Source organism: Parasaccharibacter apium, from assembly GCF_002917995.1.
GTDB classification, from domain to species: domain Bacteria; phylum Pseudomonadota; class Alphaproteobacteria; order Acetobacterales; family Acetobacteraceae; genus Bombella; species Bombella apis.
The window spans coordinates 1-56,819 of record NZ_LMYH01000013.1; the positions used below are offsets into that span (position 1 = coordinate 1).

Consider the following 56,819-nt stretch of genomic DNA (forward strand, 5'->3'; position numbering starts at 1 on the left):
CTTTATAACCCATATTCTCTTGTCAATGACCACCCCAGCCGCCCCAGAACTCCCGCCCCAGCGCCGCCGGTGAATGGGCTTATACGCACCCACCCCCATACGGTCAACACGATTCCCGAAACTTTCTCAAAGTTTCTTCACATAAACCCAAAAAACCCCAGAAAACCGCCACCCAACCCCAAAAACACAACCCCGGCGAATCACCCCACCAAAAAGAATCGACAACAGAAAAAAGGCCGCCCCCTGCGGGGCGGCCTTCCATCACGCCATTCAGCTCTGGGCTGCCGAATGTCCATTTATGAGCAGTCCCTGATCATTGGCCGAGATGGTCACCTCATCTCCGTCATGGATGGTCCCTTCCAGCAGGAGACCGGCCAGAGGGTTCTGCAACTCACGCTGGATCACCCTCTTCAGCGGACGGGCACCATAGACCGGATCATACCCAGCCTCGGCCATCCACTCCCGTGCCTTCTCATCCAGAGACAGGGTGATCTTGCGATCAGCCAGAAGATGCCGCAGGCGGCCCAGCTGAATCTCCACGATCTGGCCCATGTCCGCCCGCTGGAGACGGGAGAAGAGAATGATCTCGTCCAGACGGTTCAGGAATTCCGGCCGGAAATGCGCCCGGACAACCTCCATCACCTCATTCCGCACGGATTCGGTTGATTCACCATCCTTCTGATGCGCCAGAACCTCGGAACCAAGATTGCTGGTCAGCACGATGATCGTATTGCGGAAATCCACCACACGACCCTGCCCGTCCGTCAGGCGGCCATCATCCAGCACCTGAAGCAGGATGTTGAAGACATCCTCATGCGCCTTCTCCACCTCATCAAAGAGGATGACCTGATAGGGACGACGCCGCACGGCCTCGGTCAGCACGCCACCCTCATCGTAACCGACATACCCCGGAGGGGCACCGATCAGACGGGAGACGGAGTGCTTCTCCATGAACTCGCTCATGTCGATCCGCAGCAGGGCACGTTCATCATCAAAGAGGAACTGCGCCAGCGTCTTGGCAAGCTCGGTCTTGCCCACACCGGTCGGACCAAGGAACAGGAAGGAACCGATCGGGCGGTTGGGGTCCTGCAACCCGGCACGGGCACGGCGCACGGCATTGGACACGGCCACCAGAGCCGATTCCTGCCCCACGACACGCTCACGCAGCACGGACTCCATCCGCATGAGCTTGGAACGCTCACCTTCCAGCATCCGGTCCACCGGCACGCCGGTCCAGCGGGATACGACAGCGGCGATTCCCTGATCCGTCACGGTATCAGCGAACAGCGTATTGCCATCAGACTGGGCTTCTGCCTGCTGGGCCTGTTCGATCTGACGTTCCAGCTCCGGAATACGGCTGTACATCAGCTCGGATGCCCGCTGGAGATTTCCCTGGCGCTGCGCCACCTCAACCTCGGACCGGGCGTGGTCAAGCTCTTCCTTGTATTTCTGCACGGCATTCATGCGGTCTTTCTCCGCATGCCAGGCCGCACTCATCGCATCAGACTTCTCCTGAAGGTCAGCCAGTTCAGCTTCCAGAGCTTCCAGACGCTCACGGGAGGCCGTGTCATCCTCCTTGCGGATGGCCTCACGCTCGATCTTCAGCTGGATGATGCGGCGGTCCAGCTCATCCAGAGCCTCAGGCTTGCTGTCGATCTGCATCCGCAGGCGGCTGGCGGCTTCGTCAATCAGATCGATGGCCTTGTCCGGCAGGAAGCGGTCCGTGATATACCGGTTGGACAGGGTCGCTGCGGAAACCAGTGCATTGTCGGTGATCCGCACCCCATGATGCAGCTCGTACTTCTCCTTGATCCCACGCAGGATGGAGATCGTGTCCGCAACGGACGGCTCACCCACAAAGACCGGCTGGAAGCGGCGGGCCAGCGCAGCGTCCTTCTCGATATATTTGCGGTACTCATCCAGAGTCGTGGCGCCAAGGCAGTGCAGCACACCCCGGGCCAGTTCCGGCTTGATGAGATTGGACGCATCCATCGCCCCGCTGGAACGCCCTGCGCCAACGAGCGTATGCATCTCATCGATGAAGAGGATGATCTGCCCCTCGGCACTCTCAATCTCCTTGAGGACAGCCTTCAGGCGTTCCTCAAACTCACCCTGATATTTCGCACCGGCAATCAGTGCCCCCATGTCGAGAGAAAGCAGCTTCTTGTTGCGCAGAGCCTCCGGCACATCGCCATTGACGATACGCAGGGCCAGCCCCTCCACGATGGCGGTCTTGCCGACACCGGGTTCACCAATCAGCACAGGATTGTTCTTGCTGCGGCGTGCCAGAACCTGAATGGCCCGGCGGATTTCCTCGTCACGCCCGATGACCGGGTCCAGCTTGCCTTCCTGCGCCTGAGCCGTCACGTCACGGGCATATTTCTTCAGCGCATCAAAATTGTTTTCTGCCGAGGCCGAATCCACGGTCCGCCCTTTGCGGACGGTCGCAATCGCCTTTTCCAGAGCCTGAGCAGACGCCCCGCCCTGCCGCAGTGCCTCACCGGCCGGTGTCCTGCTGGCCGCAATGCCTGCCAGCAGACGGTCCTGCGCCACGAAACTGTCACCAGCCGCCTTGGCAGCCGCCTCCGCACCATCCAGCACCCGCACGAAATCAGGCGTCGGCTGGGGCTGGGACGCTCCGCTGCCCTGCACAGCCGGCAGTTTGGCCAGGGCCGCATCATTGGCCTGCCGGACGACCTTCGGGTCCCCGCCTGCGGCACGGATCAACCCTGTCGCCGCTCCCTGCTCGTCATCCAGCAGGGCCTTGAGCAGATGCTCCGGCGTCAGCTGCTGGTGATAGTCTCGCAGGGCAATGGTCTGGGCAGCCTGAATGAACCCCTGGCTCCGCTCCGTAAATTTCTGAATATCCATGATATTTGCCTCTCCTTCTCGCCCCATCCTTGGCAGCGATGACTGTTCAGCCTGCCCCGATATGGCGACAGACCGTGCCTAAAATTTAGGCACGATCACATCGGTTTCAAGAGGGCGTTTCTGGATTCACCCACAAAAACGCCTGTCTGCAAGGAGATTCCGGGACCTTTCAGACTGGTAAAGTCTGAGACCAAAACAGAATGCAGGCAATAGAAAGGCAGCCCCGCAGAAACCTTATGCCTCCCCCACTGAAGCCGTAAGTGAGGACGGTTCCAGCCCTACACTCTCCAGCGCACGCTGCCATTTTGTGGAGGGATCCGCTCCAAAGACAATATCTTCATCAGCCGGAACAACATACCAGGCATTGCCATGGAGAATCTCTTCTTCAAGCTGCCCGGCGGCCCATGCGGCATGGCCAAGCAGCAGCATGGCCTGCCGTGGCCCCCGGCCTGCCGCCAGCTCCCGGATCATCTCGATGCTGGCACTGACTTCTGCCACGGGCGGCTCATCCGGCAGGACGGTCATGCGGCTGCCTGTCCTGCCACGCCCAAGGCCTCCACCTTCCGGCGAATGGAGAACAAAACCCCGCCCCGGCTCCACCGGCCCGCCAACACCCACACCAAAAAGACGCTGCGGCGGGTTGGGCGATACATCCAGATGGCGCAGCAACGCACTGATGTCCGGGTGGGTCAGCCGACGATTGACAATCATCCCCATGGCTCCATCCTCGGCGGAATGGGCGCAGAGATAGATGACCGTCTGGGCAAATTCGGTCCCTGCCAGAACAGGGGTGGCAACCAGCAAACGGCCCGTCAATGTCTCGATCGGCTCAAGAATCGGCATGAACACCTCTTACAAACAGGGGATGCGTCCAGCATAACAGAAGACAGTTCTGTTTTTCATTCTTCATACACGGAGTTCCCACAATGACCCAGCCACAGACCATCCTCGTGACGGGCGCCACATCCGGGTTCGGCAGAAGCATCGCCACACGGCTGGTCCGGGAGGGGCACCGTGTCATCGCCACGGGGCGCCGGAGTGAACGGCTGAGCAACCTGCATGAGACACTCGGCACCAGCCTCCTCCCCCTCACACTGGACATGAGCGACCGGGACGCCCTGCGCGCCCTGCCCGAAACCCTGCCAGAGGGCTGGCGCCATGTGGATGTTCTCATCAACAATGCCGGGCTGGCACTGGGCGTCACACCCGCACAGGACTCCAGCGTGGATGACTGGGAAACCATGATCGACACAAACATCTCCGGCCTCGTGGAGATCACCCACGCCCTGCTCCCCGGCATGATAGAACGGGAGCGCGGTTACATCCTCTCCATCGGCAGTACGGCGGGTCATTACGCCTATCGGGGCGGGAATGTCTATGGGGCGACGAAAGCCTTCGTCTCCCAGTTCATGAAGAATCTGCGGACAGACCTGCTGGGCACGCCACTGCGTGTCACGACCATCGAACCCGGCCTTGTGGGTGGCAGTGAGTTCAGCAACGTACGGCTGCGTGATGATGCAAAGGCACGGGCCGTCTATGAAAACACCACACCACTGATGCCTGCCGATATTGCAGAAACCGTCTCATGGCTGATTGGCCTGCCGGCCCACATGAACGTGAACCATCTGGAGATCATGCCCGTCTGTCAGGCATCTGGCGGGCTGGCCGTCATGAAAAAGGAAGGGTAACCCCCTCCCTCTCCACTTCAACGGCGATGGAATCAGCTCCGGCGGCGGGTGGATTTCTCGCCGCTGCGGGCCGGGCCGGAACGACGTTTGAAGGATGACGGGCCACGGCCCCCTTCCCGACCTTCACGCCCCTCACGACGTCCCCCGCCAGCGGGGCCACCAAAACGCCCTTTCGGTGCACCAAAGCGACGCCCACCCGGCGGGCCACCACGACCCCGGCGGGGACCGGCCCCACCGGCAGGAGCCTCGGCTGGCTCAATGGTCACCTCGTCCTGCTCTGCTCCTGCCCGACAGGCATTGAAGCGGGCCAGCTTTTCATCAGAAATCTGGAAGAGCGTGTCATCCTGCTGGATGCAGATATTGCCAATATCCCGCTTCTGCACGCCACCAAGACGGCAGATGAGCGGAATCAGCCACTTTGGATCGGCCTTTTCACTACGCCCTACGCCAAGGCGGAACCACGAACCAGCCATCTCATACCCACGTCCCCCTTCACGGGCAGCACCACGGGCTGGTGGCTCGACAGACACAGGACGGATATCTTCCACACGGGGCAGATGCGCCTTGTGGAACCCTACCAGAGCCCGGGCCAGCTGCGTGGCATCGAAACGTTCTGTCAGCTTGGCCACGATCTCTTCCGGCACGGCAACGGAGGCTTCCCCGGTCAGGATCGGATCTTCCAGCAGACGCTGTGCATCCTGCTCGGCAATGGCCTCTGCCGTTGGTACCGGCTCCCACTCAGCCTTCACACGGGCCTGCGCCAGAACACGCTCCGCCTTGCGCCGCTGGTTGAATGGTACCATCAGCACGCTCACGCCCTTGCGCCCTGCACGACCTGTCCGGCCGGAACGATGCAGGAACGTGTCGGAAGAAGACGGCACACTGGCATGAACAACCAGGCCGAGGGCCGGGACATCAATGCCACGGGCCGCCACATCGGTAGCCACGCAGACACGGGCCGCACCGGAGCGCAGGCTCTCGATGGCACGAGACCGCTCATTCTGCCCCATCTCACCGGAAATGGCGACGGAGGCAAAGCCCCGCTCCAGCAGGGCTGCCTGAACCTGATTCACCAGCAGGCGGGTGTTGCAGAACACCATGGCTGTCTGGCTTTCATAATACCGCAGCACATTGACAAGCGACCGCTCCACTTCCTGCGGGGCCGTCACCACGCAGCGATGGGTGATGTCGGCATGCTGCTTCTGGCCGGAGACCGTATCAATCCGCTTGGCGTCCTGCTGATAGCGCCGTGCCAGAGAGGCGATTTCCCGAGCGATGGTAGCGGAAAACAGCAGGGTGCGGCGTTCCTTCGGGGATGCATCCAGCAGCTGTTCCAGCTCCTCACGGAAGCCCATGTCCAGCATCTCGTCAGCTTCATCCAGCACAACGGCACGCAGGCCCGTCAGGTCCAGCTTGCCACGGGAGAGATGGTCACACAGACGGCCCGGCGTACCAACCACGATATGAGCACCACGCTCCAGAGAGCGGGCCTCACGGCGGGCATCGGTCCCACCGATGCAGCTGGCGATACGGGCCCCGGTCTCGGCATAAAGCCATGAAAGTTCTGTCTGAACCTGCATGGCAAGCTCACGGGTCGGGGCAATCACCAGTGCCAGCGGGGAGCGGGTCGGGGCCATCCTGTCCCCTTCCGTCAGCAGATCGGTCGCAAAGGCGAGGCCAAAGGCCACTGTCTTGCCAGAGCCCGTCTGCGCAGAGACGAGCAGATCACGCCCTTCCAGCCCCGGCTCCAGCACGGCCTCCTGTACAGGCGTTGGCTGTTCATAGCCACGTGCAGCCAAAGCACGGGTCAGGGCGGGATGGGTATCGGGAAAAGGCATCGTCAACGAACACTCGGTCATACACATGCTGCCACGAACCAGTTTGTGGCAGCCAGAAAAACGGTGAATACCCCTTTCTGCCCTGCAAGGCCAGAGACGATCCACCACCATATTGAAAAGCTGGATTACAGCTCAACCTGCCACAGGACGGCGGCCAATGACAGCCCGAACCGTATCCTGCCATGCTGTAAGGTCTTCCGGCGGGACAACCTCACCGGTATCCAGCTCCGCAAAACCGGCCCGCTGCATGAGGGCACTGGTGAAACGGACCCGGTCTTCCGGCTCCAGCGCCTGCCAGATGGCCACGGCCTTGGCCGGTACGAATCTGTCGGAAAAACTGATGATCAGCGGCGCACCGGGCCGCAGAACACGGAACAGCTCTTCGATGACCTGCTGCGGCTTTGTCAGATAGGCCAGCCCATCACAAAGGAGAGCTCCATCAAAACTCGCCTCATCAAACGGCAGGACAGGCGTGCTGTTGAGGTCCTGTTCCACAGCGCTGCTCAGGGCCTGATTGGCCTTGAGAGCCGCCTTGCTGACATCCAGCCCGATGAATTCCTGAAAGGTGGCATCCTCCGGCAAATGGCTCATGGCCCCGCACATCAGGTCCAGCGTCCGCCCCCCCACGGGCAGGGCGGTACGGTAAAGAGCGGTAATGGCCGTGCGGGCTCCCATATCCATCAGGGAATCCAGCTCCTGCCGGGCCCAGAAAGCCTCATCCGGCTCTGAAGATGCCTGTGTGAATGCTTTTTCGTGTAGGCCCTGCACGCCTTCCCCTTTTCGGCTTGTTCCTTGCTGTCGTCTCTTAATATAGGGCAGCTGGATTCCTGAACAATGCCTGCCCCGGCAGGAAAAACAGACCGGCAGCAGGAAGGCTTCATTTTACCCCGGCCATGCAACATTATAGAAAGAGGCGGTTTCATCACGTCTCAGAGGGGCATCATGGGCGTTTCCTTCACGAAAATGCATGGGTTGGGGAATGATTTTGTCATTCTGGATGGCAGAACGACACCACTATCCCCCTCCACCACACTCATCAGCCACCTCTGCGACCGCCGCACGGGCATCGGCTGCGACCAGCTTGTGACACTTTCCGCCCCAACACGGGATGGTGCGGACGTGCGGGTCCGCTTCTTCAACCCGGACGGCTCAGAGGCCGGCGCCTGCGGCAATGCCTCCCGCTGCGTTGCGGCCCTGCTGGGCGGCAGCCCAACCCTTCAGACACAGAATGGCCTGCTCCCCACATCGCAGAAAAACGGGCTGATTTCCGTCCTCATGGGCACGCCCCACCTGGACTGGCAGACCATCCCTCTCGCCCGGGAATGCGACACGGCCCGTCTCCCCCTTCACGACGGAGCAGCCTGCTCCATGGGCAATCCCCATCTCACACTGTTCCGCTCCATTGAAGATGCCGCCGCTCTGGGACCAGTTCTGGAAACCGATCCCCTCTTCCCGGAACGGGCCAATATCGGCTTTGCGGAAATTCTCTCCCCCACCCACATCCGCCTGCGGGTCTGGGAGCGGGGTGCCGGGTTGACCCTTGCCTGCGGATCAGGCGCCTGCGCAGCGGTCGTCAATGCAGCACGGCGTGGCCTTGTGGAACGGACATGCCGTGTCACCATGGAATGTGGCTCCCTGACCATCACATGGCAGGATGATGGCTCCGTCCTGATGACCGGCCCGGCCCAGACCGTTTTCACCGGCACGCTGGATGAGAGCTGGCTGGAAAAAGGACAGACCACCACACCATGAGCGTCACCCTTCTCACCTTCGGCTGCCGCCTGAACGCCCATGAAAGCGATGCCATGGAGCATCTGGCCCGCCTGGGGCAGATGCGGGACGAAGAGACCATCATCGTCAATACCTGCACGGTGACGGCAGAGGCCGAGCGGCAGGCCCGCCAAACCATCCGCCGTGCACACCGGGAAAATCCGGCAGCCCGCATCATCGTGACAGGCTGCGCCTCCGAGCGGGCCGCAGATGCATGGGCTGCCCTGCCCGGTGTCAGCCGGGTGATTCCCAATACGGAAAAGACGCTCCCTGCCACATGGGGCCTGCCTGATGAGGCAGGGCAGGCTCCCCCACCATCCCGCTACATCCGGGCCCTTCTCCAGGTTCAGCAGGGCTGCGACAATGACTGCACATTCTGCGTCATTCCGGCGGGCCGGGGGCAGTCCACCTCCATGCCTCCCGGGGAGATCATCCCCAAGGCCCGGGCTCTTGCAGAAGCGGGACATTGTGAAATTGTCCTGACAGGCGTGGACATTGCCTCATGGCAGCAGAAGGATATGGGGCTGGGCCAGCTCTGCCGCCATCTGCTGGATGAAGTGCCGGAAATTGCCCGCCTGCGTCTCTCCTCCATCGACCCCATGATTCTCACGCCAGATACAGGGGACAAGGCCCTCTGGGGCCTGATCGCTGATGAGCCCCGCTTCATGCCGCATCTGCATCTTTCCCTTCAGGCGGGCTCCGACCTGATCCTGAAACGCATGAAACGCCGCCATAATACAGCTGACGTAGCCGGACTGATCGCACAGGTCCGCCATCTGCGGCCTGATACCGGCTTCGGAGCTGATGTGATTGCCGGCTTCCCCACCGAGACGGATGCCCTCTTTCAGGAAACGTACGATTTTCTGGCAGAGCAGGCCATTCCCTTCCTCCATGTCTTCCCTTACAGCGAACGCCCCGGAACACCGGCAGCCCGTATGCCCGCCATGCCGAAAGCCACAAGGCAGGAACGGGCCGCCAGACTGCGGGCACTGGGCCAGACCATACGGGACCGTTTCCTGAACCGCTTTGTCGGGCAGGAAAAAACCGTCCTCATGGAAAGCCCGACAACCGGCCATACACCCGAATTTGCCGCCTTCACACTTCCGCAAGCGCAACCATCCCACCGGGGACGGCTGGAGCGCATCCGCATCACAGCTGTGCAGGATGGTATGCTCATGGCAGAAATCCCCTGAACAGGGCTTGACGGCTCCCCCCTTCTCACACCAATTCGACAGTCATGGCTGGATTTTTTTCTCGACTCAAACAGGGTCTGTCCCGTTCAAGCGCACGCCTCAATGCGGTGTTTGTCAAACGGCAACTTGATGATGAAACGCTGGAAGAGCTCGAAGACGAGCTGATCGCTGCCGATCTCGGTCCTGCCGTGGCCGGACGGATCATCGAACAGTTCCGTGAGAAGAGCTTCGGGGAGCACATCACCCCGGAGGAAATCCGCCAGACACTGGCCGCCGAGATTTCCCGGGTTCTGGAACCCGTAGCCCAGCCTTTCAAACTGGACGACAGCAAGAAACCGCATGTCGTTCTGGTGGTGGGCGTCAATGGTGTGGGCAAGACCACGACCATCGGCAAGATCGCCCATCAGTATCACCAGCAGGGCAGGTCCGTCATGATGGTGGCGGGCGATACCTTCCGGGCGGCAGCAGTCGAACAGCTCCAGATATGGGGGGAGCGCACAGGCTCCCCGGTCATCGCCGGCAAACCGGGCGGCGATGCCGCCGGACTGGCCTATGACGGACTGAAACGGGCCACGGAGGAAAAGGCCGATCTGCTCCTCGTGGACACGGCGGGCCGCCTGCATAACCGACAGGCCCTGATGGATGAACTGGCCAAGATCATCCGTGTGATGCAGAAATTCGACCCCTCTGCGCCCCATAGCGTCCTGCTGGTGCTGGATGCCACAACCGGGCAGAATGCCATTGAGCAGGTGCGGGTCTTCCGGGAGCTTGTGAATGTCAGTGGACTGGTCGTGACCAAGCTGGATGGTTCCGCCCGTGGTGGAATCGTAGTGGCTCTGGCCGAACAGTTCAAACTGCCTGTCCACCTTGTCGGCGTTGGCGAACAGGCCGAGGATTTACGGCCATTCTCTGCCGAAGATTATGCCCGTGGGCTGGTCGGCGATGCCAAAACGGCGTAACCTGTCCCCGTCACGATATGACCATCTGCCCAGAAGGAGGCATTTTCTCATGTTCAGAGCACTTTTGAGATTTGCGGTCGAAACAGTCATGACTGTCGTTGTCGGAAAGGTTTTGAAGAAACTGCTGGACAGGCTGTTTCCCGACAACAAGGCCTGAACGGCAGTCAGGCTCTCCTCAACAGGACATCAGACAGAAAAGGGAGTGCCCAGAAACTGGACACTCCTTTTTTTTATCTCTTCCCGCCTGAAGAAAGCTGTCATTCGACCAAAATAAAAAGGCCAGCCTCTACAGGGCTGGCCTTCATCCAACATGACCTGACGACTGATCAGCCCTCGAAAGGATCCGTCACAAGGATGGTGTCCTCACGTTCCGGGCTGGTGGACAGCAGAGTGACCGGCGTGCCGATCAGCTCCTCAATGCGGCGGACATACTTGATGGCCTGCGCCGGCAGTTCTGCCCAGGAACGGGCACCACCGGTTGTCTCATTCCAGCCCGGCATGGTCTCCAGAATGGGCTTCACACGGGCCTGGGCCCCCGGTGCGGAGGGGAAACTGTCAATCTTCTGGCCGTCCAGCTCATAACCGACGCAGATGGACACTTCCTTCATGCCATCCAGAATGTCCAGCTTCGTCAGGGCCACGCCACTCACGCCACCAACACGCACAGCCCGGCGGACCATGGCCGCATCGAACCAGCCACAGCGGCGGGGACGGCCCGTTACGGTCCCGAACTCACGCCCACGTTCGGCCATGCCCTTTCCGACCTCATCAAACAGCTCGGAAGGGAAAGGCCCTTCACCAACACGGGTTGTGTAAGCCTTGGCAATGCCCAGCACGAACCCGACGGATTTCGGGCTCATGCCGCTGCCGGAAGCCGCAATGGCCGCCACCGTGTTGGAGCTTGTCACGAAAGGATAGGTCCCGTGGTCCACATCCAGCATGACAGCCTGTGCCCCCTCGAAGAGGATGCGCTTGCCAGCCCGGTCCGCCTCGGCCAGACGGTCCCACGCACAGCAGGCATAGGGCAGGAGACGGGGCGTGATCTCCTTCAGGAAGTCCAGAATCTGCTGCTTGGTGAAGGTTTCCGCTCCCAGACCGGCCAGAAGCGTGTTGTGGTGGAGCAGCAGCTCGTCGATCTTCCAGTCCAGCGTTTCAGGCTCGGACAGATCGCAGATGCGGATGGCCCGGCGGGCCACCTTGTCCTCATAGGCCGGACCAATGCCACGGCCTGTCGTGCCGATCTTGTGGTTGCCACGGGCAACCTCACGGGCACGGTCCAGCGCACCATGCAGGGGCAGGATGAGAGGGGCCGTCTCGGCGATCCAGAGCGTTTCCGGCGTGACGGTCAGTCCCTGTTCCGTCACACGGTCGATCTCGCTCATCAGGGCCTTGGGGTCCACCACCACGCCATTGCCGATAACGCCAATCTTCCCGCCAACCAGACCGGAAGGAAGCAGGGAAAGCTTGTAGACCTGATCGTTCACGACCAGCGTATGGCCGGCATTGTGCCCGCCCTGAAAGCGGACAACGATATCGGCCCGGCTGGCCAGCCAGTCAACGATCTTGCCTTTACCCTCATCGCCCCACTGGGTTCCGATTACGGTAACATTGGCCATAAGAATGTCTTCCCTCAACGTCTCACGATGGCGGCCCCTGCCTGCACCTCAGCGTGCCAGTACGACGGGTTTTCCATCTTTCCAGATATGGCTGCACCGCAGATGATGCGCCTCCTGCTCCATCTCGCCTGATTCCCCAAGCGATGCGATCGTGGCATAGCCTGCCTCATGCAGGCTGGACAAGTCTTTCTGCGCCATTACGGGCGGAACGAGGCAGCGCTGCCGCCGCTTCGGCTTTTCCGCAACCCGCAAAAAGGCATGGGGGTTGAGGGTCAACCCGCAGGCGGGCTCCTCCCCGGCCAGATAGCGGCCGCCACGTCCCAGCTCCTCACGGGAATGCATGGCAAAAACCGTCACGCAGACCCCCGTATGGTACCGCCAGCCCCGGAAATCCACCGGGTCCACTGTCAGGCGGGCATCCGGCAGACGGGCCAGAATCGCCGCCACATCAGCCTTCAGCCGTTCGACATGAGGTTTCAGCATGTCGGGGAAGTCCAGCATCGCCAGCTTTTCCAGAGCGATGGCGGCAGGGCCAACAGCCGCCATCATGCCCAGAAGAAGCTCCGCCCACGGGCCGCCACAGTCCCGCACGGCGGCTGCATCCCGCCTGTCCAGAGCATGAATGATGCTGTCCCGCTCGACGCCAGAGAAACTGTCCTCAATCAGGCTCCAGATCATGACAGGCATGGAAAGGTCGAAGGACACATTGGCAATACCCAGACGGGCCAGAGCCTCTGCTCCGAGGGCGATCACCTCGGCATCCGCCTCGGCCCTGTCCGGGCCAATCAGCTCAATCCCGGCCTGCGATATCTGCCGCTGTCCCTCACGACCGAGCGTGCCGATCACCACACAATCCCCCGCATAGGAGAGACGCAGCGGGCGGGGACTATCCTGCATCCGCACCGCAGCAATGCGGGCAATCTGGGTCGTCATGTCCGGCCGCAGGGCCATCATCCGGTGAGAGGACGGGTCCAGCAGACGGAAACTCTGCTCCGCCAGGGCTTCACCGGCCCCGCTCAGCAGGGAGCCTTCAAACTCCAGCAGAGGCGGACGGACACGCTCATACCCATGGCACGAAAACACGTCCATCACTTCAGCAAGGCCACGGGCCTCCGCCTCTGCCTCGGCAGGGAGAAGGTCCACGAACCCCATCGGCAGCAGGGCGGGACTGGATGTCTCGGGACCGTTGATCATGACGCAGCAAACTTCTCTTCAATACGGGCAAAAGCCCAGTCCAGCCAGGGCAGAAGGGCCTCAATATCCTCGGCTTCCACCGTGGCTCCGCCCCAGATGCGCAGACCGGCGGGCGCATCACGATAACCGGCCAGATCGTATCCGGCCTTTTCCTCCTCCAGCAGGCCCGTCATGGTCTTGATGACCTTGGACCGTGCCGCATCATCCAGTGCCTCGAACCACGGAGCGATGATCTTCAGGCAGATGGAAGTGCAGGAGCGTGTCTCTTTCTTCTCACTGAGGAAAGCTACCCAGTCACGGGCCGCTACCCAGCGTTCCACGACGGACAGATTCTTGCGGGAACGGGCCTTCAGGGCCTCCAGTCCACCAACGGACTCAGCCCAGCGCAGACCATCCAGCGCATCCTCCACGCAAAGCATGGACGGCGTGTTGATGGTGTCCCCCCGGAAGATGGCCTCATTCAGCCCTTTTTTATTGGTCAGGCGGAAAATCTTGGGCAGCGGCCTCTGGCTGCCTTCTTCCAGCCGCCGGACCGCCTTCGGGCTAAGGGCCACCATGCCATGAGCTGCCTCACCACCCAGGGCCTTCTGCCAGGACCATGTGACGACATCCAGCCGGTCCCACGGCAGGTCCATCGCAAAGGCCGCCGAGGTGGCATCACAGATCACGAGGCCATCATGCTGCGCCGGAACGCTCTCCACGGAGGGGATGCAGACACCTGATGTCGTGCCATTCCATGTCAGCACCACATCACGGGACCAGTCGATCTGCGCCATGTCAGGCAGCTCGCCATAGGGAGCCTCCAGAACACGCAGGTCTTCCAGCTTCAGGATGTCCTTCAGGTCCTGCGCCCACGTGCCAGAAAAGCTCTCAAAGGACAGGACATCCATGCCACGCTGGCCTGCCAGTGCCCAGAGAATCATCTCCACGGCTCCCGTGTCGGAGGCCGGCACGATGCCGACCTGCCAGTCCTCCGGTATGCCCAGCAGGGCCGCCGACCGGGTGATGACCTCATGGAGCCGTGCCCGTCCCTCTGCCGCACGATGGGACCGCCCGAGGAAGGCCCCCTTCAGGGCCTCTGGTGTCCAGCCCGGACGTTTGACACATGGGCCGGATGAAAAATAGGGCCGCTGAGGACGGTGCGAAGGCTTGGCTGCGGTCATGATTGGCAGGTCATCCATGATTCAGAAGGCGCAAGAAACCATACGTCCCCACCACAGGCAGGCGACAGCGGCCCCTCACGGCAAACGGTTACTTTTTTCCTAGGTGTCACAGGCACCAGGAGGGGTCAAGCCAGCTCATCCAGGCCAGGCCGCCACATCACCCTACTGTCATGCCCTGTAAAAATGGTGCGAAAGAGGGGACTCGAACCCCTATGCCTTGCGGCGGTCGATTTTGAGCCGACTGCGTCTACCAGTTCCGCCACTCTCGCCCATGATCTGCCTGCGCCCCATGGGGCGCAGAAAACGTCCTGCTTATAAGATATCCCGGCACAAAGGGCCAGAGAGCGGCCCGAAAAAAAATCGGATAGGCTGCCCGACCCTTCAGGTGATGTCCTGCCCACTCATCAACAGGATGTTACGCATGGCCGCACCGGAAGCCCCCTTGCCAAGATTGTCCAGAGACGCTGTCAGAAGGGCCTGCCCGCTATGGCCACTCACACGCAGCTCCATGTCATCCCGGCCCGCCATGGCTTCAGCCACCAGCTTCGGCTCGGACTCCACGACACGGACGGTTTTCGCATCCCTGTAGAACTCTCTGAGAACAGCCGTGACGTCCTCGATCATCGGTACCCCGGGGAGAGATACCAGATGCAGCGGAATGGACACGATCATCCCCTGCGGGAAATGCCCGACAGACGGCACGAACAGCGGGTTGCGGGTCAGGCCGCCATACTGCGTCATTTCCGGCAGGTGCTTGTGCTGAAGGTTCAGGCCGTAGAGGAAGAAAGCCGGACCACCCGCCTCCTCCTGCTGCTCGATCATCGTGCGGCCACCACCGCTATAACCGGACACCGCATTGATGGAGACATGGGCATCCACCGGCAGCAGCCCCGCCTGAACCAGCGGGCGAAGCAGGGCAATGGCCCCTGTAGCATAACAGCCGGGATTGCTGACGAACCGGGCCTTCCTGATCCGTTCCGGCTGGGTGGCATCCAGCTCCGGCAGGCCATAGACCCAGTCTGGATGCACACGATGGGCCGTGCTGGCATCCAGAAACCGTGTCCCGGTATCCTGGCCAAGGGCCACGGCCTCACGGGCGGCATCGTCCGGCAGACACAACACGGTGATATCAGCCTGCGCCATGAGGGCACGACGGGCCTGCGGATCCTTCCGCTGGGCAGGATCGATGCTCAGCAGCTTCAGGTCATGACGATCAGCCACGGCCTCGACACGGCGGCGAATCCCCAGGCCTGTCGTGCCTGCCTCACCATCAATGAATATGTGCGTCGTCATCGTCCCGGCTTCCCTGTTGCCTGCCCCTGACCGGGGCGGTGCCATTCACCACTGGAACAGCATCCGCCTCTTTTCATACAGAAGCATGATGTGCCCGTCCCGCTCGAACTGGTCAAGCAGACTCATGCCGATGCTACCCAGCACGATGCGGGAAGGCCGGTTATCCTCACGGGCGACGGCAACGACACGCTCCACCCCCGCATCCAGAACAAAGGTGAGGGCCGTGCCAGCGGCCTCACGGGCGATGCCACGCCCGGCAGCCCACGGGAACAGGGCAAAACGCAGGCCGATTCCCCGGCCATCGGGGCGTTCATGCACGCCCGTCATGCCGACAAAACGCCCCTCCTCAAAAATGGAAAAGATGCCGATGCCCCGCTCGGCCCAGAAAGCCACATCCTCGGCCATCTCGGCTTCCGCCCGGACACGGGTCCGCACACCACCCAGCATGGCCCCGAACGCCCCGACATCCGCTTTCAGCCGTGCCATGTCCTCCATGTCCGGCCAGTTGACCGGACGGAGGATCAGGCGGGCTGTCCGCAGCTCATTGCCTAGCACAACATGCCGCCCGGACGGCGATCAGCGGGCGATGGGGCGGTAACGGATGCGGCTCGGCTCCGTGGAATCAGGCCCCAGACGGCGGCGTTTGTCTTCCTCGTACTGCTGGAAGTTGCCTTCGAACCACTCCACGTGGCTGTCCCCCTCAAAAGCGAGAATATGCGTGGCCAGACGGTCGAGGAACCAGCGGTCATGGCTGATGACCACGGCGCAGCCTGCGAAGGATTCCAGAGCATCCTCCAGCGCACGGAGCGTATCGACATCCAGATCGTTGGTCGGTTCGTCGAGCAGCAGGACGTTGTTGTCCTCCTTGAGCATCTTGGCCAGATGGACACGGTTGCGCTCACCACCGGAGAGGACGCCCAGACGCTTCTGCTGGTCCGGCCCCTTGAAGTTGAAAGCCCCGACATAGGCACGGGACGGCACGGCCCGCTTGCCCAGATGGATGACGTCCGTTCCGCCGGAGATTTCTTCCCAGACGGTCTTGCTGTCGTCCAGATCATTACGGGACTGGTCAACATAGCCCAGCTTGACCGTATCGCCGATCTTCAGGGAGCCTGAATCAGGCTGTTCCTGCCCGGTAATCATCTTGAAGAGTGTGGACTTGCCAGCACCATTCGGCCCGATGACCCCCACGATGCCACCCGGCGGCAGCTTGAAATTGAGATTGTCGATCAGCTGACGATCACCAAAGCCCTTGCAGAGATTCTCGGCCTCGATGACCGTCTGCCCCAGACGGGGACCGGGCGTGATGACGATGTCCGCCGTGCCTCCAGCAGCTTCCTGCCCGGCAGCCAGCATTTCCTCATAACGGGTGATACGGGCCTTGCTCTTGGCCTGGCGGGCCTTGGGCGAGCTGGCGATCCACTGCTGTTCCGCTGCGAGGGCACGCTGGCGGGAGCTTTCCTCTTTCTCTTCCTGAGCCAGCCGCTTGCGCTTCTGCTCCAGCCAGGACGAGTAATTGCCCTCGAACGGATAACCACGGCCACGCTCGATCTCAAGAATCCAGTTGGTGACGTTGTCGAGGAAGTAACGGTCATGGGTAATGACCATCACGGTGCCCTTGTACTCACGCAGGGTCTTTTCGAGCCATGCCACGCTCTCGGCGTCCAGATGGTTGGTCGGCTCATCGAGCAGCAGGATGTCGGGCTTCTCCAGCAGCAGGCGGCACAGGGCCACACGGCGCTTCTCACCACCGGAGAGCTTGTCCACCGGGCTGTCCGCCGGGGGGCAGCGCAGCGCATCCAGAGCGATCTCCAGATGACGGTCCAGCTCCCAGCCATCCTCGGCATCAATCTTTTCCTGAAGCTCGGCCTGCTCAGCGAGAAGGTCGTTCATCTCCTCATCGGACATGGGCTCGGCAAACTTCATGGAGATTTCATTGAAACGCTCCACGGCCTTCTTCAGCGCACCGAAGCCCTGTGCAGCGTTCTCGCCCACGGTCAGGTTCGGGTCCAGCTGCGGCTCCTGCTCCAGATAGCCGATGCGGACACCTTCGGCAGCCCAAGCCTCACCGCCGAATTCTTTCTCGATTCCAGCCATGATCTTCAGCAGGGTGGACTTACCTGCGCCGTTCACGCCGAGGATACCGATCTTCACCCCCGGCAGGAAGGAGAGCGTGATCCCCTTGAACACCTCACGGCCGCCCGGATAGGACTTTGTGACGTCCTTCATGACATAGACATACTGATAGGCGGCCATGGAACGGTCTCCTCTAGAACACACGAACGAAAAGGCAGGAAGCAGGACTGTGCCCCCTCTCGCCCGGGGCGTTTCCCAACAAATACAGGCGGCTCCACATGCATGGAGGCGTCACCTGCGCCCGGCAGGACTCGAACCCGCAACCTAGCCGTTATGAGCGGCCAGCTCTAACCAATTGAGCTACAGGCGCACAGACATTTCGCCACATCGCTCATACGCAGTTTTTTTTCAAGCCCCTGCGGGGCAAAAACACGCCTGACAGGGCAAATAATGCGCTTTCTTTTTCCCGACTTCACCGCAGCAGAGAGGCCGCAGGCAATACACATATACAACACCGGGCATATTCATTAATAATGCGCCCATCACATCACCCACAGACACGGATGGAGCAGACGATGGACGTTACCAAGATTTCCCCCGGCAAGGATGTGCCGCATGACATCAACGTCGTGATCGAGATTCCACAGGGGTCCCAGGTCAAGTACGAAGTGGACAAGGACAGCGGCGCCATCTTCGTGGACCGTTTCCTCTTCACGCCGATGGCCTATCCGGCAGCCTATGGCTTCATCCCCAACACGCTGGCCGCTGATGGTGACCCGGTGGATGCGCTGGTCCTGACCCCGGCTGATGTCCTCCCCGGCAGTGTCATCCGCTCCCGCCCGATCGGCGTGCTGAAGATGGAAGATGAAAGCGGACAGGACGAAAAGCTGATCTGCGTACCGCATGACAAGATTCATCCGCAGTTCAGCAAGATCGACTCTCTCGACCAGCTGCCGGAAATCACGCTGAAGGCCATCGCCCACTTCTTCGAGCGTTACAAGGACCTCGAGCCCAACAAATGGGTGAAGGTTTCCGGCTGGGGCGACAAGGCCGAGGCTGGCAAGGTCATCGAAGCCGCCATTGCTGCGGCAAAGAAGTAATCTTTACTGCTGCTGGAAAGTCGGGCAGTCCCTTCGGGGACTGTCCGTTTTTTATGTCCATTCAGCAGGACCGGGAAAAACGGCAGACACAAAAAAACCACCTCACCCGATCCGGCAAAGTGGTTCTTCCGTCTTTCTGGAGCGGGCGAAGGGATTCGAACCCTCGACCCCAACCTTGGCAAGGTTGTGCTCTACCCCTGAGCTACGCCCGCATCACATTGTCACCAGCAGCTCTCCAGACCCTGAAATCTGGAGCGGGCGAAGGGATTCGAACCCTCGACCCCAACCTTGGCAAGGTTGTGCTCTACCCCTGAGCTACGCCCGCATGCTGTCGGTGGGAGGCTTATGCCTCAAAGAAGCTCCCGACGCAATCCCCCCCAACACATTTTTATTTTCCTTTTTTGAAGGTTCTGCCCCCCTTGCCTCCATGCCCTGTGGAAACAATTTTAACTGGAGCGATTGTGACAGACTCCCCCGCCAGCTGACAGAGGTTGCCGACCATGACAGAAGCCCTTTTCCCCTCCAGCAGCCCCTCCCGAACCATGGAGGTGGACCAGTCAAACTTCATGGAACAGGTTGTCGAGGCCAGCAGGAACACGCCGGTTCTTGTGGAGTTCTGGGCGGCCTCATCCGCTTCCTGCAAAAAGCTCTCCCCCGTGCTGGAAAAACTCGTCCAGACCACGGAAGGCCGGGTGAAGCTGGTACGGCTGGATGTAACCGCCAACCGGCCGCTGGTCAGCCAGCTGGTGCAGATGGGCCTGCCCATACAGTCCATCCCGGTAGTGGTTGCCTTCTGGCAGGGGCAGGTACGGGACCTCCTGCAAGGTGTACAGCCGGAAAGCGGTATCCGGGCCTTCATTGAACAGCTCCTGAAGGACAGCGGACAGGCCATGCCCGTTGCCGAACAGCTGAAAATGGCTGACTCCGCCCTCAAAGAAGGTGAGCTGGCTGAGGCCACCAACCTCTACGCCGCCGTGCTGGAAAGTGAACCGGAGCATCCGGCAGGGTGGGGTGGGCTGATCCGCTGCATGATCGCCATGGATGACCCGGAAGGCGCAGAAGAAGCAGCCTCCCAGATTCCCGAATCCATTGGCGGGGAGCCCCTGATCACCAGCGCCCTGAGCAGCCTGAAACTCTATCAGGAAGGCCGGGACAGTGCCGGAAGGATCGATGAAATCCGCCAGAAACTGGAGCAGTCCCCTGACGATGCTGCCCTTCAGACAGAGCTGGCCAAAGCACTGAATGGCACGGGCCAGCGGGAGGAAGCGGCCCAGCGCCTGCTGGACATCATCGCCCGGGACAGGGAAGGAGCCGGACAGGCTGCCAGGGCCGAACTTCTGAAATTTTTTGAAGCCTGGGGCATGGCAGACCCCGCCACCCTAGCGGCACGGCGCAAACTGTCCTCCCTGTTATTCTCATGACCGGATGATCCGGCACAGACACGACCATATGCAGGGAAATGGTCCATCCATGATGCAGTCCCTGCCTGCCCCGCTGGAGGAGACGCCCCATGCCTGATGCCCACCACCCAGCCCATGACACACCCTGCGGCTCCAGACGCCGGATCCCCGTCCTGACAGACATGACACTGGCGGACCTGCCCCCCCGAATCGGCCTGCTGCCCTTGGGCAGCACGATTCTTCTGCCGCAGGGGCAGCTTCCCCTGACCATCTTTGAACCCCGCTACCTGACCCTTCTGGAAGACTGCCTCGCCCAGCATCGGCTCATCGGCATCATCCAGCCCTCCGAAACGGCCCGTTACGGCGACATGGCCCCTCCACTGGAACATGTCGGCACCATAGGGCGGGTAACCTCCTTCATGGAGCAGGAAAGCGGGCAGTTCTTCATCACCCTTACAGGGGTCTGCCGCTTCCGCCTGCTACAGGACAGGCTGACTGACAGGGGCTGGCGGGAAGGGCGCATCAATGCCATGCCTTTCTCCCACGACCTGCTGGAGAACCCTTCCCTGAATCTCGACCGTGAAGATCTTTCCATCGTCCTGAAAAACTATGGCGAGCGCCATGCCATGGCCATCAACTGGGAAAATCTGAAGAAACTGGACGACAACACCCTGCTGACGATGCTGCCCATGCTGCTCCCCTTCTCCGCCGGGGTGAAACAGAAACTGCTGGAATGCCCGGACACGACGGAACGGGCCAGCCACCTTCTGGACGAACTGTCCCGCTAGGCGATGAGCATGCCATCATGTAAGGCTGGTTCCCTGTCTCAGGGTGCTTTCAGGTACCCTTCGCCCCCAACCGCATGGACTGAAAAATCATCATGACCCACACCTCTCCATCCCCAGAACTGCTGGCCCGCCTCGTCTGCCCCGTCACGAAAGGCCCCGTGCATTACGACCCGGCCAGCAACAGCATCATCAGTCCCCGGGCCGGACTGGCCTTTCCCGTACGGGATGGCATCCCCGTCATGCTGCCGGAACAGGCCACGAAACTGGAGGACTGATTCCTACCCGTCCCTGACGGATCACCGATCTATTTCTGCCTAGGTGCAGAAGCCCCGTAAGACGCCTCGGTATGGGTCTGTGCAGGGAAATGCGGCAGATCATCACCACCAGCGCTGCCACCTTCAGCCGTATGAACAGTCCGACCGGAAATTTCATCTGGCGTGGGCTGTATGGCCTGCACCATGGGCACCATCCCGCCTGAATAAGGCGGCATGGGATGATGAAGCTCCCGGAACGGTTTTCTGGGATAGGCCTCCGTCATGTCCGCTTTGGGCAGGTGCCGGACAGGGGCATCTTCTTCTTCCGTCGCACAGCCTGCCATCAGGGTACAGCCCAGCAGACAGGGCCACAGGACCCGGCATACCGGACGGACAGACAGGACAGGGGGAAAAGGCAGCCTCATGACCTTCACCCTATAGCACTTCTGCCCAATTGACGAAGACCCACAGGCGTGAAAAGAACAGACATGTTCAAAGGTACCCTTTCCACCCCTGCACGGCGGCTGCGCGCCTGGCATGACGCCCTGTTTGTGGACCATGCCATCTTCCGGCTGGTCTGGACAAATCTGGCCCCTGTCGTGCCGGGACGTGTCTGGCGCAGCAACCATCCCACACCGGGCCGACTGCACCGCTGGCGCAGGACATTGGGGCTTGTCATGGTCATCAACCTGCGGGGACACCGGCAATGTGGTGCCGATGCCCTGGGGCGGGAGGCCTGCCAGAGACTGGACCTCCCCTATCTCGACATGGCCTTCGAGAGCCGCAATGCCCCCCACAAGGACCGTATTCTCCGCTTCCATGAGCTCTATGAAAAAGCCCGGTTCCCCCTGCTGCTACATTGCAAGTCCGGAGCGGACAGGGCCGGGCTTGCCAGCGGACTGGTGATCCTCTTTGAAGGTGGAACGGCCGAAAATGCCCTGAAGCATCTGCACTGGCGCTTCCTGCATTTCCGTCGGTCCCGCACGGGAATTCTGGATGCCTTTTTCCAGCTCTACCAGAAAACGGCAGAAGGTCGTCTGCCTTTCATCAACTGGGTGAAACAGGAATATGACGAAGAAGCGCTACGGAACGCCTACAGGGCCGGGCGCTTCAGCGCCTTTCTCAACGATGCCATCCTGCGGCGAGAGTAGCCCTCTCCGCTTCCATCACCCTCATCTGGACCGTCTGGCCACATCCCGGATGAAATTCATGAGCTGCTGACGGATCTTCTCCTCCCGGATACTGTAATAGGCCTGTGCCAGTTCCATTGTTTCCGGCAACATGAGCAGCTCTATACCGCTCCCATTTTTCTCCTGGGGGGCCTCAGCCATTTTCTCCCCGCCCCCATCATCCTTCTGGAAGGGAGCCTGTTCTTCCTGAAGATTCCCCGGTCCTGCTGCGGGACTGGCGAAACCATCCAGCTCGTCAAAAAAGAAACCTACCGGCACTTCAAGAACCTGGGCCAGCTCATACAGACGACCCGCCCCGACGCGGTTTGCCCCACGCTCATATTTCTGAACCTGCTGAAAAGTGATACCAAGTGCCTTGGCCAGTTTTTCCTGTGAAAATTTCCGCAGCCCCCGAAGAAGCCGGATACGTTTGCCAACATGTGCATCGACAAACGACGCTAGTTCTGTCATCAATCACGAACCTCAATAAAAATCAGGTCAAAAGGTTTCTACTCTTCATCGAAAGTGGTTAACAATAAATTATATTTTCAATTTTTTCAGGCTACACCGATCTGCCCTTTTCATCAAACCACCGCCCGACGAGAGCGGCCCCCACAAACAGCAGAGACATCAGCGCCGGTATCCAGCGCCCCAGCAAAGCAAAAAATGTTTTTGCTTCCGGTCCCGGAAGAGGGCGTACAAGCACCTGTTCCCTGCCCCATTCCGTTCGCCCAACTTCCCTGCCACGGGCATCATAAATGGCAGACACACCACGGTTATTGACAAAAACAACCGGCAAGCCTTCTTCCACGGCACGCAGCCGCCCTGTCGCCAGATGCTGCCTCGGCCCGGCACTGTTGCCATACCAGGCATCGTTGGAGATCGTCAGCAGCCAGTCTGGCCGCTGCCCCGGTGCCACAACACCACCAGAAAACACGATCTCATAACAGACCATGGGACCGACACGACCAACCTGTGGCAGGTTCCAGGTCATCAACCCCGGGCCCGGCACCACCTCGGCCGGCAGCAGGTGGAAGGGCAGTATCCAGGGGTCATACTCTCCAAACGGAACCAGACGGCTTTTGTCATAAATGGCCTCTATGTGTCCATCCGGGGCCAGAGCCATCAGGCTATTGTACCAGCGATCCACACCGGCGGCACGCCTGTCCGACCCAAGCAATACCGGTGCCCCGGAGGCAGCGGCGGCAATGGCCTGCCTTGCCCAGCCTTCCTCCTCCAGAAGACCGGGGAAAGCAGATTCCGGCCAGACGACAACAGCCGGGCGTCCCGGCACCAGGCGCTGCGCATCTCTCACGCCCTGCGCTGTCAGCTCCAGATAAGACCGGAACTGTGAAACCGCATCATCCCGCCCCAGCACCTCATCTTCTGTCACGTTGCCCTGCACAACCACGACAGCCGGATTGACATGCCCCGGCAGAACGGCCTCATGCCCAGCACGCCATGCCCCCCAGCCACACCAGAGACCTGCACAGGCGACCACGGCCAGCAGCCCCCGCCGTCCCTGCCATACGGCCAGTGAAGCCAGCACCAGCAGAAGCGTCAGCCCATCCACACCGATCAGGGCCGCTGGCTGAATGAGCCAATCCCCCAGCCATCCTGGGACTTCCAGCGCACTGCCCAGAGGATTCCAGGGGAAACCGGAAAAATAGAAAACCCGGGCCATGTCGGCCAACGTCCAGCTCCCGGCGAACATCGCCACACGTGGCCAGCCCGGCGGTACGGAGCGACAGAGCAGGGCCGGAACCATCACGAGAGGTGCAATGAGCAGCGCAACACCAGGCGCTGCAAAAGGCACCACCCACCAGAACTCATGCACCCGGGTCAGGATTGCATTGGTCAGCCAGTAAAGACCCGCCGTATGATACCCCATCCCGAAAAGGAATCCCCACAGGGCAGCCTGACGGTGCCCCGGTGCGGCACAGACAGCCTTGTAGAACAGCCCCAATGCCAAAGGCAGAATCGGAAAAAAACAGAGCGGTGGCAGAGCCAACGCTGCCACCGCCCCCAGAACCAACATGAAGACGGCGCCGCGCCACCCTCCCTGCTGTGGAAGGGAGCACAATGCCTTCACCACCATGGAAATCCCTTGTTAATCCAGCGCGTCCTTCAGACGACGCTCATAATGACGGTAATATTTGTCAGCCAGCAGCTCACTCTTGACGAGCACAGCCACATCCGTGGTGTTGAACTGTTCATCCACCACGGCACCATCACCAACATACCCACCAAGACGCAGATACCCCTTGATGAGGGGCGGCAGCTTGCTGAGGCAGGTGCGGCGGTCCAGCGTGGCAGGGTCTGTCCGGCACATGCTGACATAGCGCTCTGGCAGGGCCCGAACCCGCAGGGCGGGCGGCGCCAGATGGTTGTGATACAGCCATGTCAGCTCATCACTCATCGTATCCGGTGATGTCCCATGCAGGCTGGCACAGCCAAACAGCACGTCAATCCTGTGCAGGAAGATATAGGAGGCTATGCCCCGCCAGAGCAGCTGCATGGCCGCACGACCACGGTAATCCCGTGCCACACAGGACCGCCCGACCTCCAGAAGGCGACCGGGGAAATCTGTCAGACAGGAGATGTCATACTCATCTGCCGTATAGAAACGGCCACCTTCCCCCAGCGAATCGGAACGCAGCAGACGATACGTCCCCACCACGCTGTCTGCACCACCACCACGGGCATGGTCCACCACAAGAAGGTGATCTGCAATCTCGTCGAAGCGGTCAGAATCCAGACGGGTCCGCAGGGCCTCCTCACTGGGATGAGCCCCCATCTCGTCAAAGAACACACGATAACGCAGGGCCTGTGCCGCACGGATCTCTTCTTCCGTCGTGGCAAGCCTGACACCCAAGCTGCCGCCACGCAGTTCCTGAAAACCGCCTTCACGGTTCAGGGCAAGAGTCGCCAGGGTATCCATCTGCCGCTGCGTTTTCTCGCTGCTGATGAATCCCCCCGCCTCCGGCTGCTCTGCATTACAGGAAGGGATGCATGCATCCCCAATGGTATCTGACGGCCTCTTCCCGGTCATACGAAATCAGTCACTCCTTATGCCCGGCCTGTTGGACTGGACCTGTTCCCATCCTCGGGAGCGGCATCTTTCTTCTTTTCGGGTGCCGTACGCCGTCCGAAAAGCTCCGCCCGGTGAGACATGAGATCAAACCCCAGTTCCGCAGCAATTTTCGCCAGCAGGCCGACCAGTTCATCATTCTCGAATTCGATGACGTTACCACTATCAATATCAATCAAATGATAATGATGCCCATTTTCACTGGCTTCGTAGCGGGCACGGCCCCCGCCAAAATCCCGGCGTTCCAGAATTCCTTTTTCTTCCAGCAGGCGGACTGTCCGATAAACGGTAGCAACGGAAATGCGGCTGTCCAGTTCCGAAGCACGGCGGTACAGCTCCTCCACATCCGGATGATCCTCCGCCTCCGAAAGGACACGGGCAATCACCCGCCGCTGTCCGGTCATCTTCAGACCATGCTTGACGCAGAGACGTGCAATGGGCGAATCACCCACAGTATCCCCGGACGCAGCACCCTCGCGCCCCATTTTTTTTGTGCTCATCACCATACTGATGATCTATCCGATTATGATACGGTTTGTCCAATCCACATCATAATACGAAACGCACCTCCTCCATCATGCAGACTCAACCGGGTCTGTCCTGAGAAACAGGACAGACCATCCTGATTACCCCTCGCTCCCTTCACGGCGGCGGCCAAGACCGATGCGCCGTGCAAGGGAAGAACGATGATTGGCATAGTTGGGAGCAACCATCGGATATTCCGGCGGCAGCCCCCAACGCTCACGATATTCCTGCGGTGTCATGTTGTAGGCTGTCTTGAGGTGACGGCGCAGCAGCTTCAGCTTTTTACCGTCTTCCAGGCAAATGATATAATCGGGGAAGACCGACTTGCGGGGCGGTACGGCCGGTACCGGTTTTTCGGGCTCTGCCTCCACGGCAACACCGGCCCCTGCAAGGGCACCGTGCACCGAACGGACAAGGTCCGGCAGAGTTTCGGCAGCAACATCATGACTGCTCACATACGCCGTGACGATCTGTGCTGTCAGCTGACGCAGGGCCTGTGTTTCTGTCTCAGACGACGACATAAAAAACCTATCTCCCAAGAAATTTAGTTCGACCTATAACGGATTGTAGAAAAAGACAACAAGAAAAACCGTTTCTGTAATAGTAAACACTTGTTGATAAGATAAGAAAATCCACAACATAGACAGAAATTCTTACAAAATCACGACATTACATAAGAGAACTTCTCCCTTCCGCCTGCGCTCAAATAACACCATTTATCACAGGGAAATACAGGCGCCCTACAAAGATCATGCTGTTTTATAAGGAATATTCATCATGAATGACATGACAAGTCTTATAGAAGGCTGTTACCTAGAGCAGACAAGGAAAGACGTTACAAGAACATAACAGCTGCAAGATCATATACATGATGACCTGCCATTACAGGCATACCACACAGCCTGACCGCCCCTTGTTCAACAGCTATTCCAGCATTACACGGCCCATACGTCGTGCCATGCAAAAGAAAACAGGGTATGACCTGTCAGGGCGACCACCTCAAAAGACGGGCATCCTCACCATCGTCGTAATAACGACGCCGCACCGCTACCTGTTGAAAGCCGCACCGCCCATACAAGGCAAAAGCGGCTTCATTACTGAGCCGCACTTCCAGAAACAGGGTGGCTGCCTCCTGTCGGGCCCGATTGATGAGATGGGAGAGCAACCGATGCGCCAGCCCCTGCCGCTGCCATTGTGGATGCACCCCCAGAGACAGGACCTCACCTTCATCCAGCACATGACGACTGATGATGAAACCCACAGGAACATCACTCACGCAAACCAGCCAGGCCTCCACACCCGGCAGGGCCAGAATCTGCCCGCAGGCTGTCTCATCCCAAGGGTCACGTCCCGAAAAGGCCGCATGATGCAGGGCCGACACGACACGGGCTGCCTCTGGCCCCACAGCCACCAGCTCAGGCCCCTGCACGTCCGACCGGACCTCCCTCTGGCCATCATGATCCGCCCTGTCCGGACAGCCCGTGCCAGACATCACTGCGGTGCCGGTCTCAGACCACCTGCCGGGGGTTTTGCCTCCGGGGGGTCCACATAAAGGGGTTCAAGCGGGTAGGCCTCGACCGTCCCATCATCCAGACTCTGGCAGGCGGCCCTGAAAATGCCTTCCGCCGTCGGAGCGGCATGAGGCAGGCGGACCACGTTACTCCCCAGAACACCACAGCCTGTCTGGCCACTCAGCTCCGGCAAGGCATCATCCCCATGGACGGCATCACCTGCCACGACCGGCCAGCTCCCCGGCCGAATCTCGCCTACCGGCAGGGCACAGGCCTCCCGCCCCGGCGCATCCACAAAAACCCGCCCCCGACGGGCAAGGCACAGGATAGTGGCCTCATCATGCTTCATGGTCGCCCGCAGTGCATCACCCAGCCGAACACCTACGCCCCGACAGGACCATCCCCGGACCAACCCTGCGGCAAGGGAAAGAGACGCTCTCAACCCCGTAAAAGAGCCCGGGCCAACCACAGCCACCACCATCTCCGGTGATTCTTTCCAACCGGCCCGGGCCAACATGGCCTGCACGGCCGGAGCAAAACGTTCCGAAGCACCACGCCCGGACAGAACCTGTTCATCCACCACCCGGCCATGTTCCAGCAGGGCGATCAGATTGCTCTGCCCCCGTCCGGCTCCCGCCCCGTTCATGACGAGACACCGCTCCGGCATCACAGCCACAGGCAGACTTCCTCATAAGGCAGACGGGGTGCCCGGGGAGAAGATGCTTCCCCTCCGGGATAACCCAGTGCCACGAGGAAATTGGCCCGCCAGCCCTGCTTGCGGAAACATTCCTCCTCCACCATCACGGCATCAAAGCCGGACATGGGCCGCACAGCCAGCCCCAGCGCACGGGCTGCCATGATAAGATAGGCCCCCTGAAGGGTACCGTTGCGAAACGCCGTCTCGTCACTCAGCCCGACATCAGCCGCATACCAGTCCCGCAGGCCGGGCATGGGGTTGAGAGTCTCGAATTTCTCGAAAAACAGGGGATCATACCCGACAACAACCAGCACCGGCGCCGTCATGGCCATCTCCGCATTGCCCAGAGACAGGGCAGGCCGGATTTTCTGCCGGGCCTCTTCCGTCTTCAGGAAAGCGAAGCGGGCCGGTGAGCAGTTGCCCGATGTTGGCCCCATCCTGAGCAGATCGTAAAGACGATGCAGGACATCATCACCCACTGGCCGGTCAGAAAAACAGTCTGCCGTGCGGCAGCGTGTAAAAAGCTCCTCGGCCAGAACAGGGCTGGAGACCTCTCCTTCTGCCGGCTGCCCCTCCGGGGCTGGTGATGATGTCATCAGCTTTTACTCCTCTACAGGTTCAACCGCCGTCACCTCCGGGATGTAGTGACGGAGCATGTTCTCCACGCCGTGCCGCAATGTAGCCTTGGAAGACGGACAGCCAGAGCAGGCGCCCTGCATGCTCAGATAGACGACACCTTCCCGATAACCACGGAAGACAATGTCCCCCCCATCGCTGGCCACGGCCGGACGGACCCGTGTATCCAGAAGCTCCTTCACCCGGGCCACGATCTCGCTGTCCTCGGGAAAGATGTCAGCCTCCGGGGCAGCGATGTCTTCTGCAAGGGCTGGCTTCCCGCTTTTGAAGAAATCTGTCAGGGCCACCAGCACCTGCGGACGCAGTGCATCCCAGTCGGCTCCATCATCCTTCGTGACAGAAACAAAATCACTTCCCAAGAAGACACGCTTCACCTCGGCCATGCCAAAAAGAACATCTGCCAGAGCAGAACGCCCCGCCACGACCCCGGCCTCTGCAAAATCGACAGGGGACCGGTCGCCCGTCACGTCACGACCCGGCAAAAATTTCAGTGTCGCCGGGTTGGGAGTATCTTCAGTTTCAATCATCATAAGATCATTCTGTGTCATGAACGCCTCTCTTATCAGATACCCGATGGAATGAGCACCCTCTAACGCAACTCTACCACTTTTGGACCTTTATAGTCCTATTTACAGACAGTATGTATATCAGACTGGCAGAACAGGCTACCTCTGCCACGTTCCCCCTTCTCCAGCTCCACCCAAGAGGATCCATGACACCCCCCTCCACCGCACTCCCTGCCAACAGCATGTCGGCCATTCCGCCGGGTGTGGCCACTGGCGGTGCATACCGTACCCTGCTCCGGGCCTGCCAGATGGGGGGCTATGCCCTTCCGGCTGTCAATGTCAGCAGCTCATCCACTGCCAATGCAGCTCTTGCCGCAGCACGGGCCAACAGGGCTGACATCATCATCCAGATTTCCGCCGGAGGGGCCCGCTTCTACGCTGGCCAGTCCCTGCCGGATGAGCAGCAGGCCCGGATTCTGGGGGCTGTGGCTCTGGCACGGCATGTCCATCTTCTGGCCCGCCATTACGGGGTAGCCGTCATCCTCCATACGGACCACGCCAACCGTCCCCTGCTGGGCTGGATTGACGGGCTCGTGGAAGAAAGCCGCCGCCACCACGAACAGACAGGCCAACCTCTGTTCTCCTCCCACATGCTCGACCTCTCGACAGAACCGGTCGCCGACAACATCGCCACGGCAGCGACCCTGATGAAAAAACTGTCCCCTCTGGGAATCGGCCTTGAGATCGAACTGGGAATCACGGGGGGAGAAGAAGACGGCATTGGCAACGAGCTGCATGGCACCGGACCGGCTGACCATCCCTCCCTCTATACAAGTCCGGAAGATGTTCTGACCGCATGGAAGACCCTGTCCCCTCTGGGGATGCTTTCCATCGCTGCCTCATTCGGGAATGTTCACGGGGTCTACGCCCCCGGCAATGTCCGCCTCCGCCCGGACATACTCCGCAGGTCCCAGGCTCTCGTGGCCGAGCGGCTCCAGACGGGCCCCAATCCTGTTCCTCTGGTCTTCCATGGCGGGTCTGGATCGGATGAAGACGCCATAAAACAGGCTGTCAGCTTCGGGGTCTTCAAATTCAACATCGATACAGACACCCAGTTCGCCTACGCACAAGGTGTGGCCCGTTACATGCAGGAACATGAAGAAGCCTTCGCCCATCAGGTCTCACCCGTAACGGGGCGGCCACTGAAAAAACAGTACGACATCCGTACCTGGATGAAGGCCGGAGAGGACAGTTTCATCCAACGGCTGACAGACAGTTTCCGTGTACTCGGGGCTCAGGGGCGCAGCACTGCCCGCCAGCCCTGACCGTCCGCTCCATCAGCGGGCAGATGGAACCGCAGCCGGTTTCTGACAGGAAACCGTCTCCACCGCCCCTTGCCCACAAACAGGCAGGGGGCCATGCCGCCCCGGCAGGGGCCAGAAAATCTCAATACCCAGAGAGACAAGCATGAGCAGGGCTGCCAGCAGCACCCATGGCAGAAAACGTGGCCTGTGACCCAGAAGAGGCGGGATACCCGTCTCCCGCTGGAACCGGCGCCCTTCCTCCAGCAAAGCCGCTGAATCCGGGACAGGACCAGCAGGCCGGTCTTCCTCTTCAGGGAAAAGGTCAGAGCCGGACACGTTCAGCCCTCCAGAACAGCCTGCATCTCTGTCCATTCCCGCTTCGTCAGGCCGGATGTTTCCTGCGTGACACTCTCCCCGGCAAGGCGGCGGCGCAGCACCTTCAGCATCCCGGCAGAGAAGCTGTAAGCTCCGAGGCGATAATCCTCAAAAGCCTGTGCCGTATGCGGTACCCATGCCTTGAGAATCTCGATCATCTTCTGGGCATAGACACGGATTTCATACTGGGCATGTGGGTCGGACCGCAGCGCCAGAAAATGCATCAGATTATGGAGGTCAATCTTCCAGTACCACTGCGTGTAGGTGTTGAGTGTCAGATTGATGCGGGCCAGTTCCCGGGCCACACCCAGCCCCTCCGGGTCGAGCAGCTGCTCATAGTCGCCATAACATTGCAGGGCATCCCGCTGGAGAATGGACAGCACCTCTGCCGCTGTCTCTGGGCTGAGGGTCTCGCCCCGCCCCTGATTGTTGACCTTGCTCTGCGCAGCAATCTGCGTGGCATCGGGCAGATAGAACTCCCTGTCCAGTACGGAATACCGGGCAGAATATTCATTCACGCTGGCCATGCGGTGACGAATCCACTGCCGGGCGACAAAAAGTGGCAGTTTCACGTGAAACTTGATCTCGCACATTTCAAACGGTGTGGAGTGACGATGCCGCATCAGATAGCGGATGAGCCCGGCATCTTCCGACGTCTTCCGTGTCCCTTTGCCGTAGGACACACGGGCCGCCTGCACGACAGCCGAATCATCCCCCATATAGTCCACGACACGGATGAAACCATGATCCAGCAGCGGGAAAGGCTCAAAAAGAAGTGCCTCCATGGCCGGAACGGTCGGCCGCACCGTCTGGTTGGGGGCGGCACGCACGGCCTCTATTTCGGAACGCTGCTCGTCTGTCAGGGCCATGACTTCTCTCCCGCTCATCTGGCTGTGCCGGGCTATTATCCACGGAAGTGGATCAGCACGGCCATCCACCTCCCCCAGCTACTGAATGTAACCATAACGGTGACAGATGTAACCGCCCAGATGGCAGAAGGGAAGGCCCGTTTCACCTTGCCATACCGGACATAACTGCCTATATTTGTCCCTGCCGGAGGCTTCGGCCTTGGCTATGGCGATAAACGGTAGATGGAATAAGTGTTGTGGACCCGGGGGCAGTGCCCGGCGTCTCCACCATCAGCCTTCCAGGCTGGCGCCATGGGGACGAAACAGGCTCGACACGCATGGTAAAGATCTACTTTTTGCCCGGTATTGTTCCGCCGTCATCGGGCTGACTTTACAAGTGCCAACGATAACTCTGAGGTGCTCGCTGTTGCTGCATAAGCGATAAGCGCGGTCCGGGGGGTGCACCGGGCAACAGAAGCCCCCCCACCTGTTTCTTTTCTGAAACACCATCCCACGATAAAAGGTCGGGCTGGAAAATATGCAACCCGGCCCCTTGCGATTTCATGCCGCCTGTCGCACACCTGAGGTAACTTCCCAGATGCAACAGGTGATGGTGCTGTTCCATGAGTGATGATACCAACGGCTCCGACGGGCTCGGCCCTTCCATGCCAGCCAGCCTCCTCCCTTATGACCGCTGGATGGAGGATGCCCAGCGTATCGTCATGATCAAGGCGCTGGACCATGTCAGCGAACATGGCCTCCCTGGTGACCATCATTTCTACATGACATTCCGTACCGACATGCCGGGAGTGGACATCCCCTCCCGCCTCAAGGATCGCTACCCGGAAGAAATGACCATCGTCCTGCAACACCAGTTCCAGAACCTGACGGTGGACCATGACACCCGGACCTTCTCTGTCGGGCTGTCCTTTGGCGGCATCCCCAGCACCCTGCACATCCCTCTGGGAGCGGTCACGGCCTTTGCAGACCCTCACATCCATCTCGTCATGCATTTCACGCCCCAGCAGCACATGGCAGATGCCGACACTCCGACAGACACTGACCTCCACGGAGGGGACAAGGGCGGTCTGGCCGAGGTCCACACCTTCCACCCCTCGGCAGACGAACCGAAGGCACATGCCGGAACCAGTGCAGGCCATGACGGTGACTCCCATGACCAGGAAAATGAGGGGGCGAAGGTTGTCAGTCTGGCAGCCTTCCGCAAGAAACCCTCAGGCAATGATCCCTCTGGAACCCCTGATGACAGGGACCGCTGAGCAGGGACCGGGCGTGTGACCCTGTCCTCCCTCTCCTGGCGCTCCCATGGGTCACGATGGGCAGAGCTGGTCTTTTTTTCTGCCGTGATTTCCGGCCTCTTCATGCTGCTGCATCTGACAGCGGGCATGATGCTGGGCCCCATGGCGGCCGGCATCATCCTGTCGATCAGGAACCGTGGCGTCACCATCAAACCCGTTTTCTTTACCATGGCACAGGCCATACTGGCCTGTGTGGTCGTCAACAGCCTGACAGGCTCTGTCCTCCACCACATCATGTCCCACTGGATACTGGTTCTTTTCAGTGTCCTCTCCGTCATCCTTGTCAGTTTTTCCACGGGGGCCTGTCTGGCCTGGTTCGGGGTCATGCCGGGGACGACGGCCCTCTGGGGCACATCACCGGGCGCAGCCTCCACCATGGTCATGCTCTGCGGGTCTTTCGGAGCTGATACAAGGCTGACAGCCTTCATGCTCTATTTCAGGGTCATCATGGTTGCCGTTGCCACGTCCCTGATTTCATGGATCGTCATACGCACGGGCCACGCCACTCCCACGCCCGCACCAATGCGAGGCAACCTGCTACCTACACTGCTGCTTGTCGCCATCAGTACGGTCATCGGCCTCAGGCTGCGTTCACCAGCGGCAACACTTCTGCTGACCATTCTGACAGGTGCCACAGCCCAGCTGAGTGGCCTGTTCCAGATCAGCGCCCCTTTCTGGATCCGCATCCCGGCCTATCTGACCATCGGCTGGTCCATCGGGCTGCGTTTCACCGCACCCGTCCTGCGTTACGCACTCCGCTCCATCCCAGCGGTCGCCCTCTCCTCCATGACACTCATTGCCAGCTGTGCCCTGCTGGCCCTGCCGGTAGCCCATTTCGCCCGGATTGACCTCCTCAGTGCCTACCTGGCCACAAGCCCGGGCGGGCTGGACACCATCATCGTCATCAGCGCCAACGTCCCGATTGCCCTACCCTTCATCATTGCCATGCAGACAGCCCGGATGCTCGCCATCATCACGCTCGGGCCAGCCATTGCCCGTCCCCTTGGGCGATGGCTGGAACGCCATACCAGCCGCACGGCCGCCATGCCTGAGCAGATGGAGCAGCTGCCCCGCTCCCCTTCCACAAGCAAGTAACCCCGGGAGAGGGCACGGCCACGCCGCCTGCTGGCATGACGGCAAAGAAAAACCCTCCACGAAGGAGGGTTTTTCCATATTCCAGCACTGCCTGAATGGGTTGAGCCCCCATCCTATCTCAGAGCATCAAACTCACTGACTGCATCCGCCTGGTAAGACCGGCGGGCCTTTTCGAGATACTCTTCCCACTTCGGAACATAATAGCCGTATCCAGCCGGATTCTGGAAGAACCAGTGACGCCAGGCATGGAAGACATGATCATGCTCACGATAGGCCGGATCATTCAGCAGATGCCGCGCAGCAGGTGGCTTGGCCGCATGAAAATGGACGATGGTAGCGTTGTCATCCACCCCCCAGTAAGGCTTCCAGTTGAAGCGGGCGGAAAGTGGGCTCCACTGTGCATTGTAGAAAATGCGCAGCAGCTCCTGATCATACCCAGCCACATGGTCCAGATTATCGCACAGGAAATCCACCATCGCTGGCAGGTCACGGCGCATACGCTCAAGGTTCATCACCATGACCCCCGAGTTCATGTCCACGTAGTAATCCTGCTTGCCGAACTGCCCGCAAGCCGCAAAGATTTCCGGCGTGCAGAACTCGACCTGCGGGTCCTTCAGGAACATCACGTCACAGTCGGTGTACAGGACGTACTGGTCATCCTGCTCCAGCAGGGGCAGCTCCAGCCGCATGAAGGCACCAGCCGCCGTAAAAATGTAATTGGGCCATTCCGGTTTGAGGCGACGCTGGGCCTCCAGCAGGCGGTCATAGAAATGCAGACGGTGAAAAATGACATTCACCCCGGCAGCCCGCATCTCCCGCGTGAAGTCACATTCGTTTCCATCAAACACCATGTGCGGGATCAGCGTCGTATTCTCACGGGCCGACTGTACGGCAGCCCGGATACAATCGATAAAACCATGATCAGGGTCGTTGGACAGTGTCTTCTCTGTAATCGCAAAAAACCACTTCATCCCTCAACGCTCCCTGACACCCAGTCTCTCAGAATCATATGATCATTCATTCGCCATGCCCCACTGACACGTCACCAGTTCCGGGAAATCAGCCAGAACTCTTCGGACGTCAGCGTCACCGTCCCCTGTCCTGCCGTATCTGCGGCGGCTCTGGCAAGAGCATGTATACGCTCGATCAGGATCGTTTTGCGCTGATGCGCCTCAGAGGTCTCCTTCTCCCCGGCCAGCGTCTGCAGGGCCAGCTCGGCAGCACGGGCAACACGGCCTGCATCCAGCGCAGCGTAAGACATGATCTCGTCCTTCAATTCCTACCAATAAAACCATTCCCCCGCCTCGGGCAGGTACAGAACGGAGCAGCTCCCGCTGCCAGCCAATATAATCCCCTCTACAGTAGTCCCGTTTCCTTCCTTTTTTCAATCCCCTACCTTCCATTAAACCTCTTTTATAACGTGATCTTTACTTATAAAAACCAGGCTCCTCTCTGCCCTCCATCATTTCCATGATAGGGAGAGGAAGCTCACGCATGTCCCTGTTCAGGAAGCCCCCATGATACGCACTGCCCCGTCCTCTACCCTGCGTATGGTCCGCCTCTGCCTTGCCCTGCTCCTCCCTGCCCTTCTGGCAGCCTGCGCCACACGTCCCAGCGGCAACAGCCCGACCATGCCCGTGCTGGAGGAACAGGCAGACTATCAGGCCCATGCCCGCTCGCACTACACACCGCCCGGCCCGCCTGAAGACCCCTGGGGGCCTTACATCAATGAAGCATCAAACCGTTTCGATGTGCCTGCTGAATGGATCAGGGCCGTCATGCATCAGGAGTCAGGGGGGCATCTGTATGACCGTTATGGCAACTTCATCACCTCCACGCCCGGCGCCATGGGGCTGATGCAGATCATGCCACCCGCCTATGACGACCTGCGGACCCAGTACAATCTGGGACCTGACCCCTACGACCCGCACGACAACATTCTCGCCGGAACAGCCTATATCCGCCAGATGTATGAAATATACGGCTCTCCCGGCTTTCTGGCTGCCTATAATTATGGCCCGGGCAGTCTGGACCACTACCTCCGCCAGAACAGGGCCCTCCCACGGGAGACACGCAATTATGTGGCGGCCATTGCCCCCAAGATCATGGGCATCTGGCCGCATCAGCGCTCCCGCAATGACCTCATCGTGGCCCGCCATGACAGGACGGCGCAGGGACCCGCCCGCATGGATACGGCCACACCTCTGGATGGTGGTGGAAGCTATGACGAAACCACCACGGCCGGACAGGCTGTCCAAACAGCCGAAACACAGGACATCCGGGCCGCATGGGCCGCCCGCGGTTTTTCCTCCCCTCAGCCGCAGCCAGCAGCTCCCATCGCCCGGCCCCATTCGCCTCCACCACGCTCCTTTCCGCCAGAACCACAGAGAAATACGCTGCGCATCCAGTCCATTCCCCTGGCTGATGCCCCAGCCAGACGGAGGGGAGCGACAGACATGCTGGCCGAATCAACCCATGACTGGGCCATCCAGCTGGGGAGCTATGCTGGTGAAAAACAGGCCCTCATGGTTGCCACACAGCTACGCCCCCGCATTACCCCCATTGCCGGCGGGGCCTCCGTCCATGTCATGCCCGTTCGTACGGCCAGAGGTACACTCTACCGGGCCCGGCTCATCAACCTGACGCACAGCCAAGCTACCGGGGCGTGCAGGCATCTGCGGGGGACCATAGACTGCCTGACAATTCCCCCCAACGCTCCCTGACCATCATCGGAGGAACACACGGGACATGCCGCACACACCACACCATGTCGGCACGGCCAGGCCACTCCGGCTCGCTGATGATGTCACCAGCACGGCCCTCTATGCCGGGCCGGGTGACTGTTACCGCTATACGCTCAGGCGTATCTGGAATGCGACAGGGCCCCTCATCATGTGGATCATGATGAATCCCTCTGTCGCCACGGAATATGGAGATGACCGTTCCGTGGCCAAATGCCAGCGTTACAGTCGGCAATGGGGTTATGGCGGCATGTTTGTGGGCAACAGCTTCGCCTATCGCTGCACGGACCAGAAACGCCTTCTCGAGGTCGCCGACCCCGTCGGCCCGGAGACCGACCACTACCTGCTGGACATGGCCGGACAGGCTGAACTCATCGTGCTGGCCTACGGCACCCCGCAGGCCAAGGAGCTGCGCTACCGGGGACCTGAGGTGGCACGGCTGCTGCTCCGGACTGGTCACAGGGTCACGGCCCTGCGGCTGAGCCGCAAAGGCCATCGCCCCGAACACCCGCTCTATCTCCCGGCGGACCTTACACCCGTCCCCCTGACGGCAGACGATTTCTGATCCACCTCCCACCACGCAGACAGGGCTTTCCCGCAAGGGGAGGCCCGCCCATCTGGCTTCAGACGCTTTCTGCGACCCAATTTTTCTTCTTTGTCTGACGGCCAATGCCGGGATTCAAACAGTTGCAAGGATCGAGCGAGCGGTAATGGGCGGCCATGCTCTGCGGAGCATGATAGAGGTGCCCCACATTATGCTCGGCCGGATAACGGGCTCCCCGTTTGTCCAGTATTGGCCACATCATGGTCGTCTCAACTTCCATGGGGTCCACACCAGGCCTGACAACATAATCCTGATGCATGACATGGCAGAGGAAGTGCCCGTAATAGAGCTTCAGCAGCAGCTGGTCGTCCACCTCCGGCGGAAGACGCTCCTGCCACTCCCAGTCATTGCGGCGCAGAGCGACATCCAGTGCCATCATGCCGCCCGTCTTCCTGCCATGAACAGCCACATACCGGTTTGCTGCCCCCGCCGCCGCAAACCGGTGCAGAAAAGCCAGCGTCCCCTCCTGCGCCGTACACTCAAAGAAGGCACCCTCCACCTCCTGCCCTTCGGTAAAGAAGCTCTCCAGCCATGGGCGAACCTGCCGGGCCAGCGTGCCAGATACACGCAGCATGAGGTGATGGTCATATGTCTCGTGATAGGCCCTCATGCGGGCTGGCACCTGCGAGGGCAGGAACCGGCTGCCAGACTGCATGAGCAGGTCGCTCAGCCCGTCCGGTACCCATGAGAAACGCCGGGCGAAGGCATCCACACGAGCCTTCAGACGGAACATGAGCGGCAGATGTTTCGTTCCCAGAAAGCGGATCAGCGCCACGGTATCCCGCCCGTATTCATCCGCAATGGCAAAAGCATCCCGATGCATGTATTCACCCGCAACGGGCAGCTCCTCAAACGCCGTCAAAAGATGCCGCCGGACCTTTTCCAACGTATCGGTCCGGTTGGTGCCAAGATAGAAGACGGCCGTATCCTTCGCTGCCGGGAAGGTATCCAGCCGCACGGCAAAGACGATCAGCTTTCCCGCATTACCGGATGCCTCGAACAGACGGCCCGGGTCCGCATTGTAACGCCCCGGGGATGCCTCATCGACCTGGCGGATACGGTTGACGTAATCATCATCATGGGCCTTTCTCGTGCCCGACCAGTCCACATCATCCGGGCTGTAACGACCATGTTCCAGCGCATCCAGCACGGATTCTGCCACAGCTTCATCCGGGAAGCGGATGCCCAGATGATTGACCAGATTCAGCCTGCCCTCGGCATCCACCTGTCCATAGAGGGCCATTTCCGTATAAGCCGGACCACGCTGCACCAGGGCCCCGCCCGAGTTGTTGCTCACCCCCCCGAGGACAGAAGCCCCGATGCAGGATGACCCGATGACCGAATGGGGTTCCCGCCCCAGCGGAGCCAGTTTTTCTTCCAGCTCGTAAAGATCCGCCCCCGGCAGGCAGACAACCTGTCGGCCTTCTCCCAGAAGCTGGATACCTTTCAGCCTGCGTGTGCTGATGAGAATGATCGGCCTGTCATAATCGTTGCCATCCGGTGTGGAGCCGCCCGTCAGCCCTGTATTGGCCGCCTGCATGAGAATGATGCGCCCTGATTCCACCGCCAGCTTCGAGACACGCCACAGCTCAACCAGAGAGCCGGGAATAACGACGGCTTCCACCCGGCCATCACCAAACCGGAACCCCTTGCGGTACCCGTAGGTCGCACTTTCCGAGGTCAGGACATATCTGGTGCCAACAACAGATTTCAACTCGCCAACAAGATCGACCATTCCATCCTCTTTCCGCCCCTTTCCTTCAAGATCAACTCCGGGAAGGAAAGGGCACATCCATGAAACAAGATGTGACATTACCTCTTTCAATGCGATGAAAACCATAGAAAGGCCCTTTGGGCCGCCCTGTTTTCCTGTCAAAGAAATGTGAAATGCCTTTCGGCACCAGTATTACCTGGTCCGCCCGAAAAGTTTCTCCAGCCCGTCCTTGTCCAGCTTCAACCATGTCGGACGGCCATGAGGGCAGGTATTGGCCCGGGGATGCTGCTCCATGCCCCGCAACAGAGCATCCATTTCCTCCTGCTTGAGAATACGGCCGGCACGGATGCTGCCATGACAGGCCATCCGGGCCATGATGGCTTCAAACCGCCCATCCAGACTGTCTGTCTGCCGGGCTGGCAGGTCAGGCATCTGCACGAGTTCATCCGCCACATCCCGCAGAAGGCCCGCCACGTCACTACCGTTCAATGGGGCAGGCAGACTGCGGACCAGAACGCTCCCACTGCCAAAAGATTCTATCTCCAGACCAAAACGGGCCAGCTCCTCCGCACATCGTGACAGCGCCTCGGCCGCCCCATGCGGCAGATCAACCACCTCCGGCATCAGAAGGGCCTGCGCCTGCACGGCCCCTTCAGCAAAACGGGCACGCAGGCGCTCATGGGTCAGACGCTCATGGGCAGCATGCTGGTCTGTCAGGATCAGGTCACCATCCGGGGCAATCGAGAGAATATAGGTGGCATGAATCTGCCCGATCGGCACACCAAGTGGCTGCTCCGGCTGTCTGCCGCCAACAGACGGATGAGGCACCTCCTCCCCTCCGCCATCTTCCACCTGCGCAACCCGGCCCGACGTCACATAACCCTGCTGCGGCTCTGCAAGGCCGGGAGCAGACTGCCGCTCCTCCATCACGGCAGACGAAGCAAAACGGCGAACGGACGTCCCCAGACCAAGATCGGCCGGAGGAACAGCCCGGGCGCCCGTATGATCATATGAATAGGACGTACCCGGCACGTTCTGCCCAATGGAAGCCGCCCGGCGGCCAATGATGCCAAGATCGGCCTGTATGCCTCCACCGTCCCCGGCGCTACGGGCCAACGCACGCCCCACAGCCCCGATGACAAAAGCTCTCACCTCGGCCTCATCCGCAAACCGCAGCTCTGTCTTGGCAGGATGGACATTCACATCCACACGATCAAGCGGAAGGCGCAGATGCAGCAGGAGAACAGGGAAACGCCCTTTCTCGATCACGGGCCGATAGGCCACCCGTATGGCAGTCCGCAGGATGGGGTCCATCACAGGGCGATTATTGACCAGCATGAACTGGCCGCTGCCTGTCCGCCTGGTTTCACCCGGACCACAGATATACCCGCCCAGCCGCATGGGGCCACGCTGCTCATCAACCGTCAGAAGGCCATCTTCGGGCACTTCAAGAATGCTGGCCACACGGGCACGGACATCCTGCGGCGGCAGATTGAATATCTCCCGCCCATCCATGACGAAACTGATGGCACAATCCGGCGCACTCAACGCCACACGCCGCATGACGGCTTCAGCGTGATTGCCCTCCACTCTGGCTGTCTTGAGAAATTTGCGGCGAGCCGGTGTCGCAAAGAACAGGTCCCGCACCACAACACGGGTCCCCACAGAACCAGCAGAAGGCACCGGCCCGCTGACAACACCCCCCTGCACGGAAAGCTCCCAGGCCGTTTCAGCCGTTTCTGTCCGTGATGTCAGGAAAAGGCGGGCACTGGCCCCGATGGATGGCAGCGCCTCCCCCCGAAACCCCAGTGTTTTTATGGCCGTCAGGTCATCATCCGGCAATTTGGAGGTACAGTGCCGCTCCACCGCCAGGGGCAGCTCCTCGGCTTCCATCCCCCGGCCATTATCCCGGACATCAATCAGCTCACAGCCGCCCCCCCGCAGGGTGACCTCAAGACGGGTCGCCCCGGCATCCAGCGCATTTTCCACCAGTTCCTTGAGCGCCGCCGCCGGACGCTCCACCACCTCACCAGCGGCAATAAGATCCACAACATGGCTGGAAAGACGGCGGATGACAGGCCTCATCATGACTTCTCCTCAGACAGGAGGCAGAACAGGACGGAACACCAACCGCAAAAGGAGAGCCTGAAAGCTCTTATTTGCCACCCTTCCGCAGGGTCGGCGTGGCGCCTTCAGCAAAGCTCTGCCCCAGGGCCGCATTCTTCTGGATGCGGCGATTTTCCGCTTCGCCATCCACAACATTGCCAGCCCGGCCACCCCGCCAGAAAAGAAGACTGTCCACAAATCCAGCATCAGCATCGCCAAGTTCGGCATTGTTCGGACCACGGGCCGCCGATGTGGCCCGCTGGACAAGGGCCTCCTGCCCGACGCTCTCCGTCCCCTCATTGGGGTGAAGAGCGACATCCGGGGCCAGCGTCTCCAGCGCCTGCATACGGGGACTTTCATCCGGGCGGTTGGCACTGGCTGCCCCCGGAAGGGCCAGTTTCTCCGAGGGTGGCATGGAGAGTGGCGCACGGGTCGTCACGGCGTATTCATCCGGCAGGCTGCGCTGAAGGCCGAAGCCACGCGCCACATCACTGCCGGAGCACCCAGCCAACGCCAGCCCGAACGTGGCCAGAGCACCCAACCGGACTCCGTGACGTATAACTGAAGGAGCAAAAAGCCGCATGACAGGTTCCCGCACTGCACTCACAAAAAGATGCCCAATCCTATAGGGCCTGCCTGCAATGGGCAAGCCGGTTGTCACTTCAGCCATTCCGGCTCCGCCGCTCCGCCAGAAAGGAGTCCAGCAGCCACAGGCCAACACCACAGACAATGCCGGAATCCGCAATGTTGAAAACATACCAGGACCATCCCCCGACATGAAAATGCAGGAAATCCACTACGGCCCCGTAATGAAGACGGTCTATCACATTGCCAATGGCGCCCCCGATGATTCCGCCGCAGGCAAGACTGACCAGCCGACGGCGTGACCGCAGAAGAACGACCAGAAGCCCCAACACTGCCAGCAGGGAGATGGCAATGAACAGCCAGCGTCCGTGCCCGCCGAACATGCCGAACGTCACGGCGTGATTCCATACCATCGTGAAGCTGAGGCAGGGCATGACATCCATGGTCCCCCGTGCCGGCAGGTTCAGCCCGTAGAGAATCCATGCCTTGCTCGCCTGGTCCACGAACAGGACAGCAAGAGCCGTTACCAACCCGACCAGCCGCCACCGTGGCGACCCCGGTACAGAGGCCGGGGATGCGCCGCTCCCTGTACCTTCAGCCCGGGCCGACCTCATGCACTCACCGCACCAAAACAGCGCAGGCAGAGATGGCTGTGGTCCTCATTCTGCCCGACATCAGGCAGGACACGCCAGCAGCGGGCACATTTCTGCCCGTCCGCACGGCTGACCCTCACCTCATCCTCGGCCTGACCCGGCTGCACATGGACCTCGGACGCCAGGCAAAGCTCCGCCCAGTCGATCCCTTCGGACACGACCTGCTCATCGGCCGTCAGGGGCAGATGGACCTGGGCCTCCAGCGAGGAGCCGATCAACCCTTCCCGACGGGCGACTTCCAGAGCCGTGGTGACACGGCGGCGGACCTGACGCAGGGTCTCCCACCGTCCGGCCAGTTCAGGATCATGCCAGCCTTCTTCCGGCACGAAGAAGCGCTCCAGATGCACGCTGCCTTCCTGCCCGAAACGGGCCTGCCACGACTCTTCCGCCGTGAAGACCAGAGCCGGGGCCAGCCACGTCGTCAGGGCACGGTGCAGCACGTCCAGCACGGTGCGGGCCGCCCGGCGTGCATGGGAGTCCGTTGGATCGCAGTAGAGGACGTCCTTGCGGATGTCGAAATAGAAGGCCGACAGCTCATTGTTGCAGAAATTGTGCAGCAGCGGATAGACGCCGTTCCACTGATGGGTCTTCACCGCCTCCTGCACACGCTGGTACAGCTCGTACAGACGGTGCAGAATGTACTGCTCCAGCAGCGGCAGGGCCTTGCGGGCCTTCACCGTTGCCTTGTGGCGGAGGGCACGGGCCGCCTCGTCCGGGACCAGCCTGTCCAGCATCACGTCCACCGGGGCGGACACGTCATCCCAGCCCAGCGGCAGGGCCTCGGCCTGCGTGAAGCCATCCAGTGCCCCCAGCAGCCAGCGCAGCGTGTTCCGCACACGGCGGTACAGCTCGCCCTGCTGCTTGAGAATCTCCTGACTGATGCGGAGGTCCTCATTGGTATCAGAGTTCAGGACCCACAGGCGCAGCACGTCCGCACCCAGCGTCTTCGTCACGTCATCAGGCACGATGGTGTTGCCGAGGGACTTGGACATCTTGCGCCCCTGCCCGTCCAGCACGAACCCGTTCGTCACGACCGTCCTGTAGGACGCCACGCCTTCGGCCCCCACGCTTTCCAGCAGGGAGGACTGGAACCAGCCGCGATGCTGGTCGGAGCCTTCCAGATACAGGTCGGCCGGGTAATTCACGCCCTCCTGATGCAGGACGAAACGGTGGCTGCATCCGCTCTCGAACCAGACGTCAACAATGTCGAAAACCTGATCATAGTCTTCCGGATTGCGGCCTTCACCGAGATAGACGGCAGGGTCCGTGTCATACCAGGCATCCGCCCCACGCTCCCGGAAGCTCTGCACGATGCGGGACATCACATCGGCATCCCGCAGCACCTCACCGGTGCGTTTCTCCACGAACACGGCGATCGGCACGCCCCAGGACCGCTGGCGAGAGATGCACCAGTCCGGCCGCTGCTCGATCATGCTCGTCAGGCGGCGGCGGGAGCTGGCCGGTACGAAGCTGATGTCATCAAGGGCCTTCAGGGCACGCTCACGCAGGCCGGGGCCACCCTCATCCCCTTCACGGGGCTCCATGGCGATGAACCACTGCGGCGTGGCCCGGAAAATCACCGGCTTCTTGGACCGCCACGAATGGGGATAGGAATGGACGATCTCCGCCCGGGCCATAAGGCCACGGGCCGGGGCACCGTCCTGCCGGGCCTGATCCCGCACCTGTGTCAGCAGATCACATACGGGCTGCGTGGCCTTGAAGACATGAACACCCCCAAGCTCCGGCATCCAGTCCACATAGGTTCCGTTGTCGCAGACCTCTTCCGTCACTTCCACGCCGTGGGCACGGCAGAGCATGAAGTCGTCATGACCATGCGCCGGGGCCATGTGCACCAGACCGGTACCGGCATCCGTCGTGACGAAATCACCAAGCAGCAGCGGCACGTCATAATCAAACCCACGCCCCCGCAGCGGATGGGCGAACACGGCTCCTTCCAGCGCACGGCCGGGAAGGGTGTGAAGGACCTCATGCCCGGTAACGCCTGCGCCGGAGAGGAAGTCTTCCAGACGGTCCACGGCCACGATCAGCTTTGCCCCGACCGGCACGAGGCTGTCCTCGGCCACGCCGGTGACATGGATGACCGTGTAGGTGATGTCCGGCCCGGCAGCGAGTGCCCGGTTGACGGGGATCGTCCACGGGGTCGTGGTCCAGATCACGGCCGAGGCACCGGAGAGCAGCTGCCCTTCCGTCGGGTCCTTCACATTGGGGAAAGCCACGAACAGGGTCGTGGAGGTGATGTCGTGATATTCGACTTCCGCCTCGGCCAGGGCCGTCTTCTCGACCGGACTCCACATCACGGGGCGCAACCCACGATAGAGACGGCCATTGAGAAGGAACTTGCCGATTTCCTCGGCAATCTGCGCCTCGGAGGCGAAGTCCATCGTCACGTAGCGGTTGTCCCACTCCGCCTGGATGCCCAGACGCTTGAAGTCCTCCCGCTGGGCCTCCACCCATTTTGCGGCATATTCCCGACATTCCGCACGGAACTGGAGAACCGGCACGGCATCCTTGTCCTTGCCCTTCCGGCGATATTCCTCCTCGACCTTCCACTCGATCGGCAGGCCGTGGCAGTCCCATCCCGGCATGTAGCGCACCTGCGCCCCATTCATGCGCTGGGCACGGTTGATGACGTCCTTCATCACCTTGTTGAGGGCATGGCCGATATGGATATGCCCGTTGGCATAGGGCGGGCCATCATGCAGCGTGAAGATGCTGTCCGCCCGACGCCCGGCCTCTGCTATCTGGCCATCCAGCCCCGTCTCCGCCCAATGGGCCAGCATGTCCGGCTCCCGCTTTGGCAGGTTGCCCCGCATGGGGAAAGACGTCTTGGGCAGGAAGACCGTTCCCCGGTAACGCTCCTGCTGCTCACGGAAAACGGTATCGGTCTTTTCTACAGGCTCAGACATGGAATAGGTGCGCCAGCTCTCAGTACGGGATAAAAATAACTGTACTTATGGAGAGAGCCTGCCGTCCCGGTCAACCCCCTGTCTTGCCGAGCACCTGCTTCGCCTGTGCGGCATCTGCCGCAATATGGGCCTTCAGCTCATCAAGGGAGGAAAAGCGTTTCTCGTCCCGGAGCAGGGCAACCAGCTCCACCCCCAGAATCTGGCCGTACAGGTCCTCATCCACATCGAAAAGATGAGCCTCCAGCCGGCTCTCCCGCCCGTCATTGATGGTCGGGCGGCGGCCAAGATTGGCCACGCCGGGCACGAGCCGACCGTCCGGCATCTGCACCCTCACGGCATAGACACCCCTGGCAGGCTCCAGATGCTCCTTCAGCGCAATGTTGGCTGTCGGGAACCCCAGAAGGCGCCCCCGCTGATCCCCCTGGACCACCTCTCCCGTGATGGCCCAGTTGCGCCCCAGAAGCTCCGCTGCCTTCTCGGGATAACCCTCCTGAAGGAGACGGCGTATCCGGCTGGAAGACACCGGCCCTGCCACATCCGCCAGCTGCGGGACGATACTGACGCCCACGCCATGCTCCACCAGAAGCTGCTCCAGAAACGTGACATCACCCTCCCGCCGGTGCCCGAAGGCGAAGTCCGCCCCACAGGCCACATGAGCCACATGCAGCCCCTCGATCAGCACATCCCGCACGAAGGCCTCGGCACCCAGATGGGAAAAAGCCTCATCAAACTCTGCCTGCACGATGCAGCTTACGCCCTGTTCCTTCAGGGCGGCGGCACGCACCTCCGGCCGCATGAGACGGAAGGGTGGGTCCTGCGGACGGAAAAAAGACCGTGGATGTGGCTCGAAGGTCAGCACCCCCAACCGACAGCCGGGGCGAGCCATCTTCAGGCTCTGAAGCAAATGGACATGACCTCGATGCACGCCATCAAAATTGCCCAGAGCCACGGCCGCACCCCAGCAGGAGCGGGGCACGGCCCGCCAGTCTGTGCAGAAAGTCATATGGGTATCATCGGGTCTTCAGGTGCCGGAACTGTTCCGCAGAGCGGGATCAGCGGGAACGGTGGCTTTCATCATCAGCCATACGGGCATCCGGCTGCTGATGGGGCGCTGCCGTACCCTGCTGGGGCTGGGGCGGAGACAGACGTTCGTCAGCCTGCTGCGGGGCGGCGGTTCCCTCCCGGTCATCCTCGGCCATGCCCTTCTTGAAGGATTTGATCCCCTTGGCGAAATCGCCCATCAGGCTGCTGATCTTGCCGCCACCACCGAACAGCACCAGTACAATAACGGCAAGGATTATCCAGTGAATCGGACTCATGCTGCCCATAGGACCATACTCCCTGATAAGGTTGAGGCGTCCCTCATGTGGCAGGGGCGTACTGATTGTGCAACCCCCGGCCCATGGGCCCACCCATGTCGTGAAGGCATCCTAGCGCATTGGCAGGATAAAACCATAGGTAGGATATGCACGCCTGCCCATACTTCCTGCCGGGGCCCACCAGACCCGGACCAGCGACCAGTCCCCCCTTGGGGAGATGTCCTCCACCGGCACACTGTGCTCAATACGCCCGCCAACCCAGTTGGCATGATCCACTTCAATCCGCCGCCTCGTCCGCAGGCGCCGCACGACCGACACATGCCCATCCGGAATACGGGAGCTTGCCCGGAACACCAGCACACTCCCCGGCTGTGGCCTGTGGCTACGCTGGTAATGGCCCCGGGCTTCCCACCACCAGCTGGCAGCCCGCCCCCGCAGGTTGACCCCACTCACCTGCCGCGCATAAGGCGCACACTGCACCGGCCCATGGTAGGATCCGACCGAGCTGCATGCTCCGAGAGTGAGGCAGACACACAGGGCCAGCACCTCCTTCCGGCGGTCCCACATCTGCCATCCCTGCATGACAGCCCCGCTTTTCTGCATGGTCCACCTCACGCTCTGCCCATTCTCGCCAGACATCAGCCTAACCGGACATTGAGGCTGAATCTGGTTCCTGCCCAACGGAACATCACAGGGACCGGAATCCGATAATCAGATCTTCCGCATCCTCCCTGTCCATTCCAAGCGCCTTCTCCGCAACATCCTGCGAAAAACCGTTGCGGGCAAAAATGGCCAGTACCTTCATGTGTTCCTTCTCCGGCCTGTCGGGCCTGTGGAATGGCCCGACCGCCCTTTTGCGAGCCAGGATGAGTGCGGCGGCCAGTTCGGCCTGATGGGCCTGCTCCTCCCCTGCCTCTCCCAGGCTCTCATCCACCGCCTGCCGGACCGTCTCACCATCAACGCCCCTTGCCTGAAGATGGGCCTGCACAGCTCGGCGGGACCGCCCAGCACGGGCCAGATTGCGGGACCTGGAACGGGAAAAGGCCGCATCATCCACAGCTCCGAGGCGCCCCATCTCCTCCACGATCTGGTCGATAACCGGCAGGCAGACGGCCTCATGTGCAGCGACCTCCTCGGCAAACATGCCAGCCCGGGCAGCCCGTACCCCCCAGCGGCGAACACGCCGCTGCAACATCTGCCGCAAGCTTTGCCGGGTCGTGGCAAAGCGGGCCAGATGGGCCAGAGCTGCGTCTTTCAGGCTCTGATAATCTGGTGAAGGTGGGATAACATCCATGCGATCAGTCCATAACTTGCTCTTGCCCTGCCCGTCCAAAATCTTCATCACTGGTAACAGGCCTCTCCATAGTACCCGCCAGTGAGTTCTCATGCACGCACAACACTCCATCCTGCCCCGGACCGGGCGCCTGAAGGAAGAAATGCACGCCACGGCCTCCCGTTATCCCGGCCCCGGTGGAGCTGTTGCCGTCCTGCATGAGGGGGAAGTGATCGCCCGGCACTGCTGGGGCTATGCCTCGCTGGAACGCCGCCTGCCTTTCACGCCCGCAAGCCTGTTCCGCATCTGTTCCATCACCAAGCAGTTCACCTGCGCCACCCTGCTGGACCGTTACGAAAACCCGGAAACCCTGGCCCCATACATCCACAGGCGGCTGCCCCGGCTCCGCTCCGACCCGCCCACTGTCACACAGCTGGCTCACAACCAGTCCGGCCTGCGGGATTACTGGGCCGTGGCCATGCTGCATGGTGCCGCCATTGAAGGCACATTCAGCCCGGCGGATTCCGACAGGGTCATCACCGGGACACGGTCCCTCCAGTTTCTTCCCGGCACATCCTATTCCTACGTCAACCAGAATTTCCGTCTGATTTCCGAGGCGATGGAAGAAGAAAGCGGGCTGAGCTTTGCCGAGCTGCTCCAGCAGCATGTTTTCGACAGGGTCGGCATGAGGCGGGCCATCCTGGCGGCGGAAACCAGCGCCCTGCCCGATGGCACAACCGGCTATGAGGGGACACAGGAGGGCGGCTACTGGCCCGCCCGCAATCACATCTACTGGACAGGGGATGCCGGGATGGCAGCCTCGCTCGATGACATGATCGCCTGGGAACGTTTCATCGACCAGCAGCGTGATGACCCCGAAGGCCTCTATAACCGCATGAGCCGCCCCGTCCTGTTCGATAACGGGCACAAGGCGCCTTACGGCTTCGGGCTGCAGCATGGCACCATCGCAGGCCATGAGGTCACAGCCCATGGCGGCGCCCTGCGGGGCTGGCGGTCCCACCGGCTGCACTGTGCCGCCTTGCGCCTCTCTGTCGTGGTCCTCTTCAACCACATGTCCCCGGCCCAGCAGGCCGCCGCCAACCTGTTCCGGGCCTTTCTGGGAGAAGAGGGAAAACCGGCTGCCCGACAGGCCCCCTCTGGCAGACAGGCTCCCCATGCACTGGAGGGCCTCTGGCTGGATGAGGAAACCGGCCTCTCCGCCCGCATCACCGCAGCAGCACCGGGCAAGCTTCAGCTCCGCTACCTCATGCTGCCGGAAACGCTGGACATCATCTCCCCCCAGCTTGCCGAGGCCGGGAACCTCCGTGTGCGGCATATACAGGGCGAACACATGCAGGCCAGCAGACAAGAAATCCCCACGCCCCACATCATCATGGAACGGCCAGGGGAGAACCGGCATGCCCTGCTCCGCCCCTACCCTGCCAGCCCCCAGCCCGACCCGGAAGAACTTGCCGGAGACTATGAATGTGAGGAGCTGGACGGCTCCCGTTTCACCATCACCAGCCAGAGCGGGCTGCTGCATGGCGGGTTCTCCGGTTTTCTGGGAACAGGGCGGATGGAACGGCTGACCGGACTGGGACCGGACCTGTGGGCCTTCCCCTGCCCCCGGGCTCTGGATCACACCCCGCCCGGCGACTGGACCCTCCACTTCGAACGGCGGAACGGGCGCCTCCACCAGCTGCGTGTCAGCTGCTGGCTGGCACGGAATCTCATCTATCGGCGGCTGCCGGACTGAAGGCCATGCGTCCGGCTGCAAAGCCCTCCATGGCCTGCCTGCAAAACAGGGTTTGACGATTCCCCGTTCTGCAAGCAGTATGGTCGGGCAGCTCCCCCTGATCTGAAAACCGGACAGGGGTATTTTCCGTTGGAGGCATGGAACTGATGCGCCACCGGATACGGGCTGTATGTCGTTGATTTTTCAGACCGGGAACGCGTCCACCATGATCGCCTCCATCATGCCGAACTACAAACGCTTTGACCTTGCCTTTGAGCATGGCGAAGGCCTCTGGCTCACCGGCACGGATGGACGACGCTATCTGGACTTCGGGGCTGGCATTGCCGTGTCCTCCCTTGGCCACAGCCACCCGGCCCTCGTGAAGGCCATCACCGAACAGGCCAGCAAAGTCATCCACGTCTCAAACCTCTATCAGGTTCCACAGGCCAGGGCCCTGGCGGACATGCTGGTGGCGAACAGCTTTGCGGATTCAGTCCTCTTCTGCAATTCCGGTGCAGAGGCCAATGAGGGCCTCATCAAACTGATCCGGCGGGCCCAGTACAAAAATGGTCACCCTGAACGCACACGCATCATCTGTTTCAACAATGCCTTTCATGGACGGACACTGGCCACCATTTCCGCAACCGGCAACCCGGCCTATCTGGAAGGGTTCGGCACACCGGTGGAAGGGTTCGACCATGTGCCCTTCAACGACCTCAACGCCGTCCGGGCCGCCGTGACAGACCAGACAGCCGGCATCCTGCTGGAACCCGTGCAGGGGGAAAGTGGCATCCGGGCAGCAGACCATGAATTCCTGCAAGGCCTCCGTGCCCTGTGCGATGAGAAAGGCCTCTATCTGGGCATTGATGAGGTACAGAGCGGCATGGGCCGTACCGGTACGCTCTTCGCCTTCGAGCAGGCAGGCATCACACCGGATGTCGTGTCCTCCGCCAAAGGCATTGGCGGGGGCGTACCGCTCGGGGCTGTACTGGCCCGTGAAGACCTGGCCCAGCACCTCACACCCGGCACGCATGGCACCACTTATGGCGGCAACCCACTGGCCTGCTCGGCCGGGCTGGCCGTGCTGAAAGAGATTCTGTCACCCGGCTTTCTGGAGCATGTCCGCAAGACCGGTGCCGCCTTTGGCACAATGCTTGAAGCCTGCGTGAGGGAATATCCCACCATTTTCGAGGAAGTCCGTGGTGTCGGACTGATGCGGGGCCTGCGCTGCCGCATCCCTGTCGGGGATGTTCTGGCCGCTGTCATGGCCGAGGGCCTTCTGGCCATAGGCGCAGGGGACAACGTGCTGCGTCTGGTTCCGCCCCTCATTGCAACCGAGGCTGACTGTCAGGAAGCCTGCATCCGCATCGGGCGTGCTGCTCACGCCCTTGCCAACAAGTAAGGAGACACCTGCGTGAGTACCACCAAGGCCTCATCGCCCCGTCACTTCCTGGACATCAAGGACCACTCCACCGAGACACTGCGGCATATCCTCACGCTCGCCGCACGGGTCAAGGCTCTCCAGCAGGGGCGCAGACATCCGCTCTGCCCCGGCCAGCCACTGGCCGGCCGTGCGCTGGGGCTGATGATGTCCCGCCCCTCCACCCGCACCCGTGTCTCCTTTGAAGTCGGGATGAAACAGCTTGGCGGGACCGTCAACGTGCTGGCTCCATCCGACATGCAACTGGGGCGTGGAGAAAGCATTGCCGATACGGCCCGTGTCCTCTCCCGTTTTCTGGATGTCATCGTGCTGCGCACGGGCAAGGATGCCAACCTGCGTGAGCTGGCCCGCTGGAGCAGCGTGCCGGTCATCAACGGGCTGACACCGATCTCCCACCCTGTACAGATTCTGGCCGACATCCTTACCTTTGAGGAACACAGGGGACCTATCACCGGCAAAAAACTGGCCTGGATCGGCGATGGCAACAATGTTGCCACCTCCATGATCGAGGCCGCAGCCCGACTGGGCTTCACCCTGCATCTGGCCACACCGGAAGGGGAGTTCACCCCGTCCGAAACCGCAGTGCAATGGGCCCGGGACAATGGCGGTGACATCCGCCTGACGCATGACCCCAAGGAGGCCGCAGCAGGAGCGGATGCCGTCATCACGGACACATGGGTCAGCATGGGGGATGAAGATGCGGAAAAACGCCTCAGGCTGTTCCGCCCTTACCATGTGGATGAAACCCTCATGGCGCTGGCCTCACCCCAGGCCCTGTTCATGCACTGCCTGCCTGCCCATATAGGGGAAGAAGTCAGCAAGGCCGTGTTCGAAAGCCCGGCCTCCATCGTGTTTGATGAAGCCGAAAACCGCCTGCACGCCCAGAAAGGGCTTCTGCTCTGGTGCATGGAGAAAGATGATCTTTCGGCCTATCAGGGCTAGACCCTTCCGCCTGATGCCTGCCCCGGAGGGGGTAGGGCATCAGGCCAGGCAGGCCCGACAGAGAGGATTGTGACCCCGGTGACAGAAACCACCACGCCCGCAGCAACGCCCCGCCCGCATGATGTCCCCGACCTCACGGTCGCCCATGCCATCACACCGTTCCATCTTGGCCATGTGCCAGTACGGGGGCGGCTGATCACACTTGGCCCGCTGGCCGGGGCCATCCTCTCCCGCCATGATGAACTGCCAGAACCGGTCCGCCTCCTTGGCGGACAGGCGCTCGCCCTCGTGGCAGCCATGGCGACGGCCCTCAAATTCAAAGGGTCCTTCTCCCTTCAGGTCAAAGGAGACGGACCTGTTTCCCTGTTCCTTGCAGACTGCACCGATACAGGCGAACTGCGCTTTACCGCCCGCATGGCTGAAGATTACACCCTCCCCCTGCCGGAAGATGCTTCCGGACTGCTGGGCAAGGGCTATATGGCCTTTACCGTGGATCAGGGGCCGGATACCGACCGTTATCAAGGCATTGTCGGGCTCGAAGGCCCCACTCTGGCTGACATGGCCGAACATTATTTCCAGACCAGTGAGCAGCATGACTGCGCCATCCACCTCTTCTCCCGCCATACGGAAGCGGGCTGGCAGGCCGGAGCCCTGGTACTGGAACGCCTGCCAGACAGCACCCCGATTGCGGGCAATGATGACCACAGACCAGCCGATGCCACCATCCAGGACCTGTGGGAAACGGCCTGCACCTTTGGCCAGACCCTGACGGCAGAGGAGCTCTTCAACCCACAGCTCTCCCCCGGGGCGCTCATCAACCGTCTCTTCGGCACGCTGGATGTGGAGCTGGCCCCGGCCAGGCCTCTCTCCTTCGGCTGCCGGTGCAGCCGGGCCCGCCTCCAGGGTGTGCTGGAACGTTTCAGCGGGGAGGACCTCGACCACATGGCACAGGATGGCGTGATCTCCATGGAATGCCATTTCTGCAACACGGCTTTCACCTTCACCCGTGAAAGCCTGCCCGATGGCCAGAAAAACGGTGATGCTGGAGCGCCATGACAGCAGGGCTTCCAGTACCTCTCCAGCGGGACGGGCAGCCCGTCGAACGGCTCTATCCGGGCTGGCAGTGCAACGGGCGTCATCCGGCCCCTGCCGGGATGGAGGTCCTGAGTCTCCAGCACAGGCACACAGGGCAGGAAGCCTGCTGGTGGCTCACACCTGAAGGGGATATCCTCGCCTGCCACGCCCTGGCGCTGGACAAACGCTGGAGCCAGAAGATCAGGGAGGCCGTTGCCCCCGCCCTACAGCAACTCAGCACGACGCTGCTGGGCCGGGTAACGCCCCTGCCAGCCGAGGCCTGCTTCCCGCATGAGGCCATGGCCCCACTCACCAACCTGCCGCACACGGCCCGCCTCCAGCTGCTCGGCCTCTGGTTCCGCTCTGTCAGCAGGTCGCTTCTTGTCCTGTCTCCCGCCACACTGCTGGATGGTGAAGAGACCTCACTGGAGCTGGAGGCAGCGGATGCAACTGGCCAGCCCTTTGCGCCCCGGTTCATCCGGGCCATGCTGGAGACACGGCCCGCCGGCCCCCACACGCTGGCCTGCTCCCCTTTCAGTGGCCGCATCATCCGGGCCGAACTGACCATGCCGACAGACAGAGGTGTGGCCTGCCGCTTCAGTGACGAAAGAAACGGAGAAACCTTCTACCTCTTCTGGCCCGGCCCGGCAGGACAGATAGACCCGCAAACAGCACAGCAGCCCCTTTTCTACCACCCGCAGGGTGAACTCCTGCTGGGAGATGGGCCGCTTACGCCACTGGTCCCCATCTTTCTCCTCTCATGGTTCATCAGCAACCCCAACTGCATTGAGGAACTGAAACATGCCCACCCCTTCCGGCTGGAAGATTATGGCGTGGGCAAGGCCTCGGCCCTGTGGAAGGACATCGCCCTGTCACCTTCGTCCTCCCAGACCGATACACAGGCCACCACACAGGAAGAGACTGGACAAAACCGGACATCTTTTCCATTTTCTTCCAGACACTGGGGGCAGTCTTTCTTTTTTGAGGCCGGTCGGACAGCAGGCCTGCCCGACCGGGACCGGCTCACCCCGCAGGACCACGAAAAAACAACAGGCGCCGGACATGAAAACCATGACGAACCATAGTGCCAGAACGCCTCATCTGGTCAGCCGCATGAAGCTGCGTTCCTCTCTCTTCAGCCTGGGAATGGGCTGTGCGCTGGCTCTGCTGGCAGGCTGTGCCTCCGGCGGTTCCGGAGAGGAAACATTCCCGTCACCGGATTACAGCTACCTGCCCCCCCTCAACCTGAATGTCAGCCAGGTTGATGTCAGCAACCAGGTCCAGCCCGACAGTGACGCCCTGTCCTCCCACAGCCCGACCAACCCCACCGACGCTCTGGCCCTTATGGGGCGCCAGCGCCTGCACGCCATGGGAGCATCCGGTACGGCCAGCTTCACCATCACGAAAGCGGAGATTAGCAAGGCCCCGCACCATGCCCTCAGCGGGAGTTATACAGTCCAGCTGAACCTGAATGACGCCGCCAGCCATCACCACGGCTTCATCACGGCGCATGTCCAGCGCACGATTGATGCCCCGGGCAAGCTCGGGCTGGAGCACAACCTCCATACGCTCAACACGCAGCTCATGGATGACATGAATGTCGAGCTGGAATACCAGGTTCGCAGCCATCTGGCCTCATGGCTGACGGACGCAACAGGCACACCGCTGAATGCCGCCACCATCCAGAGCCAGGAGCTGAGCAGCACGGATCTGTCCGGCACACCCCCGGCTGCACCGCAGCCCCCGGCCAGCACGGTCGTGACCGGTGCCACCGCAACGGCAGACCGGGCCGTTGGCAATACTGCCAGCACTGCCGGCAGCTGGCAGAAACCGGCTGATACGGAAACAGGCCAGGCACCTTCCGCAGGCCGCATCCATTCTCCCCAGCCCCACATGCTCACCCTGCCCCAATAACGGACCTGGGCGCCCAATGCGGGAAAAAAGGCGGAAGAAAGCAGGCATGACAGCTGGTTAACTTGTCTTCTGCTGCCTTTTTTCCCATTCTGCCCCCTCTTCTGGACTTTCTCAAACCGGGCCGCCCTGTGCGATGACATCATCTTCCTCCCCTCCCTCCCACGATGCTCCTGCCCCGCTGTCCCGGCGTGGCTTCATGGGAGGGGCAGCCTCCCTCTCCAGCATTCCCCTGCTCAGCCATGCCGCCCGGGCAGACGAAAAGGATGGGAAACAACAGCCCGCCCCCCCGGATGATGACCCCGCCCATTACAGGCCCGTCTTTTTCAGTGCGGAGGAATATCTCTTTCTCTGCCATGCGTGCGAGCGCATCTTTCCGCAGGATGAAAACGGGCCGGGAGCCCAGGCCCTCGGCGTACCCCGCTTCATCGACAGGCAGATGACCACCCCTTACGGCCGGGGTGACCTCTGGTACATGAAGGCTCCCTTCGTGAATGGGCCGCCAGAGCTGGGCTACCAGCTGCCCTACAGCCCACAGGACCTCTATCGTGGGGCCATCACGCCCATCAACACCCATTGCCTCATGCTGCATGATGCCGTTTTTGCAGCCCTCTCGCCACAATGGCAGGATGAGGTGCTGCATGCGCTGGAAGATAACAGGCTCCACCTCAATGACATTCCCGGTGCCGCCTTCTTCGAGCAGCTGCGGACCAATACACTGGAAGGAGCCTTCTCCGACCCTGCCTATGGCGGCAACCACAACATGGCTGGCTGGAAAATGATGGATTTTCCCGGTGCCAGGGCGGACTTCATGGACTGGATCAACCAGAACGGGGCCCGCTACCCCCTGGGCCCGGTCGGCATGCCTCCAAAACCGGACCCATACAGCGCCTCTTTCCAGAATGAGGAGGGATGAACCATGACAGACCAGACATTCCCTCCCGCGAAGCCGGATGTCGTTGTCATCGGCGCTGGCTGGGCCGGCAGCATCATGGCCAAGGAACTGACAGAGGCCGGACTGAACGTCACCATGCTGGAACGTGGGCACGACCACAGCACAGCCGTGGAAGGGACCTATCCCGGCTCCATTGACGAACTGCGGGGCGCCGTGCGCAAGCGCCTCTTCCAGAAACTGGCCCGCACCTCCCTGACCATCCGCAACCGCCCGGACCAGACTGCCCTGCCCTACCGCCAGCTGGCCGCCTTCCTCCCCGGCGAAGGCGTTGGTGGTGCCGGACTGCACTGGTCAGGCTGCCACTTCCGCGTCACGGAGGATGACCTCCGCCTGCGCAGCGCCACCATTGAGCGCTACGGGCAGAAATTCATCCCCAAAGACATGCACCTCCAGGATTACGGAATCAGCTACGGAGAACTGGAACCGTTTTTCGACAAGGCGGAGAAGGTCTTTGGAACTTCGGGGGAGGCATCCTCCGTGCAGGGGCAGAAAACAGGCCGTGGCAACGTCTTTGCCCTGGACCGCTCCAGCCATTTTCCCCTGCCGCCCATGGCAGACACCTT

At 61.0% G+C, this 56,819-nt stretch carries 55 protein-coding genes, 4 tRNA genes and 1 other RNA gene (1 of these 60 running past the window's edge); 23 read left to right on the top strand and 37 right to left on the bottom strand.

From position 1 onward, the window contains the following. Positions 1-270: 270 nt before the first annotated feature. Together clpB and ASO19_RS06050 are read right to left on the bottom strand one after the other, a co-directional pair. Positions 271-2,871, bottom strand: coding sequence for an ATP-dependent chaperone ClpB (gene clpB / locus ASO19_RS06045; protein ID WP_043558851.1), 2,601 nt, complete (start codon positions 2,869-2,871; stop codon positions 271-273). Between the two features lie 234 nt (positions 2,872-3,105). After that, positions 3,106-3,714, bottom strand: a complete 609-nt coding sequence (locus ASO19_RS06050) for a YqgE/AlgH family protein (protein WP_043558854.1) — start codon at positions 3,712-3,714, stop codon at positions 3,106-3,108. A gap of 83 nt (positions 3,715-3,797) precedes the next feature. Here ASO19_RS06050 and ASO19_RS06055 point away from each other — a divergent pair, with 83 nt between their 5' ends. Continuing rightward, entirely contained in the window at positions 3,798-4,559 is a 762-nt protein-coding gene (locus ASO19_RS06055; protein ID WP_103765617.1) for an SDR family NAD(P)-dependent oxidoreductase, read from the top strand. A 32-nt stretch (positions 4,560-4,591) separates the two neighbouring features. Here ASO19_RS06055 and ASO19_RS06060 read toward each other — a convergent pair whose 3' ends face one another. After that, positions 4,592-6,397: a DEAD/DEAH box helicase gene (locus ASO19_RS06060; protein ID WP_081562894.1), complete on the bottom strand. Its 1,806-nt coding sequence runs from the start codon at positions 6,395-6,397 to the stop codon at positions 4,592-4,594. 132 nt (positions 6,398-6,529) lie between these two features. Then, the gene (locus tag ASO19_RS06065) at positions 6,530-7,165 is read right to left on the bottom strand and encodes a class I SAM-dependent methyltransferase (protein ID WP_227449724.1); all 636 of its coding nucleotides are present in this window, start codon (positions 7,163-7,165) and stop codon (positions 6,530-6,532) included. Between the two features lie 174 nt (positions 7,166-7,339). Here ASO19_RS06065 and dapF point away from each other — a divergent pair, with 174 nt between their 5' ends. From dapF to ftsY, 3 genes are read left to right on the top strand one after another with little or no spacing between them, the layout of a single operon-like run. Next, positions 7,340-8,149, top strand: a complete 810-nt coding sequence (gene dapF / locus ASO19_RS06070; protein WP_103765677.1) for a diaminopimelate epimerase — start codon at positions 7,340-7,342, stop codon at positions 8,147-8,149. Further along, the gene (locus tag ASO19_RS06075) at positions 8,146-9,360 is read left to right on the top strand and encodes a MiaB/RimO family radical SAM methylthiotransferase (RefSeq protein WP_103765618.1); all 1,215 of its coding nucleotides are present in this window, start codon (positions 8,146-8,148) and stop codon (positions 9,358-9,360) included. The genes dapF and ASO19_RS06075 overlap by 4 nt, the downstream gene beginning before the upstream one ends. 44 nt (positions 9,361-9,404) lie before the next feature. Further along, positions 9,405-10,319, top strand: a complete 915-nt coding sequence (ftsY, locus tag ASO19_RS06080; RefSeq protein WP_043558868.1) for a signal recognition particle-docking protein FtsY — start codon at positions 9,405-9,407, stop codon at positions 10,317-10,319. Between the two features lie 326 nt (positions 10,320-10,645). Here ftsY and ASO19_RS06085 read toward each other — a convergent pair whose 3' ends face one another. The 8 genes from ASO19_RS06085 to ASO19_RS06120 form a co-directional block, all read right to left on the bottom strand. Beyond that, the gene (locus tag ASO19_RS06085; RefSeq protein ID WP_043558873.1) at positions 10,646-11,935 is read right to left on the bottom strand and encodes an adenylosuccinate synthase; all 1,290 of its coding nucleotides are present in this window, start codon (positions 11,933-11,935) and stop codon (positions 10,646-10,648) included. Between the two features lie 48 nt (positions 11,936-11,983). Beyond that, the gene (locus ASO19_RS06090; RefSeq protein WP_043558877.1) at positions 11,984-13,129 is read right to left on the bottom strand and encodes an ATP phosphoribosyltransferase regulatory subunit; all 1,146 of its coding nucleotides are present in this window, start codon (positions 13,127-13,129) and stop codon (positions 11,984-11,986) included. Continuing rightward, complete coding sequence (locus tag ASO19_RS06095) at positions 13,126-14,292, bottom strand: phosphoserine transaminase (protein WP_043559294.1); 1,167 nt, start codon at positions 14,290-14,292, stop codon at positions 13,126-13,128. Before ASO19_RS06095 ends, ASO19_RS06090 begins: the two co-directional genes overlap by 4 nt. A 184-nt stretch (positions 14,293-14,476) precedes the next feature. Continuing rightward, positions 14,477-14,561: transfer RNA gene (locus tag ASO19_RS06100), tRNA-Leu, on the bottom strand. A 112-nt stretch (positions 14,562-14,673) separates the two neighbouring features. Further along, positions 14,674-15,585: an N-acetyl-gamma-glutamyl-phosphate reductase gene (gene argC / locus ASO19_RS06105; RefSeq protein ID WP_103765678.1), complete on the bottom strand. Its 912-nt coding sequence runs from the start codon at positions 15,583-15,585 to the stop codon at positions 14,674-14,676. A gap of 45 nt (positions 15,586-15,630) precedes the next feature. Further along, positions 15,631-16,140 carry a GNAT family N-acetyltransferase gene (locus tag ASO19_RS06110; RefSeq protein ID WP_043558880.1) on the bottom strand — a complete coding sequence of 170 codons (510 nt, stop codon included), beginning with the start codon at positions 16,138-16,140 and terminating at the stop codon, positions 15,631-15,633. Positions 16,141-16,161: 21 nt separating this feature from the next. Then, a complete protein-coding gene (gene ettA / locus ASO19_RS06115) occupies positions 16,162-17,841 on the bottom strand; it encodes an energy-dependent translational throttle protein EttA (protein ID WP_043558883.1) in 1,680 nt (559 codons plus the stop codon). Between the two features lie 116 nt (positions 17,842-17,957). Continuing rightward, a tRNA-Ile gene (locus ASO19_RS06120) sits at positions 17,958-18,031 on the bottom strand. A 205-nt stretch (positions 18,032-18,236) separates the two neighbouring features. Between ASO19_RS06120 and ppa the strand changes: the two genes are divergently transcribed. Continuing rightward, positions 18,237-18,761 carry an inorganic diphosphatase gene (ppa, locus tag ASO19_RS06125; RefSeq protein ID WP_043559301.1) on the top strand — a complete coding sequence of 175 codons (525 nt, stop codon included), beginning with the start codon at positions 18,237-18,239 and terminating at the stop codon, positions 18,759-18,761. A gap of 137 nt (positions 18,762-18,898) precedes the next feature. Here ppa and ASO19_RS06130 read toward each other — a convergent pair. Together ASO19_RS06130 and ASO19_RS06135 are read right to left on the bottom strand one after the other, a co-directional pair. Next, a tRNA-Gly gene (locus ASO19_RS06130) sits at positions 18,899-18,973 on the bottom strand. Between the two features lie 38 nt (positions 18,974-19,011). Beyond that, positions 19,012-19,086 (bottom strand) — tRNA-Gly (locus tag ASO19_RS06135). A gap of 175 nt (positions 19,087-19,261) precedes the next feature. On the opposite strand from ASO19_RS06135, the gene ASO19_RS06140 reads away from it, so the two are divergent. The 3 genes from ASO19_RS06140 (at position 19,262) to ASO19_RS06150 (ending at position 21,224) form a co-directional block, all read left to right on the top strand. Beyond that, positions 19,262-20,182, top strand: a complete 921-nt coding sequence (locus ASO19_RS06140; RefSeq protein WP_103765619.1) for a tetratricopeptide repeat protein — start codon at positions 19,262-19,264, stop codon at positions 20,180-20,182. 89 nt (positions 20,183-20,271) lie between these two features. Then, positions 20,272-20,949, top strand: a complete 678-nt coding sequence (locus tag ASO19_RS06145) for an LON peptidase substrate-binding domain-containing protein (protein WP_043558892.1) — start codon at positions 20,272-20,274, stop codon at positions 20,947-20,949. A gap of 92 nt (positions 20,950-21,041) precedes the next feature. Then, on the top strand, positions 21,042-21,224 hold the full coding sequence (locus tag ASO19_RS06150) for a Trm112 family protein (RefSeq protein ID WP_043558894.1): 183 nt from the start codon (positions 21,042-21,044) through the stop codon (positions 21,222-21,224). A gap of 29 nt (positions 21,225-21,253) precedes the next feature. Here ASO19_RS06150 and ASO19_RS06155 read toward each other — a convergent pair whose 3' ends face one another. Continuing rightward, a complete protein-coding gene (locus tag ASO19_RS06155; RefSeq protein WP_103791310.1) occupies positions 21,254-21,628 on the bottom strand; it encodes a hypothetical protein in 375 nt (124 codons plus the stop codon). A gap of 63 nt (positions 21,629-21,691) precedes the next feature. Here ASO19_RS06155 and ASO19_RS06160 point away from each other — a divergent pair, with 63 nt between their 5' ends. After that, positions 21,692-22,354: a protein-tyrosine phosphatase family protein gene (locus tag ASO19_RS06160; protein WP_103765621.1), complete on the top strand. Its 663-nt coding sequence runs from the start codon at positions 21,692-21,694 to the stop codon at positions 22,352-22,354. A gap of 21 nt (positions 22,355-22,375) precedes the next feature. Here the strand turns inward: ASO19_RS06160 and ASO19_RS06165 are convergent, their stop codons facing one another. The 9 genes from ASO19_RS06165 to ASO19_RS06205 all read right to left on the bottom strand — a co-directional run bounded on the left by ASO19_RS06165 (position 22,376) and on the right by ASO19_RS06205 (position 29,362). Further along, complete coding sequence (locus tag ASO19_RS06165; protein ID WP_043558903.1) at positions 22,376-22,843, bottom strand: helix-turn-helix domain-containing protein; 468 nt, start codon at positions 22,841-22,843, stop codon at positions 22,376-22,378. 91 nt (positions 22,844-22,934) lie between these two features. Beyond that, positions 22,935-24,470, bottom strand: coding sequence for an apolipoprotein N-acyltransferase (gene lnt / locus ASO19_RS06170; RefSeq protein ID WP_103765622.1), 1,536 nt, complete (start codon positions 24,468-24,470; stop codon positions 22,935-22,937). Positions 24,471-24,482: 12 nt separating this feature from the next. Then, positions 24,483-25,313 carry a GNAT family N-acetyltransferase gene (locus tag ASO19_RS06175; protein ID WP_154981090.1) on the bottom strand — a complete coding sequence of 277 codons (831 nt, stop codon included), beginning with the start codon at positions 25,311-25,313 and terminating at the stop codon, positions 24,483-24,485. Positions 25,314-25,441: 128 nt separating this feature from the next. Further along, positions 25,442-25,969 (bottom strand): Fur family transcriptional regulator, encoded by a 528-nt coding sequence (locus ASO19_RS06180; RefSeq protein ID WP_043558908.1) that lies wholly within the window; start codon positions 25,967-25,969, stop codon positions 25,442-25,444. Positions 25,970-26,089: 120 nt separating this feature from the next. Next, positions 26,090-26,509, bottom strand: coding sequence for a MucR family transcriptional regulator (locus ASO19_RS06185; RefSeq protein ID WP_043558914.1), 420 nt, complete (start codon positions 26,507-26,509; stop codon positions 26,090-26,092). Positions 26,510-26,973: 464 nt separating this feature from the next. Next, entirely contained in the window at positions 26,974-27,480 is a 507-nt protein-coding gene (gene rimI, locus ASO19_RS06190; RefSeq protein ID WP_103765623.1) for a ribosomal protein S18-alanine N-acetyltransferase, read from the bottom strand. Then, on the bottom strand, positions 27,480-28,145 hold the full coding sequence (gene tsaB / locus ASO19_RS06195; RefSeq protein ID WP_258036081.1) for a tRNA (adenosine(37)-N6)-threonylcarbamoyltransferase complex dimerization subunit type 1 TsaB: 666 nt from the start codon (positions 28,143-28,145) through the stop codon (positions 27,480-27,482). The genes rimI and tsaB overlap by 1 nt, the downstream gene beginning before the upstream one ends. Before the next feature lie 20 nt (positions 28,146-28,165). Continuing rightward, a complete protein-coding gene (locus tag ASO19_RS06200) occupies positions 28,166-28,792 on the bottom strand; it encodes a malonic semialdehyde reductase (protein WP_081562902.1) in 627 nt (208 codons plus the stop codon). A gap of 6 nt (positions 28,793-28,798) precedes the next feature. Next, positions 28,799-29,362 carry a NifU family protein gene (locus ASO19_RS06205; protein WP_043559316.1) on the bottom strand — a complete coding sequence of 188 codons (564 nt, stop codon included), beginning with the start codon at positions 29,360-29,362 and terminating at the stop codon, positions 28,799-28,801. 182 nt (positions 29,363-29,544) lie between these two features. On the opposite strand from ASO19_RS06205, the gene fbaA reads away from it, so the two are divergent. Further along, a complete protein-coding gene (gene fbaA / locus ASO19_RS06210; RefSeq protein ID WP_227449725.1) occupies positions 29,545-30,663 on the top strand; it encodes a class II fructose-bisphosphate aldolase in 1,119 nt (372 codons plus the stop codon). A gap of 12 nt (positions 30,664-30,675) precedes the next feature. Here the strand turns inward: fbaA and ASO19_RS06215 are convergent, their stop codons facing one another. Both ASO19_RS06215 and thyX read right to left on the bottom strand, forming a co-directional pair. Next, positions 30,676-30,978: a hypothetical protein gene (locus tag ASO19_RS06215; protein WP_043558918.1), complete on the bottom strand. Its 303-nt coding sequence runs from the start codon at positions 30,976-30,978 to the stop codon at positions 30,676-30,678. A 2-nt stretch (positions 30,979-30,980) separates the two neighbouring features. Then, positions 30,981-31,886: an FAD-dependent thymidylate synthase gene (thyX, locus tag ASO19_RS06220; RefSeq protein ID WP_103765626.1), complete on the bottom strand. Its 906-nt coding sequence runs from the start codon at positions 31,884-31,886 to the stop codon at positions 30,981-30,983. 143 nt (positions 31,887-32,029) lie between these two features. Between thyX and ssrA the strand changes: the two genes are divergently transcribed. The 3 genes from ssrA to ASO19_RS06235 all read left to right on the top strand — a co-directional run bounded on the left by ssrA (position 32,030) and on the right by ASO19_RS06235 (position 34,276). Next, positions 32,030-32,351, top strand: a transfer-messenger RNA (tmRNA) gene (ssrA, locus tag ASO19_RS06225). 137 nt (positions 32,352-32,488) lie between these two features. Beyond that, positions 32,489-33,142 carry an SspB family protein gene (locus ASO19_RS06230; RefSeq protein WP_103765627.1) on the top strand — a complete coding sequence of 218 codons (654 nt, stop codon included), beginning with the start codon at positions 32,489-32,491 and terminating at the stop codon, positions 33,140-33,142. 15 nt (positions 33,143-33,157) lie between these two features. After that, entirely contained in the window at positions 33,158-34,276 is a 1,119-nt protein-coding gene (locus ASO19_RS06235) for an AbrB family transcriptional regulator (RefSeq protein ID WP_081562903.1), read from the top strand. Positions 34,277-34,389: 113 nt separating this feature from the next. Here ASO19_RS06235 and ASO19_RS06240 read toward each other — a convergent pair whose 3' ends face one another. Both ASO19_RS06240 and ASO19_RS06245 read right to left on the bottom strand, forming a co-directional pair. Beyond that, the gene (locus ASO19_RS06240) at positions 34,390-35,247 is read right to left on the bottom strand and encodes a glycosyltransferase family protein (protein WP_043558923.1); all 858 of its coding nucleotides are present in this window, start codon (positions 35,245-35,247) and stop codon (positions 34,390-34,392) included. Between the two features lie 71 nt (positions 35,248-35,318). Next, complete coding sequence (locus tag ASO19_RS06245) at positions 35,319-35,537, bottom strand: hypothetical protein (protein ID WP_081562904.1); 219 nt, start codon at positions 35,535-35,537, stop codon at positions 35,319-35,321. A gap of 256 nt (positions 35,538-35,793) precedes the next feature. Here ASO19_RS06245 and ASO19_RS06250 point away from each other — a divergent pair, with 256 nt between their 5' ends. Together ASO19_RS06250 and ASO19_RS06255 are read left to right on the top strand one after the other, a co-directional pair. After that, on the top strand, positions 35,794-36,999 hold the full coding sequence (locus ASO19_RS06250) for a transglycosylase SLT domain-containing protein (protein ID WP_052348959.1): 1,206 nt from the start codon (positions 35,794-35,796) through the stop codon (positions 36,997-36,999). A 25-nt stretch (positions 37,000-37,024) separates the two neighbouring features. Then, positions 37,025-37,582, top strand: coding sequence for a DUF1643 domain-containing protein (locus tag ASO19_RS06255; RefSeq protein WP_103765628.1), 558 nt, complete (start codon positions 37,025-37,027; stop codon positions 37,580-37,582). Positions 37,583-37,640: 58 nt separating this feature from the next. On the opposite strand, the gene dld is transcribed toward ASO19_RS06255, so the two are convergent. The 9 genes from dld to ASO19_RS06300 all read right to left on the bottom strand — a co-directional run bounded on the left by dld (position 37,641) and on the right by ASO19_RS06300 (position 48,219). After that, a complete protein-coding gene (gene dld, locus ASO19_RS06260; RefSeq protein ID WP_043558934.1) occupies positions 37,641-39,356 on the bottom strand; it encodes a D-lactate dehydrogenase in 1,716 nt (571 codons plus the stop codon). 171 nt (positions 39,357-39,527) lie between these two features. Next, on the bottom strand, positions 39,528-41,423 hold the full coding sequence (gene mutL / locus ASO19_RS06265) for a DNA mismatch repair endonuclease MutL (protein ID WP_181005215.1): 1,896 nt from the start codon (positions 41,421-41,423) through the stop codon (positions 39,528-39,530). 67 nt (positions 41,424-41,490) lie between these two features. Beyond that, positions 41,491-42,048: a DUF3035 domain-containing protein gene (locus ASO19_RS06270; RefSeq protein ID WP_373364572.1), complete on the bottom strand. Its 558-nt coding sequence runs from the start codon at positions 42,046-42,048 to the stop codon at positions 41,491-41,493. 55 nt (positions 42,049-42,103) lie between these two features. Beyond that, complete coding sequence (gene lspA / locus ASO19_RS06275; protein WP_103765630.1) at positions 42,104-42,640, bottom strand: signal peptidase II; 537 nt, start codon at positions 42,638-42,640, stop codon at positions 42,104-42,106. Then, the gene (gene ileS / locus ASO19_RS06280; protein WP_081562908.1) at positions 42,637-45,606 is read right to left on the bottom strand and encodes an isoleucine--tRNA ligase; all 2,970 of its coding nucleotides are present in this window, start codon (positions 45,604-45,606) and stop codon (positions 42,637-42,639) included. The genes lspA and ileS overlap by 4 nt, the downstream gene beginning before the upstream one ends. A 70-nt stretch (positions 45,607-45,676) precedes the next feature. Next, positions 45,677-46,609, bottom strand: coding sequence for a bifunctional riboflavin kinase/FAD synthetase (locus ASO19_RS06285; protein WP_043558939.1), 933 nt, complete (start codon positions 46,607-46,609; stop codon positions 45,677-45,679). A gap of 49 nt (positions 46,610-46,658) precedes the next feature. After that, positions 46,659-46,934 carry a twin-arginine translocase TatA/TatE family subunit gene (locus ASO19_RS06290; protein ID WP_043558941.1) on the bottom strand — a complete coding sequence of 92 codons (276 nt, stop codon included), beginning with the start codon at positions 46,932-46,934 and terminating at the stop codon, positions 46,659-46,661. 102 nt (positions 46,935-47,036) lie between these two features. Continuing rightward, positions 47,037-47,492 (bottom strand): CHAP domain-containing protein, encoded by a 456-nt coding sequence (locus ASO19_RS06295; protein ID WP_043559339.1) that lies wholly within the window; start codon positions 47,490-47,492, stop codon positions 47,037-47,039. A gap of 121 nt (positions 47,493-47,613) precedes the next feature. Then, positions 47,614-48,219: a regulatory protein RecX gene (locus ASO19_RS06300; RefSeq protein WP_043558945.1), complete on the bottom strand. Its 606-nt coding sequence runs from the start codon at positions 48,217-48,219 to the stop codon at positions 47,614-47,616. Between the two features lie 91 nt (positions 48,220-48,310). Here ASO19_RS06300 and ASO19_RS06305 point away from each other — a divergent pair, with 91 nt between their 5' ends. From ASO19_RS06305 to ASO19_RS06340, 8 genes are all read left to right on the top strand, one after another. Beyond that, positions 48,311-49,954, top strand: coding sequence for a D-aminopeptidase (locus tag ASO19_RS06305; RefSeq protein WP_258036080.1), 1,644 nt, complete (start codon positions 48,311-48,313; stop codon positions 49,952-49,954). A 205-nt stretch (positions 49,955-50,159) separates the two neighbouring features. Beyond that, positions 50,160-51,335 (top strand): aspartate aminotransferase family protein, encoded by a 1,176-nt coding sequence (locus tag ASO19_RS06310; protein ID WP_103765680.1) that lies wholly within the window; start codon positions 50,160-50,162, stop codon positions 51,333-51,335. A 12-nt stretch (positions 51,336-51,347) separates the two neighbouring features. After that, entirely contained in the window at positions 51,348-52,316 is a 969-nt protein-coding gene (argF, locus tag ASO19_RS06315; RefSeq protein ID WP_081562912.1) for an ornithine carbamoyltransferase, read from the top strand. 78 nt (positions 52,317-52,394) lie between these two features. Next, positions 52,395-53,372 carry an Hsp33 family molecular chaperone HslO gene (hslO, locus tag ASO19_RS06320; protein ID WP_043559345.1) on the top strand — a complete coding sequence of 326 codons (978 nt, stop codon included), beginning with the start codon at positions 52,395-52,397 and terminating at the stop codon, positions 53,370-53,372. Next, positions 53,369-54,475 carry a hypothetical protein gene (locus tag ASO19_RS06325; protein ID WP_103765631.1) on the top strand — a complete coding sequence of 369 codons (1,107 nt, stop codon included), beginning with the start codon at positions 53,369-53,371 and terminating at the stop codon, positions 54,473-54,475. Before hslO ends, ASO19_RS06325 begins: the two co-directional genes overlap by 4 nt. After that, positions 54,462-55,304 (top strand): hypothetical protein, encoded by an 843-nt coding sequence (locus tag ASO19_RS06330; RefSeq protein WP_146046918.1) that lies wholly within the window; start codon positions 54,462-54,464, stop codon positions 55,302-55,304. Before ASO19_RS06325 ends, ASO19_RS06330 begins: the two co-directional genes overlap by 14 nt. Positions 55,305-55,437: 133 nt before the next feature. Beyond that, a complete protein-coding gene (locus ASO19_RS06335; protein ID WP_103765633.1) occupies positions 55,438-56,217 on the top strand; it encodes a gluconate 2-dehydrogenase subunit 3 family protein in 780 nt (259 codons plus the stop codon). Between the two features lie 3 nt (positions 56,218-56,220). Continuing rightward, positions 56,221-56,819: the 5' portion of a GMC family oxidoreductase gene (locus tag ASO19_RS06340; RefSeq protein ID WP_146046919.1), read on the top strand. Its footprint extends 1,195 nt past the window's final position; only the first 599 of its 1,794 coding nucleotides appear in the window; it begins with the start codon at positions 56,221-56,223; its stop codon lies off the right edge, out of view.

Bases quoted from the DNA above. Each gene is read 5' to 3' on its own strand.
- clpB (WP_043558851.1), bottom strand. From the start codon at position 2,871: ATGGATATTCAGAAATTTACGGAGCGGAGCCAGGGGTTCATTCAGGCT.
- ASO19_RS06050 (WP_043558854.1), bottom strand. From the start codon at position 3,714: ATGCCGATTCTTGAGCCGATCGAGACATTGACGGGCCGTTTGCTGGTT.
- ASO19_RS06055 (WP_103765617.1), top strand. From the start codon at position 3,798: ATGACCCAGCCACAGACCATCCTCGTGACGGGCGCCACATCCGGGTTC.
- ASO19_RS06060 (WP_081562894.1), bottom strand. From the start codon at position 6,397: ATGCCTTTTCCCGATACCCATCCCGCCCTGACCCGTGCTTTGGCTGCA.
- dapF (WP_103765677.1), top strand. From the start codon at position 7,340: ATGGGCGTTTCCTTCACGAAAATGCATGGGTTGGGGAATGATTTTGTC.
- ASO19_RS06075 (WP_103765618.1), top strand. From the start codon at position 8,146: ATGAGCGTCACCCTTCTCACCTTCGGCTGCCGCCTGAACGCCCATGAA.
- ftsY (WP_043558868.1), top strand. From the start codon at position 9,405: ATGGCTGGATTTTTTTCTCGACTCAAACAGGGTCTGTCCCGTTCAAGC.
- ASO19_RS06085 (WP_043558873.1), bottom strand. From the start codon at position 11,935: ATGGCCAATGTTACCGTAATCGGAACCCAGTGGGGCGATGAGGGTAAA.
- ASO19_RS06090 (WP_043558877.1), bottom strand. From the start codon at position 13,129: ATGATCAACGGTCCCGAGACATCCAGTCCCGCCCTGCTGCCGATGGGG.
- ASO19_RS06095 (WP_043559294.1), bottom strand. From the start codon at position 14,292: ATGACCGCAGCCAAGCCTTCGCACCGTCCTCAGCGGCCCTATTTTTCA.
- argC (WP_103765678.1), bottom strand. From the start codon at position 15,585: ATGACGACGCACATATTCATTGATGGTGAGGCAGGCACGACAGGCCTG.
- ettA (WP_043558883.1), bottom strand. From the start codon at position 17,841: ATGGCCGCCTATCAGTATGTCTATGTCATGAAGGACGTCACAAAGTCC.
- ppa (WP_043559301.1), top strand. From the start codon at position 18,237: ATGGACGTTACCAAGATTTCCCCCGGCAAGGATGTGCCGCATGACATC.
- ASO19_RS06140 (WP_103765619.1), top strand. From the start codon at position 19,262: ATGACAGAAGCCCTTTTCCCCTCCAGCAGCCCCTCCCGAACCATGGAG.
- ASO19_RS06145 (WP_043558892.1), top strand. From the start codon at position 20,272: ATGCCTGATGCCCACCACCCAGCCCATGACACACCCTGCGGCTCCAGA.
- ASO19_RS06150 (WP_043558894.1), top strand. From the start codon at position 21,042: ATGACCCACACCTCTCCATCCCCAGAACTGCTGGCCCGCCTCGTCTGC.
- ASO19_RS06155 (WP_103791310.1), bottom strand. From the start codon at position 21,628: ATGAGGCTGCCTTTTCCCCCTGTCCTGTCTGTCCGTCCGGTATGCCGG.
- ASO19_RS06160 (WP_103765621.1), top strand. From the start codon at position 21,692: ATGTTCAAAGGTACCCTTTCCACCCCTGCACGGCGGCTGCGCGCCTGG.
- ASO19_RS06165 (WP_043558903.1), bottom strand. From the start codon at position 22,843: ATGACAGAACTAGCGTCGTTTGTCGATGCACATGTTGGCAAACGTATC.
- lnt (WP_103765622.1), bottom strand. From the start codon at position 24,470: ATGGTGGTGAAGGCATTGTGCTCCCTTCCACAGCAGGGAGGGTGGCGC.
- ASO19_RS06175 (WP_154981090.1), bottom strand. From the start codon at position 25,313: ATGGATACCCTGGCGACTCTTGCCCTGAACCGTGAAGGCGGTTTTCAG.
- ASO19_RS06180 (WP_043558908.1), bottom strand. From the start codon at position 25,969: ATGGTGATGAGCACAAAAAAAATGGGGCGCGAGGGTGCTGCGTCCGGG.
- ASO19_RS06185 (WP_043558914.1), bottom strand. From the start codon at position 26,509: ATGTCGTCGTCTGAGACAGAAACACAGGCCCTGCGTCAGCTGACAGCA.
- rimI (WP_103765623.1), bottom strand. From the start codon at position 27,480: ATGTCTGGCACGGGCTGTCCGGACAGGGCGGATCATGATGGCCAGAGG.
- tsaB (WP_258036081.1), bottom strand. From the start codon at position 28,145: ATGAACGGGGCGGGAGCCGGACGGGGGCAGAGCAATCTGATCGCCCTG.
- ASO19_RS06200 (WP_081562902.1), bottom strand. From the start codon at position 28,792: ATGACATCATCACCAGCCCCGGAGGGGCAGCCGGCAGAAGGAGAGGTC.
- ASO19_RS06205 (WP_043559316.1), bottom strand. From the start codon at position 29,362: ATGATGATTGAAACTGAAGATACTCCCAACCCGGCGACACTGAAATTT.
- fbaA (WP_227449725.1), top strand. From the start codon at position 29,545: ATGACACCCCCCTCCACCGCACTCCCTGCCAACAGCATGTCGGCCATT.
- thyX (WP_103765626.1), bottom strand. From the start codon at position 31,886: ATGGCCCTGACAGACGAGCAGCGTTCCGAAATAGAGGCCGTGCGTGCC.
- ASO19_RS06230 (WP_103765627.1), top strand. From the start codon at position 32,489: ATGAGTGATGATACCAACGGCTCCGACGGGCTCGGCCCTTCCATGCCA.
- ASO19_RS06240 (WP_043558923.1), bottom strand. From the start codon at position 35,247: ATGAAGTGGTTTTTTGCGATTACAGAGAAGACACTGTCCAACGACCCT.
- ASO19_RS06245 (WP_081562904.1), bottom strand. From the start codon at position 35,537: ATGTCTTACGCTGCGCTGGATGCAGGCCGTGTTGCCCGTGCTGCCGAG.
- ASO19_RS06250 (WP_052348959.1), top strand. From the start codon at position 35,794: ATGATACGCACTGCCCCGTCCTCTACCCTGCGTATGGTCCGCCTCTGC.
- ASO19_RS06255 (WP_103765628.1), top strand. From the start codon at position 37,025: ATGCCGCACACACCACACCATGTCGGCACGGCCAGGCCACTCCGGCTC.
- dld (WP_043558934.1), bottom strand. From the start codon at position 39,356: ATGGTCGATCTTGTTGGCGAGTTGAAATCTGTTGTTGGCACCAGATAT.
- mutL (WP_181005215.1), bottom strand. From the start codon at position 41,423: ATGATGAGGCCTGTCATCCGCCGTCTTTCCAGCCATGTTGTGGATCTT.
- lspA (WP_103765630.1), bottom strand. From the start codon at position 42,640: ATGAGGTCGGCCCGGGCTGAAGGTACAGGGAGCGGCGCATCCCCGGCC.
- ileS (WP_081562908.1), bottom strand. From the start codon at position 45,606: ATGTCTGAGCCTGTAGAAAAGACCGATACCGTTTTCCGTGAGCAGCAG.
- ASO19_RS06285 (WP_043558939.1), bottom strand. From the start codon at position 46,609: ATGACTTTCTGCACAGACTGGCGGGCCGTGCCCCGCTCCTGCTGGGGT.
- ASO19_RS06290 (WP_043558941.1), bottom strand. From the start codon at position 46,934: ATGGGCAGCATGAGTCCGATTCACTGGATAATCCTTGCCGTTATTGTA.
- ASO19_RS06295 (WP_043559339.1), bottom strand. From the start codon at position 47,492: ATGTGGGACCGCCGGAAGGAGGTGCTGGCCCTGTGTGTCTGCCTCACT.
- ASO19_RS06300 (WP_043558945.1), bottom strand. From the start codon at position 48,219: ATGGATGTTATCCCACCTTCACCAGATTATCAGAGCCTGAAAGACGCA.
- ASO19_RS06305 (WP_258036080.1), top strand. From the start codon at position 48,311: ATGCACGCACAACACTCCATCCTGCCCCGGACCGGGCGCCTGAAGGAA.
- ASO19_RS06310 (WP_103765680.1), top strand. From the start codon at position 50,160: ATGATCGCCTCCATCATGCCGAACTACAAACGCTTTGACCTTGCCTTT.
- ASO19_RS06325 (WP_103765631.1), top strand. From the start codon at position 53,369: ATGACAGCAGGGCTTCCAGTACCTCTCCAGCGGGACGGGCAGCCCGTC.
- ASO19_RS06330 (WP_146046918.1), top strand. From the start codon at position 54,462: ATGACGAACCATAGTGCCAGAACGCCTCATCTGGTCAGCCGCATGAAG.
- ASO19_RS06335 (WP_103765633.1), top strand. From the start codon at position 55,438: ATGACATCATCTTCCTCCCCTCCCTCCCACGATGCTCCTGCCCCGCTG.